Source organism: Rhizobium terrae (assembly GCF_003425685.1).
GTDB classification, from domain to species: domain Bacteria; phylum Pseudomonadota; class Alphaproteobacteria; order Rhizobiales; family Rhizobiaceae; genus Neorhizobium; species Neorhizobium terrae.
In genome coordinates this window covers 55,457-101,695 of record NZ_QJKM01000019.1, presented here as the reverse complement: position 1 = coordinate 101,695, position 46,239 = coordinate 55,457, and the positions used below count along the sequence as shown (strand labels likewise).

Annotated in this window: 45 protein-coding genes and 3 pseudogenes; 32 read left to right on the top strand and 16 right to left on the bottom strand. The window is 57.7% G+C overall.

The genetic code is table 11. The annotated features are described in order from the left end of the window. Positions 1 to 29: 29 nt before the first annotated feature. Positions 30 to 284 (bottom strand): type II toxin-antitoxin system Phd/YefM family antitoxin, encoded by a 255-nt coding sequence (locus DMO26_RS27940; RefSeq protein WP_117195593.1) that lies wholly within the window; start codon positions 282 to 284, stop codon positions 30 to 32. A gap of 236 nt (positions 285 to 520) precedes the next feature. Between DMO26_RS27940 and DMO26_RS27935 the strand changes: the two genes are divergently transcribed. The 5 genes and pseudogenes from DMO26_RS27935 to DMO26_RS27920 all read left to right on the top strand — a co-directional run bounded on the left by DMO26_RS27935 (position 521) and on the right by DMO26_RS27920 (position 4,695). After that, the gene (locus DMO26_RS27935) at positions 521 to 1,474 is read left to right on the top strand and encodes a DUF1403 family protein (RefSeq protein ID WP_226951444.1); all 954 of its coding nucleotides are present in this window, start codon (positions 521 to 523) and stop codon (positions 1,472 to 1,474) included. A 2-nt stretch (positions 1,475 to 1,476) separates the two neighbouring features. After that, positions 1,477 to 2,178, top strand: coding sequence for an SMC-Scp complex subunit ScpB (gene scpB, locus DMO26_RS27930; protein ID WP_117195601.1), 702 nt, complete (start codon positions 1,477 to 1,479; stop codon positions 2,176 to 2,178). Positions 2,179 to 2,666: 488 nt separating this feature from the next. Next, positions 2,667 to 2,789, top strand: a pseudogene (locus DMO26_RS35115) (calcium-binding protein); the annotation flags it as partial. A 21-nt stretch (positions 2,790 to 2,810) separates the two neighbouring features. Further along, positions 2,811 to 3,146: a calcium-binding protein gene (locus tag DMO26_RS27925; protein ID WP_162895081.1), complete on the top strand. Its 336-nt coding sequence runs from the start codon at positions 2,811 to 2,813 to the stop codon at positions 3,144 to 3,146. Between the two features lie 151 nt (positions 3,147 to 3,297). Next, on the top strand, positions 3,298 to 4,695 hold the full coding sequence (locus DMO26_RS27920; RefSeq protein WP_117195590.1) for a M20/M25/M40 family metallo-hydrolase: 1,398 nt from the start codon (positions 3,298 to 3,300) through the stop codon (positions 4,693 to 4,695). A 25-nt stretch (positions 4,696 to 4,720) separates the two neighbouring features. On the opposite strand, the gene DMO26_RS27915 is transcribed toward DMO26_RS27920, so the two are convergent. From DMO26_RS27915 to DMO26_RS27890, 5 genes and pseudogenes are all read right to left on the bottom strand, one after another. Further along, positions 4,721 to 6,523 (bottom strand): adenine deaminase, encoded by a 1,803-nt coding sequence (locus DMO26_RS27915; RefSeq protein WP_117195589.1) that lies wholly within the window; start codon positions 6,521 to 6,523, stop codon positions 4,721 to 4,723. A gap of 193 nt (positions 6,524 to 6,716) precedes the next feature. Then, the gene (locus DMO26_RS27910) at positions 6,717 to 7,367 is read right to left on the bottom strand and encodes an IMP cyclohydrolase (RefSeq protein WP_226951443.1); all 651 of its coding nucleotides are present in this window, start codon (positions 7,365 to 7,367) and stop codon (positions 6,717 to 6,719) included. A gap of 119 nt (positions 7,368 to 7,486) precedes the next feature. Further along, positions 7,487 to 8,047, bottom strand: coding sequence for a nucleotidyltransferase family protein (locus DMO26_RS27905; RefSeq protein ID WP_117195587.1), 561 nt, complete (start codon positions 8,045 to 8,047; stop codon positions 7,487 to 7,489). 63 nt (positions 8,048 to 8,110) lie between these two features. Continuing rightward, positions 8,111 to 8,281 carry a hypothetical protein gene (locus DMO26_RS34560; protein WP_264319377.1) on the bottom strand — a complete coding sequence of 57 codons (171 nt, stop codon included), beginning with the start codon at positions 8,279 to 8,281 and terminating at the stop codon, positions 8,111 to 8,113. 355 nt (positions 8,282 to 8,636) lie between these two features. Then, positions 8,637 to 9,337: pseudogene (locus tag DMO26_RS27890) on the bottom strand (IS6 family transposase). Between the two features lie 116 nt (positions 9,338 to 9,453). Between DMO26_RS27890 and DMO26_RS27885 the strand changes: the two are divergent. The 3 genes from DMO26_RS27885 (at position 9,454) to DMO26_RS27875 (ending at position 12,384) form a co-directional block, all read left to right on the top strand. Further along, entirely contained in the window at positions 9,454 to 9,789 is a 336-nt protein-coding gene (locus DMO26_RS27885) for a helix-turn-helix domain-containing protein (protein ID WP_117195585.1), read from the top strand. Further along, positions 9,782 to 11,029: a type II toxin-antitoxin system HipA family toxin gene (locus tag DMO26_RS27880; RefSeq protein ID WP_117195584.1), complete on the top strand. Its 1,248-nt coding sequence runs from the start codon at positions 9,782 to 9,784 to the stop codon at positions 11,027 to 11,029. The genes DMO26_RS27885 and DMO26_RS27880 overlap by 8 nt, the downstream gene beginning before the upstream one ends. A gap of 197 nt (positions 11,030 to 11,226) precedes the next feature. Further along, positions 11,227 to 12,384 (top strand): RHE_PE00001 family protein, encoded by a 1,158-nt coding sequence (locus tag DMO26_RS27875; RefSeq protein WP_162895080.1) that lies wholly within the window; start codon positions 11,227 to 11,229, stop codon positions 12,382 to 12,384. Between the two features lie 114 nt (positions 12,385 to 12,498). Here DMO26_RS27875 and DMO26_RS27870 read toward each other — a convergent pair whose 3' ends face one another. The 4 genes from DMO26_RS27870 to DMO26_RS27855 form a co-directional block, all read right to left on the bottom strand. Then, the gene (locus tag DMO26_RS27870) at positions 12,499 to 13,566 is read right to left on the bottom strand and encodes a hypothetical protein (RefSeq protein ID WP_117195583.1); all 1,068 of its coding nucleotides are present in this window, start codon (positions 13,564 to 13,566) and stop codon (positions 12,499 to 12,501) included. A 177-nt stretch (positions 13,567 to 13,743) separates the two neighbouring features. Beyond that, positions 13,744 to 14,352 carry a DUF2026 family protein gene (locus DMO26_RS27865; protein ID WP_117195582.1) on the bottom strand — a complete coding sequence of 203 codons (609 nt, stop codon included), beginning with the start codon at positions 14,350 to 14,352 and terminating at the stop codon, positions 13,744 to 13,746. A gap of 66 nt (positions 14,353 to 14,418) precedes the next feature. After that, positions 14,419 to 15,297, bottom strand: a complete 879-nt coding sequence (locus DMO26_RS27860; protein ID WP_117195581.1) for a hypothetical protein — start codon at positions 15,295 to 15,297, stop codon at positions 14,419 to 14,421. Beyond that, positions 15,297 to 16,931, bottom strand: a complete 1,635-nt coding sequence (locus DMO26_RS27855) for an AAA family ATPase (protein ID WP_117195580.1) — start codon at positions 16,929 to 16,931, stop codon at positions 15,297 to 15,299. Before DMO26_RS27855 ends, DMO26_RS27860 begins: the two co-directional genes overlap by 1 nt. 214 nt (positions 16,932 to 17,145) lie before the next feature. Between DMO26_RS27855 and DMO26_RS27850 the strand changes: the two genes are divergently transcribed. From DMO26_RS27850 to DMO26_RS27830, 5 genes are all read left to right on the top strand, one after another. Next, complete coding sequence (locus DMO26_RS27850; RefSeq protein ID WP_117195579.1) at positions 17,146 to 17,772, top strand: hypothetical protein; 627 nt, start codon at positions 17,146 to 17,148, stop codon at positions 17,770 to 17,772. Between the two features lie 108 nt (positions 17,773 to 17,880). Next, the gene (locus DMO26_RS27845) at positions 17,881 to 19,815 is read left to right on the top strand and encodes an ATP-dependent nuclease (protein ID WP_117195578.1); all 1,935 of its coding nucleotides are present in this window, start codon (positions 17,881 to 17,883) and stop codon (positions 19,813 to 19,815) included. A 2-nt stretch (positions 19,816 to 19,817) separates the two neighbouring features. Further along, the gene (locus tag DMO26_RS27840) at positions 19,818 to 21,791 is read left to right on the top strand and encodes a UvrD-helicase domain-containing protein (protein ID WP_117195577.1); all 1,974 of its coding nucleotides are present in this window, start codon (positions 19,818 to 19,820) and stop codon (positions 21,789 to 21,791) included. 57 nt (positions 21,792 to 21,848) lie between these two features. Then, complete coding sequence (locus DMO26_RS35200) at positions 21,849 to 23,075, top strand: phosphoribosyltransferase-like protein (protein ID WP_117195576.1); 1,227 nt, start codon at positions 21,849 to 21,851, stop codon at positions 23,073 to 23,075. A 31-nt stretch (positions 23,076 to 23,106) separates the two neighbouring features. Further along, entirely contained in the window at positions 23,107 to 24,447 is a 1,341-nt protein-coding gene (locus tag DMO26_RS27830; RefSeq protein WP_117195575.1) for a reverse transcriptase family protein, read from the top strand. An 86-nt stretch (positions 24,448 to 24,533) separates the two neighbouring features. Here the strand turns inward: DMO26_RS27830 and DMO26_RS27825 are convergent, their stop codons facing one another. Together DMO26_RS27825 and DMO26_RS27820 are read right to left on the bottom strand one after the other, a co-directional pair. Then, the gene (locus DMO26_RS27825) at positions 24,534 to 27,014 is read right to left on the bottom strand and encodes a S8 family peptidase (protein WP_117195574.1); all 2,481 of its coding nucleotides are present in this window, start codon (positions 27,012 to 27,014) and stop codon (positions 24,534 to 24,536) included. 3 nt (positions 27,015 to 27,017) lie between these two features. Further along, positions 27,018 to 28,028, bottom strand: a complete 1,011-nt coding sequence (locus DMO26_RS27820; RefSeq protein WP_226951442.1) for an AAA family ATPase — start codon at positions 28,026 to 28,028, stop codon at positions 27,018 to 27,020. A 212-nt stretch (positions 28,029 to 28,240) separates the two neighbouring features. Here DMO26_RS27820 and DMO26_RS33895 point away from each other — a divergent pair, with 212 nt between their 5' ends. Then, positions 28,241 to 28,489 (top strand): hypothetical protein, encoded by a 249-nt coding sequence (locus DMO26_RS33895; protein WP_162895079.1) that lies wholly within the window; start codon positions 28,241 to 28,243, stop codon positions 28,487 to 28,489. Positions 28,490 to 28,685: 196 nt separating this feature from the next. On the opposite strand, the gene DMO26_RS27815 is transcribed toward DMO26_RS33895, so the two are convergent. Further along, positions 28,686 to 29,294 (bottom strand): TetR/AcrR family transcriptional regulator, encoded by a 609-nt coding sequence (locus tag DMO26_RS27815; RefSeq protein WP_117195573.1) that lies wholly within the window; start codon positions 29,292 to 29,294, stop codon positions 28,686 to 28,688. Positions 29,295 to 29,367: 73 nt separating this feature from the next. Between DMO26_RS27815 and bdcA the strand changes: the two genes are divergently transcribed. Next, positions 29,368 to 30,081 (top strand): SDR family oxidoreductase, encoded by a 714-nt coding sequence (bdcA, locus tag DMO26_RS27810; protein WP_117195572.1) that lies wholly within the window; start codon positions 29,368 to 29,370, stop codon positions 30,079 to 30,081. 179 nt (positions 30,082 to 30,260) lie between these two features. Here bdcA and DMO26_RS27805 read toward each other — a convergent pair whose 3' ends face one another. Continuing rightward, positions 30,261 to 30,620: an SDR family NAD(P)-dependent oxidoreductase gene (locus DMO26_RS27805; RefSeq protein WP_226951441.1), complete on the bottom strand. Its 360-nt coding sequence runs from the start codon at positions 30,618 to 30,620 to the stop codon at positions 30,261 to 30,263. Between the two features lie 46 nt (positions 30,621 to 30,666). Here DMO26_RS27805 and DMO26_RS27800 point away from each other — a divergent pair, with 46 nt between their 5' ends. The 5 genes and pseudogenes from DMO26_RS27800 to DMO26_RS27780 all read left to right on the top strand — a co-directional run bounded on the left by DMO26_RS27800 (position 30,667) and on the right by DMO26_RS27780 (position 34,992). Continuing rightward, positions 30,667 to 31,047, top strand: a complete 381-nt coding sequence (locus DMO26_RS27800; RefSeq protein ID WP_117195571.1) for a winged helix-turn-helix transcriptional regulator — start codon at positions 30,667 to 30,669, stop codon at positions 31,045 to 31,047. A 9-nt stretch (positions 31,048 to 31,056) separates the two neighbouring features. Continuing rightward, positions 31,057 to 31,740, top strand: coding sequence for a TetR/AcrR family transcriptional regulator (locus DMO26_RS27795; protein ID WP_226951440.1), 684 nt, complete (start codon positions 31,057 to 31,059; stop codon positions 31,738 to 31,740). A 79-nt stretch (positions 31,741 to 31,819) separates the two neighbouring features. After that, positions 31,820 to 33,237, top strand: a pseudogene (locus DMO26_RS27790) (MFS transporter). Positions 33,238 to 33,365: 128 nt separating this feature from the next. Then, a complete protein-coding gene (locus DMO26_RS27785; protein ID WP_113079476.1) occupies positions 33,366 to 34,121 on the top strand; it encodes an SDR family oxidoreductase in 756 nt (251 codons plus the stop codon). A 181-nt stretch (positions 34,122 to 34,302) separates the two neighbouring features. Next, on the top strand, positions 34,303 to 34,992 hold the full coding sequence (locus DMO26_RS27780; RefSeq protein WP_117195569.1) for an aspartate/glutamate racemase family protein: 690 nt from the start codon (positions 34,303 to 34,305) through the stop codon (positions 34,990 to 34,992). Between the two features lie 70 nt (positions 34,993 to 35,062). On the opposite strand, the gene DMO26_RS27775 is transcribed toward DMO26_RS27780, so the two are convergent. Next, positions 35,063 to 35,989: an AraC family transcriptional regulator gene (locus DMO26_RS27775; RefSeq protein WP_404947091.1), complete on the bottom strand. Its 927-nt coding sequence runs from the start codon at positions 35,987 to 35,989 to the stop codon at positions 35,063 to 35,065. Between the two features lie 76 nt (positions 35,990 to 36,065). Between DMO26_RS27775 and DMO26_RS27770 the strand changes: the two genes are divergently transcribed. From DMO26_RS27770 to DMO26_RS27740, 7 genes are all read left to right on the top strand, one after another. Then, complete coding sequence (locus tag DMO26_RS27770) at positions 36,066 to 36,893, top strand: oxidoreductase (protein WP_117195567.1); 828 nt, start codon at positions 36,066 to 36,068, stop codon at positions 36,891 to 36,893. Between the two features lie 55 nt (positions 36,894 to 36,948). Next, entirely contained in the window at positions 36,949 to 37,539 is a 591-nt protein-coding gene (locus tag DMO26_RS27765) for a TetR/AcrR family transcriptional regulator (protein WP_117195566.1), read from the top strand. 69 nt (positions 37,540 to 37,608) lie between these two features. Further along, positions 37,609 to 38,235: a hypothetical protein gene (locus tag DMO26_RS27760; RefSeq protein WP_117195565.1), complete on the top strand. Its 627-nt coding sequence runs from the start codon at positions 37,609 to 37,611 to the stop codon at positions 38,233 to 38,235. 110 nt (positions 38,236 to 38,345) lie between these two features. Further along, positions 38,346 to 39,200: a cytochrome b/b6 domain-containing protein gene (locus tag DMO26_RS27755; RefSeq protein ID WP_117195564.1), complete on the top strand. Its 855-nt coding sequence runs from the start codon at positions 38,346 to 38,348 to the stop codon at positions 39,198 to 39,200. Further along, a complete protein-coding gene (locus tag DMO26_RS27750) occupies positions 39,197 to 39,973 on the top strand; it encodes a molybdopterin-binding protein (protein WP_117195563.1) in 777 nt (258 codons plus the stop codon). Before DMO26_RS27755 ends, DMO26_RS27750 begins: the two co-directional genes overlap by 4 nt. Before the next feature lie 34 nt (positions 39,974 to 40,007). Continuing rightward, positions 40,008 to 40,262 carry a hypothetical protein gene (locus DMO26_RS27745; RefSeq protein ID WP_226951439.1) on the top strand — a complete coding sequence of 85 codons (255 nt, stop codon included), beginning with the start codon at positions 40,008 to 40,010 and terminating at the stop codon, positions 40,260 to 40,262. Between the two features lie 124 nt (positions 40,263 to 40,386). Beyond that, complete coding sequence (locus tag DMO26_RS27740) at positions 40,387 to 40,971, top strand: DUF308 domain-containing protein (protein ID WP_117195562.1); 585 nt, start codon at positions 40,387 to 40,389, stop codon at positions 40,969 to 40,971. A gap of 239 nt (positions 40,972 to 41,210) precedes the next feature. On the opposite strand, the gene DMO26_RS27730 is transcribed toward DMO26_RS27740, so the two are convergent. Further along, on the bottom strand, positions 41,211 to 42,074 hold the full coding sequence (locus DMO26_RS27730; RefSeq protein WP_117195561.1) for a LysR family transcriptional regulator: 864 nt from the start codon (positions 42,072 to 42,074) through the stop codon (positions 41,211 to 41,213). Between the two features lie 108 nt (positions 42,075 to 42,182). Here DMO26_RS27730 and DMO26_RS27725 point away from each other — a divergent pair, with 108 nt between their 5' ends. The 5 genes from DMO26_RS27725 to DMO26_RS27705 all read left to right on the top strand — a co-directional run bounded on the left by DMO26_RS27725 (position 42,183) and on the right by DMO26_RS27705 (position 46,095). Continuing rightward, positions 42,183 to 43,007 carry an oxidoreductase gene (locus DMO26_RS27725; RefSeq protein WP_117195560.1) on the top strand — a complete coding sequence of 275 codons (825 nt, stop codon included), beginning with the start codon at positions 42,183 to 42,185 and terminating at the stop codon, positions 43,005 to 43,007. A 48-nt stretch (positions 43,008 to 43,055) separates the two neighbouring features. Then, positions 43,056 to 43,904, top strand: coding sequence for an alpha/beta fold hydrolase (locus tag DMO26_RS27720; protein ID WP_117195559.1), 849 nt, complete (start codon positions 43,056 to 43,058; stop codon positions 43,902 to 43,904). A 66-nt stretch (positions 43,905 to 43,970) separates the two neighbouring features. Further along, positions 43,971 to 44,501, top strand: a complete 531-nt coding sequence (locus tag DMO26_RS27715; RefSeq protein WP_117195558.1) for a VOC family protein — start codon at positions 43,971 to 43,973, stop codon at positions 44,499 to 44,501. Beyond that, positions 44,498 to 45,232, top strand: coding sequence for a L,D-transpeptidase (locus DMO26_RS27710; RefSeq protein WP_205421270.1), 735 nt, complete (start codon positions 44,498 to 44,500; stop codon positions 45,230 to 45,232). Before DMO26_RS27715 ends, DMO26_RS27710 begins: the two co-directional genes overlap by 4 nt. Positions 45,233 to 45,336: 104 nt before the next feature. Then, the gene (locus tag DMO26_RS27705) at positions 45,337 to 46,095 is read left to right on the top strand and encodes an alpha/beta fold hydrolase (RefSeq protein ID WP_117195557.1); all 759 of its coding nucleotides are present in this window, start codon (positions 45,337 to 45,339) and stop codon (positions 46,093 to 46,095) included. Positions 46,096 to 46,239 lie beyond the last annotated feature (144 nt).

Here is a 46,239-nt window from a genome sequence, read left to right as displayed (position 1 = left end):
TGAGATGATGTTGGTGTCGACGAGATACATTAGAAGGCCACACCGCGGCTTGGCGTTTTCGAGCGCGCATCGACCGCGTCGGCGAGTTCGTCGTCCCACGCCGGGCCGCCAAGCAGATCGTCGACCAATGTCGGCCGGCCGGCCCGCAGCGCATCGTAGTCACGGGCCGAAAGAATCACGGCCGTGCGTTCGCCGCGCACGGTGATCTCCTGCGGCCCCTCGTGGCGCGCCTTCTGCACCACTTTCGAGAACTGGTTCTTGGCGTCCTGTAGCTGCCACTCCATGCATTTTCTCCAATCTAGCTAGACTGTCTAGCTTTTATATCATGTTATGCCGACGGGCGAAAGCAGCAAAACTCCACCGATCGAGGGCGATTTTTCCAGGATCGCCGGACGTTTCTTCATAATGCAAGAAACGAACGATAATGCAACCTTATCGGTCATTATCAGTTGACGACATCGTGTGCGGTTTACGACGATAAAGCTGGCATAAACTGCGCGCTTGAATTATGCTGGATGGCATGGATTCGCTTCTGCCCGCCATCGAACCAACCTCGATCTGGTTGCCCCGCTTGCCAGGGTGGACGCGGCTGCGGACTCACGACATCACAGAATCCGACGCCGCCTTCGCCGCCGGTATCTCCTTGAAATCGCTTGATGATCTCATCCGCGCCGAGCCGGCGTGGCTCGGCTGCTGGCGCGACCGCCTTGCTCTCAGGTCCGCCGCTGTTGCAGCCAGGATGGTCGGCCGCAGCGAGGATGAGAATGCAATCCGCGATGCGGTTTTGCTGACGGCGACCGACGACGACCCCGGCCCTGCCGGAAAGCTGCTTTTGGCGACACGAATGCTGGCGCGCCGGACCCGGACACTCAACACCGCTTTCGTTCAGGAACTTGCCGATTTTTTTGCGCTCCGGTGGGACGACAATCTTGCCGCCGTCACCGACGTGATCGATATGGCAATCCAGTCCGGGCGCGCCGCGCCCTTTGCGGTGGCGGACCTTGTAATCGCGATCGTTGCGGCTCGCCCGGACGCCGAGGTGCTGGCACTCGAGCTCGCCGAGGTCGTGCTGGCGCACAAGCTGAACTGGCCAAGGCCCGTCCCATTGCTTTTACCGGAGCGTTTTGGCCCGGCTTTTCGCACGAACGGCGGACGGGGACGCGTACGGCCCGGCGAACCGGCTTATCCGAAAGCGATCTGCCTGGCGCTGGTTGATGGCGTCGATGCAGCGCTGCGTTCCGCCTCCGAGATTGATCGCCGCGCAGCGCAGCTGCTGGCTGTGGCCCCGAAGGTCCGGACCAAAGGCGCCGGCCCGCTCATCCGCAAGCTGCTGGAGGAGGATGCCGTCCTGGCATCGGCGCCAGGCAGCCAACTGTCACGCTGGGCGGCCAACCGGCTGTTCGAGCGGCTGGAAAGGCTTGAAGCGGTGCGCGAGCTTTCCGGCCGCTCCTCCTTCCGCATTTTCGGGTTGTGACGATGGCGGGAGCGAGCGCAGTCAAAACCAGTCGGGGAAAGACGAAAGAGCGGCAACAGGAGGTGCTGTACGATCGCGAGCTCGATGATCTGCCGCCGGAGATGCGTTGGCGGGAATGGATGCTGCGGGTCGAGGCGGTGATCTTTGCCTCGGCCGAGCCGGTAGACCGCGAGACGCTGGCGCGGGTGGTCGGGAAAGAGTGCAGTATCGACCTGCTGATCGACGATCTTATCGAGGAACTGCGGGACCGGCCGTACGAGCTGGTCCCGGTCGCCGGCGGCTGGCAGCTCCGTACCCGGCCGCGGTTTGCCGAGACGATCCGCGCGTCTTCGGCACCGACAAGGGGCGGGGCGGCGGCATTGTCGGAGTTCGAGGCGATGGTGCTGATGGCGGTGGGATATTTCCAGCCGGTCACCCGCGGCGAGCTGTCGAAGATTTTTGGCAAGGAAGTGAGCCGCGACACGATCGGCAATCTGCGGGGCGCAGATTTCATCGGCTCCGGGCCGCGCAGCCCGACGCCCGGCGCACCCTATACCTATGTGACCACACCATATTTCCTCTCGGCTTTCGGCATGGAGACGCTGCGTGACTTGCCGAACATCGAGGCGCTCGAGGACGCCGGTCTGCTGAGCCGACATGCGGTTCAAAACGAAATCGCCGCCTCGGAAGGCGGCGACAGCGAAACGAACGAGGAATCTTATTGAGTGATGCCAGCTGTCTCCGACCGCTTGGCCATCAGTGCCGGGCTCACAAGCATCGCCGTCGACGCCAGGATTAGCGACACGCCGAATTTCATCGGGAACGGAAAGAACTGATCTAATGAGGCTATGTAGGGGTAGGCGGCTGTGGTTTGGTCCATGGCCTCGGAAGGGCAGCACTACGTTGGCGCCATTTTGAACGTCTGTGCTATTCTTCGGCTCAATTCCGGGAATGCCCGTGGGATCGGTTCACCAAGCTTCACGTCTGACATAAGTCGCTTCCTTTCGCGGTTGACGAGCGATAAGTACCGCAGTGCACAAAAGTTCCTCGTCAGCGTCACGATGCTGGCAATATCCAGTTTCAGTGGGATTTGACCCACTTTTCCATCTCGCACTGAACCGCCTAAGTTGACTGAAGATGTTGACTGTACCGCGGTTCTTCTCGTCAGGGTGGATTCCGTTAAAACGCAAAAGCGGATCAGACCCAGACGAAAATCAACATTCTGACCCCAAGTAGTGGTGACGATATTTTCCACGGCGGGATCGTCGGCGAGGTCGTAGAAGGCAACGGCGGGTCAGATCATCTCTACGGCGAGGGCGGAAATGACACCCTCTACGGCGATCACAATGCGGACCCATTGCCGTCGGGTGTAAACGGTATTGATTATCTTCATGGCGGAGACGGCGACGACACTCTCTACGGCAACGGCAATAATGATTATCTGTATGGCGATGGCGGGTTAGATATTCTCTACGGCGGTGATGGAGACGACTTTCTCTATGGCGGCGAAGGAAACGATACTCTTAATGGCGAGGCTGGAAGCGACTTCCTGGATGGAGGTAACGGCACAAACAGCTATTGGGGAGGAACCGGCGTCGACGTGTTTTACGTTAGCGATGGAAATTCGACGAACTTCATCAGAGATATCTCCTTTACCGCGTTTCGATCGCCGTTCCGGTTCTCACCACCTTGAGTTACCGGTCGTGTGCTGCCCTTCATCCGGGTTGAAGCCGGCAAGAGCAAAAAGCTGCGACATTCGATGCGCCGAGGTGGCGGGAGGCATGTTGCACGGCGGGAGATGATGCTAGGTCTTCCATCGGCGCCATCGAAGTAAGGAGCGGAAGATGAGAATCGGGTCCCGAGAGCAGGTTGATGCGGTTCTTGCGCATGTCGACGCGAGGCTGGATGATAGCCTGGCGCGCCTTTACGATCTCATCCGGATTCCCAGCATCTCGACCGACCCCGCCTATCGCGATCAATGCCGGGCCGCCGCGGACCGGTTGAGCGGCGACCTCGCTTCCATCGGTTTCGATGCGTCGGTCCGGCCGACGACGGGTCATCCGATGGTGGTCGCTCATGAAAAATCGGCCAGCGGACCGCATGTCCTCTTCTATGGCCATTATGACGTGCAGCCCGTCGATCCGCTGGTATTGTGGACCAGCGATCCGTTCGAGCCCCGGCTGGAGTTGCTGCCGAATGGCGATACGGCGATCGTGGCGCGCGGCGCTTCCGACGATAAGGGGCAGTTGATGACCTTCGTCGAGGCCTGCCGCGCCTGGAAGGCGATGACCGGCGCCCTGCCGGTGCAGGTGAGCATCCTCTTCGAGGGCGAGGAGGAGGCGGGAAGCCCGAGCCTTGCGCCTTTCCTCGATGCGTCGGCGAGCGAACTCCAGGCCGATGCGGTCTTCGTCTGCGACACCGACATGTGGGACCGCGAGACGCCGGCCGTGACCACCATGCTGCGGGGTCTCTACAGCACGGAGATCGAGATCGGCTGTGCCGACCGGGACCTGCATTCGGGCATGTTCGGCAATGCGGCCCGCAACGCGCTGCAGGTCCTGTCGGATGTGGTTTCCAGCCTGCGGACGCCGGACGGCGGCGTTTCCATCGATGGTTTCTATGACGGCGTGAAGGAGCTTCCGGAGGCGGTGAAGGCGCAATGGAAGCGGCTGCCGTTCGACGAAAAGGGGTTTCTTACCGATATCGGCCTCTCCATTCCGGCAGGCGAAGCCGGCCGTTCCATCCTCGAGCAGGTCTGGGCGCGGCCGAGCTGCGAAATCAACGGCATGAGCGGCGGTTATACGGGCGAGGGGTTCAAGACGGTGATCCCTGCCAGGGCGACGGCGAAGATCTCCTTCCGGCTCGTGGAGGGCCAGGTCCCGGAAAAGATCCGCGACGCATTCAAGGCGCATGTCAGGGCGCGCATCCCGGCTGACTGCTCGGTGACGTTCAAGGACTTCGGCCTGGCGCCGGCAACCGTGATGCCAATTGAAAGTCCGTTCCTGACGAAGACGCTTTCGGCGCTGTCCGCCGAATGGGAGTGCGAGGCGGCCCTTGCCGGCACGGGCGGCTCGATCCCGATCATCGGCGAGTTCAAGCGGCGGCTCGGCTGCGACGCGCTGCTCGTCGGCTTCGCCCGCTTCGACAACCGCGTTCACAGCCCGAACGAGAAATACGACCTTTCGAGTTTCCACAAGGGCATCCGCTCCTGGGTGCGCATCCTCGCTGAGCTGGCCGAGTAACCTGGCCGACTGATCCCGCCGCCGGTCAGGCTTTTTCGAAGAGCGGTGAGATCACCATTTCGGGGACGAGCACAAGTCCCTTGTCAGTGATGCGGATTTCCGGGATGACGGAGAGCGGGATGAGGTTGAAGCCCATATAGGCGATCGTGCAGCCCGCCTTTTCCCATTCGAGCTTCAGGGCTTTCACCTCGTCGGCGACATCGTGGACGCGCTTGTCGGAGAGCAGGCCGGCGATCGGCAGCGGCACCATGGCGGTGACCTTGCCGTCCATCACGACGCAGACGCCGCCCTGTTTTTCCTCGATCGCGTCCAGCGCCACCTGCATGTCGGTTTCGTTGGTGCCGGCAACGATGATATTGTGGCTGTCATGGCCGACGGAGGAAGCGACCGCGCCCTTCTTCAGGCCGAAACCGTTCAGCAGACCGTGCGCGACATTGCCGGACGATTTGCCATGCCGTTCGACCACGGTGACGAAGCAGAGGTCATGACGGTCGAAATGCGCCTGCCAGTCGTTGGCGGGTTCGAGTGTCACCGTGACGTGGCTGAGGGTGATGCCGGGAAGCTCGGTGCGGATCGTATGGGCGGTGACGGTATCGGTCGGAAGGTCGGGAGTCAGCTTGAGATTCTTCGGCAGCTTGACGGTGTGATAGGCGGCCTCCGGATAGCGGTAGGGTTTCGAAAGTGCCTCATCCAGAACCGGCGTGATCTTACGGTGATCGACCACCAGTTCGCCGCCATACCAGGTGCTGACCGGTTTCAGGTCGTCGGTCAGAAGCACGAGGTCGGCCCTCCGCCCGCCGCCGAGGCCGCCGATCTCGCCTTCCATGCCGAAACGGGTCGCGCCATGCAGGGAGCCCATCGCCCAGGCCTGTTCGGGCGTCATGCCGGCTTTCACCGCCTCCCGTGTGACCCAATCCAGGCCGAAAGCGAGCAGATCCTCGGCATCGCGGTCGTCGGTGCAGACCGCCACCCGCTTGTGAGAGGCGCTGAGTTCCGTGATCGTCTTGATCGCGTGCGGCAGAGAATGCCACGGCGTCGTCGGCGGGCCGCCGCGCAGGAACAGCCAGACACCCGCCTCGAGCAAGTCGTCGGCAATGTCGCGGTCGATCGCCTCATGGGTGTCCGTTACGCCCGAGGCCGCATAGGCGGCAACGAATTCTCGCCCGTAGACATGGCCCGAAACGGGCCGGCCGCGCTGCAGGGCTGCGGCGAGGATCGCATGGCTGCGTTCGTCGCCCATGGCAACGGGCACGAAATCCATCTTTTCGCCGAGCGCCACCGCCTCCGGCCATTTGTCGAACAAAGCGGCGATCTTTTCGGGCGTCAGATCGCCGCCCGCCGTTTCGAGCTCGGGCGAGGTGGCCGGCACCGTGCTCGGCACGGTGAGGAAGATCGAAAGAGGTGCCTGGCGCGCATCCTCCAGCATCGCCTCGACGCCCGCGACGTCCATGACGTTGCCGATCTCGTGGCTGTCGCAGAAGATCGTCGTGGTTCCGTTGAGGAGGGCGGCTTCAGCATAGGCGCAGGCCGTCACCATGGAGGATTCGATATGGATATGCGGATCCACGAGGCCAGGGGCGATGATACCGCCCCTGGCGTCGTAGAGCCTTGCGGCACTTCCCCTGTAGCTGCCGGCCGGTTTCACCGCGGCGATGCGCCCGCCGGATATCCAGAGCTCGCGTCCGTCCAGAATGCGCTCGGAATAGGTGGACAAGGTTCGCGCGTCGCGGATCACCAGATCCGGCTCCCGGCGGCCGGACGCGACATCGGCGAGCAGCCGGGTCATGGTCGAAAGGGGCTGGACGGAGAAGCGGGTGAGAGCGGTCATGAAAATCTCGTTTCGCAGCTTGGGAACAGGCGGGCAGTGTAGGGAAAACCATCTCCGATCGAAAGCGGCGAATTGCAGCGGCGAGCCAGATGGAGCGGGCATCCCGGGTTTGCGAAAATGCGGATGGCGTTGCCTTTTCGGCAAACTAAATTGCGAGATATTTGTATTAGGAATTTCGCAATTGCTCCGGAATTTACGCCTGCACATCAAGAACGGCGGTTTCGAATCCTGACGCTGTGCCCACACAGGACGCGGCGCAGATAGGCTTCTCAAATCCGGCGAATACGGAACCGGCGATGACGTGCCGGCAAGTTTCATCCGCATCGGTTACATTGAACTTGATATCGGTCTGGCCGGCCTGCGGAAGCGGAAATTCGTAGGTCGTAATGTACGCCATCTGACCATCAGCGACTTCGACGGGAGCCACGGCTAAGCTATTTGCGGTGATGCTTCCCAGCCAAAGGCTATCCTCGGCAAGATCAATCAATCCACAAATTCTCGGTGTATCATGTTGATCGAATTCGCGATCAAGGCCGACAAGAACGCCAACGATCGCATCCCGTGGGCTGTTTCCTGCTTTCAGCCTTTCATAGACCGGCCGCGTATGCGTGCCATTGCTGACGATGGCAAATCGCTCATTCCAGATCATGCACTCATAAGCGATGTACGGGCTATCGGACATGGCATCAGCCGTTCCAGGCTGCACAACGATATTCACGCTGTTGCCAGTCTTCTTGGCGCTACGGTTCGGGAATGATCTGCTGGAAATTCTATAGGCTGCGGTAAGCTTTCCGTTCTGGTTACGCCCCACTCCGACAATCCGGCCTACATACATTTCCAGCATCTCCCCAAATCATCTGATCGGACCTTTTGCATGAAGCGCAAGCTTCCGCCATGAACAAAAGCAGGATATTTGCCACACGACCATTCCATTTGAGGAGCAGTCCGGTTAGCGCCCTGGCGCTAATCCCAGGGGATCACCGTTAGGTTAGGCCACCGCTTAAGCCACTTTGAAACTTTCGCCTCAAATATTTCGCGGGTAATCTGCTTTTTGTTTGCCCTGATCGTGCCGCTGAGGAGATCATCAAGGCCGAATGGCGCGTAGACCTCGACAGTCTTTAACAAGGGGCGCATTCCCACCGCCGTCGCTGTCGTCGGAAACGTGTCGATCGCATCTTGCATGGACCGGTAGGGGGCAATCGGATAGCCGAATTTTTCATTGTACCAGAGATGAACACGCGCCTCGTTCTTCACATCGATCCAAACGGGCAGGTGCGCAAACACCGTCCGGATGCGTTCGCCATGTTGCTGTTCGCGTTCGGCTGAAACGTCGTCGGGATCGAAGTACACCAGGTCCAGATCGGAAATGCCATACTCAGGCGGAAGACCGAAGTGCTTGTTCCATACGGTCTGCGCCAGGCAGCCCGCAACAAGCCAGCAATCCGGAAGATCCAGTCGCTCCCACTCTAACCAGATCGAGCGCACCAGGGGATTCGAGAGAACTGCTGTTTCAATTTCTGTCATGTTGGATGACACCTTTTCCCTTCTTCATTCGCGTTTATTTCGTGGGCTTCAGAACTTGTGCGACTAGAGTGGCAAGGGAAGTGCGCCCGTTGCAATCTTTCGTATCGTTTCGATGAAAAGCTTACACTCGGCGTGCATCACACGGCGCTCAATAGACGCGAGATCGTCGGCAGGCTCTATCGATACTTCTGGTATCGCGATGGTGCGACCGTGATCATACTCGGCATCCACCAAATGAATGGTGGCAGGAAAACTCTGTCTGGCGCTGGTCGACGGCGTCAACGCGGCGCTGCGGTCTGGGCTGGAAAGAGCGTCTGTTGTTCGTGAGCACAAACGCGGTTTTCCCAGATCGCTTTAAAAAAATGACTGTCAATCGGAGGGACAGCTCTCCTCCTGATCGTATCCGGCTGGTGGTCTTCAGGCCTTGCGCGAAAACAGGTCGCCGAACCGCTGCAGGTAGAGCGGCCAGCCGCGATCTCCCTCAACGCCGTCGCGGACGCCTTCCCAGCCCTGGCCGTGACGCTCAAGGTGCCGATGGGCGATGTCACGTTATCGGGGTTAGAACGCGATGAGACTTGCCGCTCTACTGTCAGTTTCCGATTGCCACGCCGTTCCATTCCGCCATGGCCTGCAGGCGGTGGCCACGAATGCCGAGAGCAGAGCGTTGTGAGCAGGACGGGACGAAAGGTTGCGGGTGGCGGAGAAGATCGAGACGAAACGCTGCAGGCTTCCCGGCGACCGGAAGCCCTGCATTGCTCGCTCCCGTTTTCGCAGCGGCACATGGGAATTCTCCACACGGTTATTGAGGCCCTTGTGCGAACGGTGCTCTACCTGCGGCATCACCTGACGCTTTGCCGCTCCGTAGGAGCGCAACTTGTCGGTAATCATGCGCTTTGGTGCAACGCCCTGCTTCTTCAACAGGCGCGTCAACAATCGCCTGGCGGCCTTGGCGTTGCGACGGCGCTGGACGATTTCGTCGAGCACATAGCCGTTCTGATCGACGGCGCGCCACAGCCAATGCTTCTCGCCCGCGATCATGATGGCCATTTCATCAAGATACCAGATGTCATCGCCGCTTGGCTGCTTGCGCCGCAGGCGGCGAGCATAGTCCGGCCCAAACTTCTTGCCCCAGCGACGGATCGTTTCATAGGAGACCGCGACGCCGCGCTCCAGCAGCATTTCCTCGACGTGCCGCAGGCTCAGCGGAAACCGATAGTACAGCCACACCGCGTGGGCGATGATCTGCGGCGGAAAGCGATGACGTTTGTAGCTGATGGGAGAAGTGCTCATGCCCACCGCCTTATCCCGCAAAAGCCTCACCGCAAGTTAACGTGACATCGCCCTCACTGGAAATATTGTTAGCTTCGTGCTACATAAAGGCAAATTCTGTAGCGCGAAGGTCCCATATGCCTACCCCACATCAGCCACCAGCAGCCGTCCGGCGCGCCTTGCGAAAGCTTGGTGCGGATATCCAGGACGCTCGTCGGCGACGTAAGTTGCCGATGGCGGTGGTCGCAGAGCGAGCCTTTACCTCTCGTTCGACCCTGCAAAAGATCGAGGCGGGCGACACCAACGTCAGCATCGGAATCTATGCGGGCGTCCTCCAGGCATTAGGGCTGCTCGACGGGCTGACCCAGATTGCTGACATCAGCAACGACAGTGTCGGCCAGGCGCTTGCCAGTGCCGATCTGCCGAAGCGCGTTCGCTTGAAGTCGGGGTCGGGATCGTCTCGCGATGGCTGACTTCGAAGTTCATATCGACCTTGCTGGAGAAACCCGCAGAATTGGTCTTGCGAGGAGCAATCGCATCCGCGGTTCCGAGACCATATTGTTCGAGTATGACGATGCCTGGCTGAAGGATCCCGATCGCTTCTCGCTGGAACCGGCGCTTGCATTGACCCGCGGGGCCTTCGCTCCGCCGGCAGGATTGGCAACATTCGGATCGATCGGCGACTCCGCCCCCGACACCTGGGGACGACGGCTCATGCAACGCGCCGAGCGTCGCAGCGCGGAACGCGACGCGCGAGCTGTTCGCACCCTCGCAGAGAGCGATTATCTGCTGGGGATTGCTGACGAAACCCGTCTCGGCGCGCTTCGATTCCGGTGGGTCGGGGAGGAGGTCTTCCAGGCTCCGATCCAGACGGGCGTTCCGGCCGTCATCGAGCTTGGTCGGCTTCTGCAGATCACCGAACGCATTCTGCGTGACGAGGAGACGGACGAAGACCTCCAGCTCATTTTCGCTCCCGGTTCGTCATTGGGCGGCGCACGACCGAAAGCTTCGGTCGTCGATCAGCATGGTCATCTTTCCATCGCCAAGTTTCCGAAAGAGACCGACGAATACAGCATGGAGACCTGGGAGGAGATCGCCCTTCGACTCGCAGACCAGGCCGGTATCGCCACTCCGCAACACCAGCTTATCGAGGTGGCGGGAAAAGCCGTCATGTTGTCTCGGCGCTTCGACCGCAACGGCGCCATCCGAATTCCATTCCTGTCAGCGATGGCAATGATGGGTGCCAGGGATGGCGAGCGTGGCAGTTATCCGGAAATTGTCGATGCGCTCGCGGCGCACGGAGCACAAGGAAAGACCGACGCCCATGCTCTTTATCGGCGGGTGGTCTTCAACGTGCTGATCTCCAATGTTGACGATCATCTGCGCAACCACGGATTCTTATGGTTGGGTAAAGCCGGCTGGTCGCTGTCGCCGGCCTACGACCTCAATCCTGTTCCGACCGATCTTAAGGCACGGGTGCTGACCACCAATATCGATCTCGACGACGGCACCTGCTCGCTCGATCTCCTGGAGGCTGCATCGGGATATTTTGCGCTTACGCTGGCCCAGGCGCGCGTCATTATCAAGGAGGTGGCAGCGGTCACCGCGACCTGGCGTGAGACGGCCAAGGCGGTCGGCGCGCGAAGCAGCGAAATCAACCGCATGGCTAGCGCATTCGAGCATGACGACCTGAAGCGAGCTTCTACGCTGTAACGAAGGCAGCGGCCTAAAGTTAACAGGACGATTTTCGAATGAGTCAACGGCTGAAAAGATAATTTGAAGACTAAACGATAGATAAAGTTATAACCATCGATAAGGGATACTTATCGATGGTTATAACGCCAACTCGCGGCCGTACCATGTGAGGAATAATAATTTAGATATAGAGTTCGTTTAGCAAATCATTTACCATGATTTCAATGGCTTACGATCTAACGAAAATCAGCATGACAGCCCTGATGCGGCCGACTTTTGACGCCGGCGTCGCTCTGACCCGTCTCGACGAGCGCATTGCCCGATCGTCGGTCGGCGCCGGCTTCCTCGAGCGCCAGAATTTCGCCGACGCCTGCGCCTCGCTGTGGATCGACGGCGAGCTCGTCCATCTCGAAGACCTCGTTCTCCACGACGCCTTTCGCGATACCCGCACCCCAACCCACGAACTCACCATCGCCCGCGACGTGCTGCGCACCCGCCGGCGGATTTCTGGCCAATTGCCGGATTGGGCCCTGTCCGCAGAGGGTATCAGAACACTGCGACAGACGTCGGACACCGGTGTGGGCGGCGCCGAAGCTGCGGCACCCGCCGGCGTCGCCCAGATCGCGGTTGCCGTCGATGCGGAAGGGGAGGGGAGAGACAGCGATGAAGCCAAAGATCTCCCCGGCGTCGACCTCGCGGCCATCGATGCGACACTGGCCCGATCGTCCGCCGCCATCGAGGACGCAACGCGGCCCAGCCGCGCCGGCGGCCGCGCGACGGCCAGCCGTCCGGAAAAAGATCCGATGATCTATGATCTCGACTGGGACGAGGATGCCCGGCTCGACGAATGGCGCGGCGTGCTGCACCAGGTGGAAAACTTGCCAGCGGCGCTGCAGGCGATCATCGCCCTTGACGCCTGGAACGAACTCTCTGTTCTGCAGCATGCGCCCTGGCTCGGCCGGCTATTCTGCGCTTCCATCCTTCGTGAAGCCGGCATCACCACCGGCGCCCATCTTGCTGCGGTCAATCTCGGCCTCAAAACCATTCCCGTCGATCGGCGCCGGCATCGCGACCGGGAAACCCGGCTGCTCGCCATCGCACAAGGGCTTTTGGCGGCCGCCGAGATCGGTATGAAAGAGCATGACCGGTTGACGCTGGCGCGCACGCTCATGGAGCGAAAGTTGGAGGGACGGCGGACGTCCTCAAAATTGCCGGAGCTGGTCGAGCTGGTGATCGCAAAGCCGCTGGTGTCGGCAGGCATGGTGGCGAAAACGCTCGAGGTCACGCCGCAGGCGGCGCGGCGGATCGTTTTGGAGCTCGGCCTCAGGGAGATGACGGGGAGGGGGAGGTTTCGAGCATGGGGGATCGTCTGATCCGGTGCGATACGGTTATGAAAAAGCGACGGAGCTCAGGTTAGTGTCTTTCATGACCAGTAGGCGCGAGCGCCTACGACATCGGGCTCCGGGAGCATATCTCTCCCTTCTGCATCAGACATCAGACGGATTGGGGTCTACTATGTTTGCAGCAAGATAGTCGATCATTTCGGACGACTGTGTGCCTTTGCGGAAACGCTTCTGCTCCTCGAAATCAAGGGAAGGTAGCATATTCGTCATTTGGCCGACTCTGTAGAGTTGCTCGACATCATCGGGGTTTAGTCCGCCAGCATTCAATCCGGACTTGTTGCTTGCCATCTCCAGTGCTGCGCCGATCATCACGTCGGCAATCTGCACAGCGTGGCTTGCTTTCGAGTCCACCTGAGTGACTTCCCGGAGCTTTAGGGGGAATTTCATTGTGGAGATTTCCGTTGGTCGGAACTCGATATCACGGTCATGGTCGATGAAACGCCGGATCAGAGGATGATATGTCAGCAGGTTCTTGGATTGATCGTGCTCAATGCGATAGGGCCCGGTCGTCATCATTTCGAGCCGCGTGATCATAGAATGAAGAACAACCATCGCTGCGTCTGTGTTGACATCTGGATTAGCGATCGCATCCCAACATTCTGGAGATGCATATTTGGCGAGCGGACCTAGAAGCTCGGGGTATTCCTGCCAGCGCAAATTCCGGGCAGCGGAGATCAACCGGATCCTGGCTACGGGACTTTTCGCCTTCACGGCCAGCTGGAATGCTAGCAACAATTCATCGAATTCGGCTTCACCGAGTAGCGTAGGCCCTGTGAGGTAAAGAAGTGATGCTGCAGCATAGTTTCCGCCATCGGCGTAAAGGTCAAATCCTCGCTCATAATAATACGGCTCCACGCCGTAATCGACGAAGAACAAGGTCAAAAGGTAGCGCTTGTCCACGATCGATGTTGTGCAGTCGAAGTGTGCATGGATGTCACGCAGGAGGCCGAGCAAACGCGGATGATTTGCGGGCCTTCGAGAAAGAGCTCGATACTTAAGCTCTGAGGCTTGCAGCGTTGGAAAATGCTCCCTTATGAGTCTTTCAGCTTCATCATTATCAATGGCAACTGCAGACGCGCCTTGAAAGCGCTGATCGGCGTTGAGCAAATCAAACCCCGTATAGCCGCCCTCATCGATGCGAAAACACTTCATCCCTAAGCCCTATACAATGATCCGGCTACCTTTTCGCCCGATATCCGGTTTGAACAGGATGTCGAAGGACAGAGGACGGCTTCCTCTCTATCTCCTAAGTTCCTCGTTTGCCGAGACAATCGGTAGCCACGCGATAGTTGAGGACTGGGGTTGTAGGCTCTGATCTCATCAATAGGCTCACCACGAACCAGCGAGAGGGTTGCCAACCAAGGGTACTGGTTTGAGGTTCCCTTTCTGGTCTCCCACCGAAATCGAGGGAAGCATCTGCTTGGGAGATCGACGAAACCACTTCACCGCGATGCTGGCGAGGTCCCCGATCATCGGCAGCTCCTGCCAATCCGCAAACCGGCCGGCCGTCGCTTCAGGCTCCGATTGGTAAAAGAAGGAGCCCGAATGGTTGAGATCATTGATCGACGACGCCATTGCCGAAATGGGTCGTTGGAACATTTTTGACGGCACGCCAAGCGGACTGGCCGTCTCTGAAAAAGCAGGGGCCATGAAATCGATCGCCCAGCCGTCGGCCTCGATCCAGCAATGGAAGCTTTCACCGGCGCCGGTGACATAACCGTCCTCGCGGTGATCAGCAAAAAGGAGCATCGATCCACCAAGATTGTAGGCGGCGAGACCGCCTTTGGGCACCGCTTTGATCTTGTAGTGGTGCTCGAGGATGAAGGCGCCGAAGGTGCTGAAGTACATACAGGCATATGCGGGATTGCCGCCTTCGTTGACAACGAGGCTGTTAATGACCCGGTAGATCCTGTGATAGTCCGTTTGTTTGATAAGCATGGTAACGGTGCTTTCAGCGCTCGTTTGGGCTAGACGTTAGGTCTTCAGGGGCGAGTTTCCAGCTGTCTACGTCGCCACGGCAATCACCGGGTCCCCGACGTCGCGACCGGCTGCTGACAGTCTCGGGAACAGCCAGGCTATGACTGCAGGATCGAGCAAGCCCTGTGCGAACATCGACTCCCAGTTGTTGAGAGAACCCTGAGCATAGTCACGCGCCGCTCGATGCTCGCAGATAGCCGCGATCAATTCAGCTTGGTTCGCAGGAATGAAGTCCAGGGACCCGACGATTTTTCGCGGCGCGCGCACGAACTTGACCCATTGGTTTCTCAGCCAGTTTAGCGCGCCGGTCCGCTTGATCACATTATCCAGGTGGTATTCGATCGCGGGCCTATCCGGGTGGGTAAGGGCGACCAGGATTTCGAGGTCTACGATCACGGTTGCATCCATGCCGGAAAACTTCGCTGCGTAAAGACGTTCGTCCATGCACGCGTCATAGTATGGATGGAGGATGCGCGCTCCCACGGCATTGCCCTTATAGTTCTGGCCACGCTTCAGGTTGCAATCACATGCCGGGACCAGATTCTTGGAGAAGACCGCAAATGCCGGATGATCTTCCTTTGGCAGAACGTGGTCCAGCGTGTGAGCATGCAAGGAGCCACACATCGAACATGGTAGTGCAAGATTGTCCTCGCGGATGTCATCGATAGGGCGGTGGCTGGTGGGCAAATCTTTGTAGTGTTTGCGCAGCCATTTATCCAATGGATCCGGGATCGGGACATGCACGACCGCCTGTGCGTTCCCCGAGACGCTGTCATACTGCACATAGCCGGCCTTCAGGGCTTGCCGGAATGCCTGTAGGCCCGGATAACTTCCAAGCCTGTGGTTGTCGACAAGTGCGTCGACGCCTGCGATGTCATCGAAAATCGGAAAAGGGAGTTTGCGCATCAGCCGGAAATCTTGGCCCGAAGTTCGTTCAGGAATTCCAGGGACAACTCATTGCTATATTTTTCGAGGACCTCATCCCAGGTCATCCCCGATGACTGGATGTTTCTCTCCAACTCCTGCGCGAGATACGAAGGCTCGTCTTCTCCAAAGACGAAGTAGGAAATTTCTCCGACGTCTGCACCGAACGTCGCCAGGCGCGGTCTCTGGACTTCGATACGTCTGTCGGCGTCAGCCCTCAGGATCGAGATCTGCTCCCTGAAAACCTCTCGTAGAAAATAGGCAGAGTGCGTGGCGATGATGGCTGCGGACCCGGTCTGGGCCAGAAGGCTGTCCAGGATCGAAACGAAGCGCGCTATGAAGTTCGGGTGCAGATGGGTCTCGGGCTCGTCGAAGAGAAGAAGCGAGCTATTGTCGATTTCCAAGCTAACATAGGCCGCAAACTTGAGGAACGAGATTTCCCCGCTACTCAGGCGAAGCGCATTGCCATCGGAGAGACGGACCGGATCGCGCCGGGTGTTCAGCGACGCAAACCGTCGGAGTTTTTCCTGTTCGCCGCCTCGGTTCAATGAGCGCAATGGAATGATGCCGTCGTTTGTCCAGACACAGATGGATTTCGGGTCCCCCAGCGCTTCGAGTGCATTGAGGAAAATCTGCCATCGGCTGCGATCCTTGATCGCCTGGTTCGACCGGGCGACGCTGACGATCGCGCTGATCAGACCGCCGGCTTTTCGAGTCGGGGTGGATCGCGCCAGGGCATAACGTGAATAGCGAACATATTGCCGGCGTCGCGCCGTGCCCGGGAAGATAGAGAGCGCCTCTTTCGTTGGGGCAAATGCCAGCATTCGATTGAACTGAGCCCGCTCCCCCGTTTGTGGATCAATCAGGCCGCCGCCTTTTATGGCCTGCTTCGCGATAGTGCTAAGCGCCTGACTTTTCCCAACACCATTCTTCCCGATGATGATCGCCATCCGCTTTGGCAAGAAGCCGGTATGGTCGAAGTTGAATCTGAGCTCGTGCTTGTTTTCAAAAGCCGTCAGTTTGAACGACACGGCGATTGTCGGCGACATTCGACCAATTTCTTCATGGCCGAGACCTCGCAGGATCGGTCCTGCGTTCTTGTAGGCAAAAAAAGCTTCGGCGGTTCGCGTCAAGGAATATTGGAATACCGCAGTGTTCGGTGCGTCGCGCACAATCGGAGAGTTTGCGGAAAACTCACCCAGAGCGACGAGATCGCAAGTCTTCAGCAGGACTTCGCGGGCTCCAGCGACGTCTGCGTCGGCAACGAGCCGGCGATAGGCATCGAGGTCGGGTAGTAACGTAAAGAATTTCGGGAGGTCATCCTCGGGGACGACCGCTTTGTCCCGAGCCGCACTCTTGATGAGATCAGCTCCATTCACCTCCTCATTGGAGCTTTGGAGAAAGCCAATCATGCCGGAAAATTCGGCTATCAGGCGAGCAGAGTCCCGGCGAACGAACACATTGATCCGCGTCTTGAAGCGGAAATCGTCGAAACTGTCTCCTGACGGGGTGATGAGGATAGTATTGTTCTCGATCGATCGGGCGTCGGAGGGCGTCTGTGAAGAGAAAAAGAGCTTGAACTGTTCTGTCGGAGTGTCCGAAGGCGAGACCGTCATATGTTTTCCACGTCATTTTCGCGGAATCCACTGATTGCTCGCGTGGCATACATGATACGTATTTTGGTCATGCAAGCAAACTGGCCTCGCCCGATGGTAGCATCATTGTGCACAGGGTTCGGGGCATCGAACGGCGGCGCTGAGCAGCTACGGTAGTTTCGCCACATGTTATGAGTTCGCGCCGTTTGGAGACTTGATCTCGGGAGACTAGAAAATGCAGTTCGAAAAGGCCGTGGCGCGCTCATTTTCCGTCGTCGACCGAGCTTTGCGTCGCTCATTCCCGACCGACTATCACAAGCGATGCATGTACGCGGCATTTGGGATGCAGACGCTGCTGTCAGATTATGGGCACGAAGCTTCAATCCAGGGCGGCGACGCAGTCACCTTTATGGTGTCTAGATCTGGCCAACAAGCAGGCATGCAAGGTTTCGCAAATGCGGCTGAAGGGCACGCGCATTACTGGGTCGTTGCGGCTGGACGGCTGATTGATATCGGTCCGCACTATTTGCCGCAGGATTCGAGTTTTCCCGCAGCTGACGTCCCGTTGATCTGCTGGGATCTTGCCGGGGCTCTACCTCCTTTTTTGCGCTATCGAGTCCTTGAGGATTTCGGTGCTTTTACGGCTTTGGTTACGACCGAGGAGATCCATGAACGGATGGAAGCGTTCATCGGGCAGTGCCGCAGCAAAGCTAGGAACCTCGTTGGCCAGCCCAAATTGCCGACGTGGTTGCTGACAAACCTAGAGACGGTTGCACGAAGCGCTGGCCAGGGTGATGTCTGGGCAAAAGGGGCTGTTCGCTTCGCCTCGATGCCCGGGGTTGAGAAGAGCTTACCGTTCTAGATGCATTCGCCGAGATGACTGCAATTTTCGGTGTCCAATTGACGCTATCTCTTTTCAAAAAGTTGCAAACGAGGAACTAATAGTAGGTGTGAGTCGTGAGGGCATTCAGTGTTCATCTCAGAAATTTTTGCACAGGGCTTTCGATGCTTCGAGCCCGCCTCGCCATTGCAGCTGAAACTCACGCCAGGCCTCAACATTCTTGTCGGTCCCAACGACGCCGGGAAAAGTGCAATTATCGATGCGGTCCGATACGCTCTCTGGACACGTGGAGATGACTATCTCCGTCCCGATGAGCTGGACTTCTACGTCGATGCCGCAGGCGTCCGAACCGCAGAATTTACAATCACCTGCACGTTCGATGCGCTTACGCCGGACGAGGAATCCCGGTTCCTCGAGTGGTGCACAAACGAGAGGGGAAAACTCCGTCTCCATATCTGTATCCGCAGCACACGACGCCTCTCACCAGGTGGGGGCAGCATTATCACAACGCAACATCGAGCCGGTAAGGATGGCGAAGGCCTACCGATCGACGGAGAGGTGCGCGAATATCTAAAGGCGACATACCTGAAGCCTCTTCGGGATGCCGAGCGCGAACTGAGGGCTGGTCGTCGGTCCCGCCTTTCGCGCATCTTAGGCGCCATGCCGCAGATGGGGCCCGAAAGCAAGCCGGGTGCTGTGGGTGGAAAATTGACGTTGCTTGATACGCTCAAAGCAGCCGACAAGGATGTGCGCGACAATACGGCTGTCCGCGGCATAGCGAGTAACGTTAATACCGACTTCCTCGACAAGCTTTCGTTTGCCGATGATCCCCTTGTCGCTACTCTGGACCTTGGCGCGCATGGCTCATTCGACCAGGTGCTTGAGCGCTTCGAACTTTACCTCAATGCCAAAGTTGGTGGGGGGCGCGTTCAACGTGGACTTGGCTACAACAATCTTCTCTTTATGGCCGCCGAATTACTGCTTCTGCAGTCCCATCCTGATCAAATTCCTTTCTTGCTGATCGAGGAACCTGAAGCGCATCTCCACCCACAGCATCAGACGCTCTTTATGGAGGTCCTTTCAGAGCGCACGGCGGTTGGTGCCGGCGAGGCGCAGAAGCAGGTTCAGGTTCTGTTGACGACACACAGCCCCCAATTGGCAGCGGGCGCAGATCTCGAGACGATGACCATTATGGTCGGCCATCAAGCCTTCCCCTTGGCTGCCGCCTACACTCGTCTCGATCTTAGCGATTATGAATTCCTCCGGCGCTTTCTTGATGCGACCAAAGCCAATCTCTTTTTTGCTCGCGCGCTAATCGTCGTTGAAGGGGATGGTGAGAACCTCCTCTTGCCAGCGCTGGCAGAAAAACTGGGGCGTCCGCTCAGTCGCCATGGCGTCTCGATCGTCAACATCGGTCATAGGGGGCTTTTCCGGTACAGTCGTATTCTACAGCGCAAGGCCGGGCCAGCCGTGGGAATTCCGGTCGCGTTGATACCTGACCGTGATATTCCGCCAAAGGAGGCCAAGGTGTTGGTCGGCGAACGGAAGACCGAAGACGAGCTGGACGCAGATGCAATCTCGGCACGCATGAAAACGCTACGCCGCGATGTTGGCGACCCGGTTGACGCTTTCATTGCAGACTGCTGGACCCTTGAGTTCGATTTGGCATTGCAACCGCTTCTGGCTGAAAGCGTCTATCAGGCCGTCCTGCTTGCGAAGTCTACGTCGCGTCGGCCTGAATGGCGGAAGAGGATTGTTGAGACCGCGAGTGAGCAGCTTCAGCGGTGGAAAGACGATGGTCTCTCCGATTTGGAAATCGCGGTAAAAATCTACGATCCTGTATTCAACGGCAATGCATCAAAAGCTGAGGTCGCCGAAGAACTGGCGGCCATCATTCGGGCCCGACCGGAAACACCAGCCGAAATGCGTGACCGGCTGCCCCCATATCTCGTCCGTGCCATCGATTTCGTTACCCAACCGTATGAGGTTGGAAAGCCGCCATTTGCGGACGTCGCCGAGGAGGATGACCTGCCCGAACTTGATCCAGTCGCGGAGACCTTGTAGCCGTGCTGGAAATCGTGCCAATTACCCCCGAACTTCTTGCCGAGCTTGGCGCCGAGCTCGGTGGCTGCGACTTCACGGACAAGGCCCGTTCGGACTTTCTTGCAAGCATGGCCTCCTGTGACGTGCAGGCGGCACCCGGCAATGGGAAAACTACGCTGCTGACGGCCAAGCTAGCTCTGCTCTCGCGAAGCTGGGACAGCCGAAGCCAAGGCGTGTGCATTATTTCTCACACGAATGCGGCTCGTACTGAGGTTGAGCAGCAGATTTCGCGCCACCCGACAGCTTCGCAACTTATGGCGTATCCTCATTTTACCGGCACTGTGACGGCATTCGTGAACCAGTTCCTGGCATTACCCTATTTGCACGGACTTGGATGGCTGATCCGGCGCATCGATGACGACGTCTTTGCTGCGGAAGCGGCTCGAGCAATGCCTTACTATTGGGAGCTGAGAGCACAGGCAAAGAAAGCCGCTGCGACGGTAGACTCGTGGGTCAGGGGTTTAGATCTAGATGTAGATTTCGTCACTGGTTCCGAATTGCCTGAATCGCTCGCAGTGCATCGCAGGAAAGGGCAACACGGCGCCGACACAGACTGCGGAAAGGCGCTTGCCAGGCTCAAAGCATCCATGGTGAAGAAAGGAATTTATCGATATTCCGATATGACTACCCTCGCGTTGCGTGCTCTCAAAGAGAACCCGAAAATTGCAGAGCGGCTGCGCCATCGCTTCCCTCTTGTGATCCTGGATGAAGCACAAGACACGAACGGTAAGCAATTGAAGCTTTTGGAGCACTTGTTCGCCGATGGAGGCTCGGCTTTTCAGCGTCTCGGCGATAGCAATCAGACCCTATATCAAGACGATGCCCCGGTGGCATCCTACTGGACACCAGGTGCTAATTGCATTCCTTTTGACGAAAGTCGCCGGTTCGGACAGCCGATCGCTGACTTTGCGAGCAGGCTGACCACCACGATTCCCCAAAAAATTCAGAGCGTTGACGATAAGCGTACGCTGATGGTTGTCATTGTCTTCGACGAAAAGACGATTGGCGGGGTGCTGTCCGCCTTCGCAGACGAAGCCAGGGCTCATTGGCCCGAGACCTTTTCGGAAAAAGAGATCTGGGCGGTAGCGTCACGGCATAATGTCACCGGGAAGGTCAAGGGACCCTGGCACCCAAAGAGCCTCGTTGATTATTATCCCCCTTATCGCAGTGAAGCCGGGACGGCTAAAGAGGCAAATCTGCTTTGCAGACAGCTTCAGAAAGCGGCACTCCTTCACGCGGCTGCTCGTCCACCGTCCGAAGTTATGGATATTTTTTGTGGTGCTATCGCCGAGCTTTCGCGGCTTCGCGGTTGGACCGGTTCAAACGGGGGGCCGATCACGGCAAGAAACCTTTGGGTGACCCTTGGCCGGCGCGAAGGCGAACTCCCTCGAAAAATAAGATTGCTTCTTCACAAGCACATATTGGTTGGCAACGCTGCTTGGGAGGAGGTCGCTTGGAAGCAATTCTGCGGAACGTTGGTTGCCATGTTTGACTCAGGCGATGGACAGGCCGTTCCGGGGGAGGTGTCCGACTATTGTGGTTTCGTCAGGGGTAAAGAGGCGGATGTGGTGGAGCCAGCTAGGCAGGCAACGAAGCAGGTCACAATATCGCAAGCAACCATCCGTCTCGGCTCTATCCATTCGGTTAAAGGGAAGACGGTCGACGGTATCTTGGTCATGGAAAGCGAGGTCTGGAAAGGGCACGCAAAAGGCCAATCATGCCTTGATCTGGCAACCGTCTTGCCGACAGCGTTCGGAGTTGAAGGGGCCGCGCCATTATCCGAAATAGGGTTGGCCGCGGCCACGAATGTCTTCGTCGCGGTGACACGACCTCGGGAACTCTTGTGCCTTGCGCTAAGGAAGTCGGAGTTCGTTGCGCTTGCGGAGATCGCACAAAAACAAGGATGGAAGGTCGTAGACCTCGCAAAGGGTGCCTAATATCGTAATCGTAACGAGCGATGACGATCGGCCTTTTGGATACCGGGATTGGGATAAATGAGTGCATTATCAGGACTGGCCTCGTCGCAGGAATGGTTGAAGCAGTTCAAGGCAGAGGATCGCGATGTTGCGCGAATGGTGCTCGACGAGGTTCAACTTGTTTCCTCGCGGAAGTTCAGTGATGGAATTATCGAGCTCATTGATGAGATTGCAGCAGAGAGACCGGACAAGGATCGGAAAATCGCGCTTTACTCGGAAAGGCCGATGAAACTAGCGTGGGGAGATGTTCCTGCATTCTTCCCTAACTCTCGGCACGGTCGAGCTGAGGGTCCGGGCGTCCCCCCGATTGTCGTCAATCCGAAAGACCAGGAGGTTGGCAGCGAAGGCATAGTCGCACAGCTGATAACGGCTTATTGCCGCGCGAATCCACGGGTTGCATTGTCGCACCCTGGACCAACTAAGCTGCGAAAGGATCGAGTGAGCCACATTGTGCTGGTAACCGATCTTATAGGTTCGGGCGATCGCATCTATAGGATGCTCGAATCATTTGGGCATGTGGCGACCCTTCGGAGCTGGCAATCGTACGGACTGATCAAGTTTATCGTCGTCGCTTATGCCTCAACGGACACCGGTCTGCGGCGCCTTCAGACTATGCCTCTGCCTCACGAGGTTCGGTCGGTGGTGAGTTCCGCGACCCTTTACACAGCCTTCAGAGGGGCGAGACGCGAGCTAGCTTACAGCCTCTGTCGAAAATATCCGCCCGCAAGGCGCGGCGATCCCTTTGGATGGAAAGGTGGTGGAACTCTTATTTCGTTCTCTCATGGTTGCCCCAATAACGCACCTGCTATCCTGTGGACCAGAGCGAACTCATGGAAACCAATATTTCCAGGTCGTACTGTTCTGGCCGCGCAAGAAGCTTTCGCTATTGATGACGATGATTTGCTGAGGGAGCGAGCGGAGCGCATACTCAAAGCTGCGACCGCGCGAGAACGATTAGATGCACCAGACGGTCGGCTTTGGCTTTCCACCATGGCGATTTTGGCGGCGAGCGAAGATGGAGCGCGCGGTGCGAGGGAAGTCTCCGCGAGGTTGGGGATACCGCTTCGCGAAGCGGGCTTGCAACTAACGTTCTGTCGGACAGCAGGTTGGATCGCGGGTAAAGGGCGACTTACCGTCTTAGGCCGGCTGGAGCTTAAGCGATTGAGAAGGCGGTTACGTCCTAAAACAGTATTCCCCTCGGATACGAATCCATTCTACTATCCGAGTCAGCTGAGGGCTCCATGACAGCGATTAGGAATGCGCCGCGGAAGCGGCGATGGGCACCACGGGTGTCCAGAGCATCGGATTCTCGATGCTCGCTTCACGTAGCTTGTTTTTCATGCTGCGCACTGGCACGAGCCTTTACCGGCGGCGTCTTAGGTACGCCTCGCGCCAGTACCCACCGAATGGGGTCAAAGTAATGCAAGCATGGAGCCCTCAGCACTATCGCTACGAAGCAGAGCGTCACGGTGTTCAGGATGAGACAATTGACAATGCTATAGCCCGCATAGAGCTGATTGTAGCGAACAACGCCAATGTCACTCCTGTTCTCACTTTGCGTCATTTGAGCGCAATGTCGGGAGTCGAATATGGTTTTCTTCGCTCGGTGATCTCACGTTCGATGATGCGGAAAAAGTATCGCGTTTTTTCTTTGAGAAAAAACGTACCGGGTCGCACTCGATATCGGTTGATTTGCGTGCCGAATGAAGAGCTAAAGACCGTACAAGATTGGATTGTAAGGAATATCCTGCGCCATACGCGGTCGCATCCAGCTAGCTACGCCTACCATCCAAAGTCACGTCCGGAGTTTGCAGCGAAAGCTCACTGCGGCTGTGACTATCTTTTGAAAGTTGATATTCAGGATTTTTTCAACAGAGTAACTGAGGGCAAGATTACTCGCATATTCCGTGATCTTGGCTTTTCGGACCTTGTTTCCTTCGAGTTAGCCCGCCTTACCACCGTGACAGCGCAAGGCATGGAGCTCCCGGAGGGCCTCTCTGAACGTCGATGGCCTGCCATCCCTGCTTACCAATCAAGATATGAGGGCTTTCTCCCGCAGGGAGCTCCGACAAGCCCAATGTTGTCTAATTTGGCAATGCTCGCCTTAGACGAAAAACTTCAGGAGTTGGCAAGCTCGGAAGGCATATCCTATACTCGCTATGCCGATGATCTAACGTTCTCAGCTCGAAAGCCTCATGACTTCGAATCAATAAAGCGATTTAAGCGGAAAGTCCTTACTGAACTCAATGCAGCGGGATTTCGGCCGAACCTACGGAAGACCCATATCCGTGGCCCAGGAATGCGGAGGATTGTTTTGGGAATGCTTGTGGATGGCCAAAGACCTCGTCTTACGAAGGAGTTCAAAGACGATCTGCGCCAGCACCTCCATTATCTGACTTCAGATGATCATGGCCCGGCTACCCATGCGCAAGCTAATAAGACCTCTATAGGTGGAATGTTTCATATAGTTCGTGGAAAAATTGGATGGGCTACGCGCGTAGAGCCCGAGTATGGCAGGAAATGCCTTATCCAATTTCGAACTATCAAATGGCCTCCTATTGAACGCGCCAAGTCAGGAACAATTTCGCTGGATTTCGATATGATCGATGAACCATAGGTTTCACGCGATAAGATAGTCAGCGCATTATTCGGACCGGACGGGCGAAGTGCTTTGCCTCATCCCAGGTGTCAATGATGCCGAGACTAGACCAGGATATCTGTTTCGGCTGCAATCGTCGTCTCAATGCGAGACTTCGCGGCGATTACGCCAGTGTAGAGGTCAACCTCGACTCCTGGAGCTTTCAACGTCACGACCAACGAATAGCGTGTCTTACGATTGACGATATCCTTGGCGGCTCGATTGCGCCACCAACCTACAACTGGCTTCACACACAGCAGCTCACGGCTCAACAGCTCGATTGCGGGCCCAGACCAGACGTCGCAGTGCAGGGAGCCTGCCGAAATACTGCCCGGGCCAAACATCCATCTGGCGTCGTCGGCATGAATTGGTGCCCGCGCACCATCCTCGCGCTCTGCGGCATTGACCCGCTGCTTGAAGCGTTCGGCAAGCTCGCCCCGGCGCTGTAGGTCGAAGCGCAGCCCGAAGGACTGGTAGCGCTGTGGATCGACATTGGCCGAGAACCCTGGATTGGGATCCACGAAGTACGACAGCGTGACCTTGAGCTCGACTACGGCGTTCTGCAGATCCTCCAAGATCGCAGCTGGAAGCGGGAGTTGGTAATAGTGGCACTCGTTGAATTCTCGCTGACCTTTCAGACGAAACGGCTGGATAGCGGCCTGAGCGACCAGCGCCAGATGGTCCTGCGCCGAAGCCGACGCCCGGTCGAAATCAGGTACCCCATAGCCGAACCGCCTCATCAGCGGGTACCGGTCCTTCTTTCCGGCAGGACTGTTCAGCTGCTCAAGCATTGGTTCGGTCCATTCGGCGCTATGAATGACAAGCGCCCTGATGGTTTCCGGCCAATAGTTTGGGTGCTCGGCCGTGAGCTTTGCGACAATGCGCGCGGCTTGTGCGGTCGCAGCGCTAGTCGCCTGAAACGCGGTAACGGCGTTTGCGCCGGTTGTCGGCGATGTGGTTAGAAGTGATAGAGAATCTAGGCTGAGAACTTCTCGGCGGGCCGGGCTGAGTGCGCGATTACCGGCCTCCAGGACGACTTCCGGCTTGATTGGCGCGCGGGCGTGAGCCCATTTGACGCTCGTGCGGCTGTAAGGGCTGAGTTCTCCGGGGCCGGCAAGGCATGACCAATCTTCGTAGCCCACGTCGGAGATCTGATTGAGATCGGTGTATCCGCCGACGGTGATGGCGTTCCAAGCCTGACTCGGATCTTCCGCCGGGTAATCGTCCTGCCGGGAAATCCGAGCGTATTCAATCTCGGCTGGGACATTGCCGGCAGAAATGACGAATAACCTTTTCGGAGCCTCGTCGTCGTCTCCATTCATCGTGCCGGCCGCGGCTTGGTCGATCGCAGCGCTCCAAGTTGATGGGCGGGCACCGGAAACATTGTCGTTGGTCACCGCCATACAGAATATTCGGCTTCTCTCGGGTGCAGCGATCTCTGCCAGCGATACCGCGGTCTGGGTGATCACGCCGTAGGAGTGCGGATCGTTCGGGTCCATATCCTGCGGCGGCAAGAGCTTCACCGATTCCAGCCGATGGTTCAGCCGTCGCTCGGACCGATCGGATAGTGCGGCCGTCAAATCCCCGTGCAGGGCCAAGCCTGCCATAGCCGTGCCGTGGCTATGATGATCATCGACGCCCCAATCACGGTCGATTGCGTGCTGGTCGGCTGCAGCCAGGGCCGGCTCGATCAGCGAGTGGCCGCGATTGACTCCCGTATCCAAGACACAGACGGCAGGTACCTCGTTTCCAGGCCATATGATACGTCCGGCGAGATCGTCGACCCATTCGTTTTGGCTTTCCTGGGCGTCTTCAAGGAAGAACACCGGATTGTCGCTCGCGCGTCGAAGCTCGCTGACGACCCCGGTTGCGAAGGTCATCAACTCGATCGCTGCGCGGCGCGCGAGAATGGGGATCACAACCGCCTCCGGGAAATACAGCCGGCGATCGGCGGAGGCGGCACGCAGAGAGAGCCGGCGGCAAACGTCCTCAACGGCCGCTTCATTATCGCGATGCGCCCAGATAGCCCACCACATCAGATGCTGAGGGTTGTCGGGCAGAGCACTAGGGTCGTCGGTCCAGAAGACTTCAAGGCGTGCGCGCCTGATCTCCTCGATTTTCTCTACGCGACTGGCATTCGGGGGATTTCCCTTCGGGGAGAGGGGACCTGACAGATAATCATCGAGGATCTGCTGGATGGCTTCTCGCGCATTATCCGGAACATAGAGCGCCACCGTGCGCACGTTGTCGCGGTCCTTAGTCGCCCCTGGGCGTATGCCCTGCTTCTTCCATTCTAAAACGTCGGCACTGGCGCCGGCCCGCAATTCAACTTCGATGTATCCGCCTGCGGCAGGTTCCAGTCTAGGATCTGCACCCCTGAGTTCAGTAATTGCGGCGAGCGCGACATCCAGTTCGTGGCTGAGTTTGCGTCCATGCTCCGCACGGATGCGCGGGACGCTTGAACCACCGCTTCCTGTGCCGGTATAGGGGCTTGCGGTATGGAGCGCCGAAACATCAATGTGCGGAAGCGTGAATCGGCCTGCCATCGGTCAGTGTACACGCTTCTCATCGAGGAAAGCATCGCGCATCTCCCGACGCTGGTTAAGACGTTGCACGACGTCCTCAGTTGCAATCGTCCTCCGTTCGTCAAGGATCGCGGTCTTGACTGCATCATCGGCCGCGCGGACGATTTCGGATTGGCTGAGACCTTCGGCTGCCTTGACGATTTTCGTCCAGCCGAGCCTGGCCGATGACATCGGCTTGAGGTTGTGGACGATGATTTGCTTGATCTGGTCGGCCGTCGGCGCTTCAAACTCGAGGACGAGATCGTATCGACGCAACAGCGCTCGATCGAGAAGCGAGGGGTGATTGGTCGAACAAACAATGAGGCTGTCCGTCGAATTGCCCTCTTCCATGAACTGCAGGAATGAATTGAGGACTCGGCGCATTTCGGCGACATCGTTCGTCGACGTTCGATGCGCGCCAACAGCGTCGAATTCGTCAAAGAGGTAGACGCCGCGGCGCTTTGCGGTTTCGTCGAAAACTAGCCTGAGCTTTGCTGCGGTCTCGCCCATATATCGGGTAATGAGCCCTTCCAGCCGGATCACGTAATATGGCAGGTTGAGCTCGCCGGCCAGCGCTTCCGAGGACATCGTCTTGCCCGAACCGGGCGGCCCGACGAACAGAACGCGGCGATTAGGCGTGCGGCCATGTTCCCGCAGCCAGTCACGCTTCCTCTGCTGCCGGATCATATCTTTGAGATTGTCGAGCAATCCCGGCGCCAAAACCATGTCCTTCAGCTTGAAGCGTGGCTCGCGAAGCTCGAGAAGTCCTTCGAGGTCGCCTCGAGGCGCCCCGAGCGGAATGGCAACGCTTGCTCCTCGGGATTTGCGGGCCCGGGCCTTGTCAACCTCGGCTCGCATTTCATCAGCCGTAGTCCGGTGTCCCTGACGGGCTTCGGATGCGGCAATCTGGAGAGCAATCGAGAAAAACAAGTCGTCGTCGCCCTCAGCGCGACTTCGCAACATGGCAAGAATTTGCTTGGCGTTCGACACGGTCATTCTCTCTTCGTTGAGCCATCCTAATACAAAACCGGGCGGCAATATAAGGCGGGGGCGGAGGTCATCCACACTGGGATCGTGCGTTGGAAGCTACAATATTTCCTTACTACGTACGGCGCAGCTTCGTTCGTAGCGCAGGTAGACCTCCATTCAATTCGAGCTGTCCAAAGGTTCCCGACCACCGAAATCAGAACATATTAGGAACGCTAACCATGTTGCAAGCAAAGCTTTTTATCATTTGTAATCAGGCCTCCATGCAAACGGATGCACGGGTCGAAGGTTCGATTCCGTTCAAGAGCGATGAGCTGGTTCAAGATCAAATGAAAATACGTCGCCGCAGGGCGTGCGTGAGGAACTACCATTTTGCTCGGTCAGCGCTTGGACGCGCCGAACTGCTTTCCACACAGGCCGCGCCAACCGGTCTACCAAGTGAAGGCTCTCTTCTGGGCGGGCGTTGTTAAAGAAAGTGTGACTTGAACCGGACACCGCACGGCTCTTCCACTGAGGCGGTAGTAAAGAGCCACCCGAAACCGCAAACATTCATTTTTCTGGCGTAGATGGGCTGACTGACGGGAATCACCCCATCAACTCGCATTCTGGCTGACCGCAAACACTATAGGGCCGTGCAGCATCGCGGCACAGGAGCGCCAATAGCGCTCAGAAATTTTCCGCCTGTTGATCTGTCAGCTTTCCTGTCAACGCGGTCGCTGCTAGCGCCGCAATTTGGATCACGCGGGCAGATCCGTAGCCTTGACGAGCCGCAGCCGAGAGACCGCTCATGACGGTGACCATATAATCAGCCATCAACTCCGCGACGTCCGGGTGCGTCGCAGCAATAAACCGATAGATCGTGTTTCTTGCGGCAGAGGTCAGGATCAGAGCCGCCGTTCGCGCGTCCATATCGTTGCATTTTGTACCCTCGATGGCGAGGCACCCGCCGCTGCCACTGTTTGCCGTATATTTCTTGGCGGCATCCTTCAAAACTTCCGAAAGAGCCTCTGCCGCTGGCCGGCCAGGCTGTAGGATTTCCATGAGAGGGACGCCGTCAGTTTCAGAATAACGGTTGAGAGTTCGCTTGAATAACTCTGCTTTGCTTCCGTAAGCAGCATAGAAGCTCGGAGGGTTTATGCCCAAGGCCTCTGTGAGATCAGCTACCCCGACAGCATCGTATCCCTGCGCCAGAAACAGGCGCTGAGCTATCGCGACGCCCTCGTCGGGATCGAAGCGACGAGGCCTTCCTCTTCGACGGGCGATTTGTGTAGTCATGACTATTATATTCCTTGACGTCCGGTTGCTTTCATTTATGTAGTCGTCGATACATTAAATTAATGAGGAAGACATGGCAACTTTCGCAGGAAAATCCGCTCTCGTTCTTGGCGGAAGTAGGGGCATCGGAGCTGCAATCGTTCGGCGGCTCACCGCCGAAGGAGCAAAAGTTACTTTCACCTACGCCACATCAACAGAGGCGGCAGAGAAGCTGGCGCGTGAAACTGGCAGCGCTGCGGTGATGGCCGACAGCGCAGATCGGGATGCGGTCATCAGGGCCGTTCGTGAACAAGGACCGGTGGAAATCCTCGTGGTAAACGCGGGTGTTGGCGCGTGGGGCGATCCGTTGGAGCACGACCCCGATGTAATTGACCGCCTGATCCGCATTAACGTAGCTGCCCCTTATCACGCTTCAGTAGAGGCTGCACGCCAAATGCCGAATGGCGGAAGAATCATTTTGATTGGCTCAGTTAATGGCGACAGGATGCCCTTTCCGGGATTGGCTGCATACGCGATGAGTAAATCAGCCTTGCAGGGGATGGCGCGTGGATTGGCACGCGATTTCGGCCCGCGTGAGATTACGGTCAATGTTGTGCAGCCTGGGCCGACCGACACGGATCTCAACCCTGCTGACGGTCCAACGACGGATCTGCAGCATGCCGCGATGGCTATCAAACGCCACGGTCGCTCTGAGGATGTCGCGGGAATGGTAGCTTGGCTAGCTGGGCCTGAGGCCAGCTTTGTGACGGGCGCGATGCATACAATCGACGGCGGTTTTGGAGCCTGAGGAAGTGGCGAAAGGCTGGGGATTTGTCTCCAGTCACTTCCCACAGATATTGGATCATAAATAGTACTCAAAGCCTGCCGGGGAATTGCGGGCTAGCACGCCATTGCGACCATTTAGTTCAACTTCCGTCGAAATGGAGGTTGCCTCGTTAAAAACCCTTGAGTTTCGGACGCGTTCGGTCAAGCCCCGTCTACGATCTGCTCTCTTACACCAAGCGACTCAGGGTTTGTCGAGGTCCAATCCTCCGCAGGGGCAGATCCGCCGGCATTATTGACCAGGATGTCGATCGACCCTGCTGTAGCCTTGGAATCCCTAATAAGACGATCGACCTGATCCGACACTGTGAGGTCGCCGAATACCGCGAATGCCCGACCTCCAGAGGATATGATGTCATGCGCGACTTCCTCTGTTTTCATTCTGTCGCGACCGTGGACAAGAAAGGTTGCCCCTTCCTTCGCGAGGCCTCTGGCCACACCCTCGCCGATCCCCTTGCTGCTTCCCGTGACCAGTGCAACCTTGTTTTGGATTTGTAAGTCCATGATATTTCATCCGTGTTATCATCTCCTGCAGATATGAGGTTCGTTGATGAAGCAGGCAATTACGCACTTTAAAGTGCCTGGCGAGGACAGGGCGACGTGTCTCGGAGCCGACGGTTCCGTCTCTCATGTCAGCAGGGTGCTTCGGATGATCACAGGACGTTGGAAACAGCCGATCCTTTTCCGATTGTTCGCCGAACCATCATTGCGGGCATCGCAGTTCATGAGAGACATGCCTGGGATATCCCAGAAGATGCTAACGCAACATCTAAGGGAGTTGGAAATTGACGGCCTCATACGCCGACACGACTTTCAAGAGCAGCCTCCCCGAGTCGAATACTCGCTGAGTTCAACAGGCCGCGGGCTTATGCCGATTTTGATGTCAGTCAGGGAATTCTCTCGGGATTATCCTGGCAATCGGCGTGGCTAACTAACTTGGGTGCCGAACGCTTGGCGCATCATCCCGAAAATATCGCTTGTATTATGGACTGAATGGTTCCATATTCACTCCATGGTCAAGCGCACTCAAATATCCGCGTCCGTTGGTCGCCCCCGAGAATTTGAACTCGATGAAGCAGTTCGAAAAGCGATGCAGGTATTTTGGGATCGTGGATATCACGATGCATCACTTCCCGACCTGCTTGAGGGTATGGAGCTTTCCAGAGGCAGCTTTTATAAGGCTTTCGTCGACAAGCGAGGTATCTATCTGCGTGCCCTCGACGCTTACATCGAGGACGCCGTTCGCTCGGTCGGTGAAACGCTGCATTCCAATCCGTCGCCCAAAGCAGCAATTCGAGATGCTTTTTCTCAACAAGTGGATCAAGCCTCCGGAACGGAAGGTTTGCGTGGCTGCTTTGTCGTCTTTGCAGCTGTCGAAATGCTTCCAGAGGATAAAGAGGTCGCACCACGTATTTCCCGGCTGTTCAGACGTCTGCAAGATCTTTATGCGGCAGCGATCATAAGAGCCCAGGCCTTGGGCGAAATCGATCCAGGGCTGGATGAACGAACGCTCGCCAGGTTCCTCGTGTGTCAGGTCCAAGGTATGCGGGTCCTGGCCAAGGCAGGAGCGGATCGCGCTGAGACAAGGGCCATGGTCGAACTGGCGCTGAAGGCACTTGGCTGACCCCAATTTGGAACCAAAAAGTTCCAAATCCCTAACATTGCAAACCGTCGATCGATTTTTTGGTCGCTTGGAGACACTTATGAGAGAAACCAGCAATGCCAACGATAAACTCGATCCACGTCGATGGATGGCACTGCTCATCCTTTTGACAGGCGCCTTTTTGCCACCGCTCGACTTCTTCATTGTCAATGTGGCGCTGCCCTCAATCCAGGAGGATTTCAGGGCTTCTGCATCAACGATGCAGCTGATTATCTCCGGTTACGCCACTACCTATGCAGTGATGTTGATCACTGGGGGCAGACTTGGAGATCTCTATGGTCGACGAAATGTCTTTCTGGCTGGAATGGTCGGGTTTGCAGCCGCGTCTGCCTTATGCGGGTTTGCCTGGTCTCCAGCCGCGTTGGTCGCCGGCCGTATCCTTCAGGGGTTTGCAGCGGCAATTATGGCACCGCAAGCCTTGGCTTCCATCAATGCGATTTTCCCAGACCACGAAAAATCAAAGGCGCTCAGCTTTTATGCCCTGACATTCGGGGTGGCATCGATGGTTGGTTTGCTTCTCGGTGGAGCGCTAATCGCACTGAATATCTTTGGCCTCGGATGGAGGGCCATTTTCCTGATCAACCTCCCGGTGATTGCGATCGCTGCGCCGCTGGCCTCCTTCATGTTGCGCGAAACCCGCTCGGAACACCCAACCAATCTTGATTTGGGCGGAGCCTTGCTGATAGCGCTTGCGCTTTTTGCCCTGATCGCGCCGCTTATCGAGGGCCGGGAGCGGGGGTGGCCAATCTGGTTGCTTCTGATGCTCTGTGCTTCACCGCTGCTTTTCGTCTTGTTCTGGCGGCATGAGCGAAACGTCGAGACAGCGGGCGGAAATCCTATCCTTGAACCAAGCCTGCTGAACGTCTCGGGGTTGAAGCGCGGGTTGGCAGCTGCCTTCTCCTTCTACTCTCTGGCGGCATTCTGGCTCGTATTCTCGGTTTATCAACAGAGCGGCCTTGGCCGCACGCCCTTTGAAGCCGGGCTCGCCATCCTACCTGCCGCAGCCGGTTTGTCCTTGGCCCCTTTGCAAGCGAGCGCGTCCTCCGCTTCTTTGGAAGATACTCCGCTGCCATTGGCATGGGGCTGCAAGCAGGCGGCCTGTTTGCAACGGCCGCCCTCATCTCAAGTGATCATGCCCAGTTCCTCTCTCTAGCGCTCTTTCTCATTGGAGCGGGGCAGGGGATCGCGCTTCCAAACCTTTTGAAAAGCGTCGTGCAGCGCGTCGCCAGACCGCAATCGGGACTGGCCTCCGGTCTCGTCAATTCCACACTTCAGATTGGCGGCGCATTCGCGGTTGCACTCATTGGCGGGTTGTTCTTCTTGAATTTGGGGTCTGCAACCGATGCCAGATCCATCGGCCGGGCATATAGCGTGGCAGCAATCGCAATCGCACTCTGTCTTCTCGTCGCAGGATGGCTTTCCGCCGGCCTTCCGTCGAACAAGGCGGTGCGGCGATAAGCACGCGCATTGACGAGCTCAATGACTAACGCTGCATTGACGGCTTGATCATTCCCGCCTCCACGTCGGTCCCCACAAGAGGACCATTTCTCACAGCTTGAAACAGAACTATTTCGGAGTAAACCGCCATGAACAACATCCATGATCTTCCTCTTTCGGGTAAGAGCGCGCTTGTTACCGGTGCAGCGCGCGGGATCGGCGCGGCCATCGCGCTGAAGCTGGCTAAAGATGGTGCCGACGTTGCGATCACCTATGAGAAGTCGGCCGAAAAAGCCGAAGCTCTCGCCGCCGAGATCAGAACTATGGGCCGCAAAGCTGTGGCCATTCAGGCCGATGCAGCAAGCACAGCCGCCGCTACGGCTACCGTCGAGCGGACCGTCGCTGAACTTGGCGGCCTCGACATTCTCGTTAACAATGCCGGCGTCCTCTTCGCAGGAGATTTCGCGGTACAGCCACTTGGGGAAATCGACCTGCAACTGAACGTCAATGTTCGCGGCGTGTTTCTGATCACCCAGGCAGCGCTGAAATACATCCCGAATGGCGGCCGTATCATCAGCACCGGAAGCAATGCGGGTCTGGCGGTTCCATTTGCAGGAATCGCGGTTTATGCGGCGACCAAATCAGCGCTGGAAAGCTTCACGCGCGGCCTAGCGCGTGAACTGGGTCCGAGGGAGATTACCGTCAATCTGGTCCGACCGGGGCCGATCGACACTGAGATGAACCCTGCCGACGGAGCTCTCGCGCCTGCCATCCTGCCAAAACTGTCGATCGCCCGGTATGGCAGAACCAGGGAAGTGGCAGAGGCCGTCGCTTTCCTCGCTGGTCCCGGTGCAGCCTATATCACCGGCTCGGGCATTCTTGTCGACGGCGGCATAAGCGCCTGAGCATTGGCCCGAGGCGGCGGACCGTACGCCTCTTGCAACGCGTTCTATTCAACAGCACCGAAAAAAGGTGGAGAAACATGGAATACACACGCGTTGGAACCGCCAGCCTCGAGATTTCGCGCCTCTGCCCTGGATGCATACTTTTGGGCGAACCTGAAACAGATGGAACCGGAGAGAGCATTTGAAGACCATCGGCATACTTGGCGGAATGTCCGCCGCCTCGACGCAGATTTATTATCGTGAACTCTGCAGGCTCACCCGCGAGACCCTGGGAGGACTTCATTCTCCTGAGCTTCTCATACGATCCGTCGACTTTGATGAAATCGAAAGGTTGCAGGTGTCTTCCAATTGGGACGCGGCGGCAGATATCCTGAATGAGAAAGCCATTGCTTTGGAGCGTGGAGGCGCCGAGCTCCTCATCCTGGCGACGAACACCATGCACAAGGTGGCGGACAGGATCCTGGCCGGGGTGTCGATCCCGTTCGTACACATCGCGGACGCCACGGCGACGGCGATCCTCGACGGCGGCTTTCGCAAGCCGGGCCTGATGGCGACCGCCTTCACGATGGAGCAGAACTTCTATACCGACCGCCTGACTGCCAGGGGACTGTTGCCGACAATTCCTGAAGCCGGAGATCGAGCGGAGACCCATCGCATCATCTACAACGAGCTGTGTCGTGACGTCGTAACCAAGGAAAGCCGTTTGGCGTACGAGTTGATTGCGCAGCGACTGATCGGTCAAGGCTGCGACTGTCTTATTCTTGGTTGCACGGAGGTGGGCATGCTGTTGAACCAGGATAATGTCGCCGTCCCTGTCTTCGATACGACCCTCATTCACTGTGAAGCGGCTCTCAGGGCGGCGCTGGATTGATGTGCTGCCGGTTGTGGGCTCGGCGGTTATCTCGTAGGAGGCGCCTGGGTTCAGGTGTTGGCAAATGGGGTTAACCCTGTTCTCCAAGGTGCTGTTGGACCCACTTCACCTCTTCCGATGCGGTACGACCGAAATGCCGTCTGAAATCGCGGCTGAATTGAGCGGGACTGACATAACCGACCGATGCAGCCACGGCAGCAATGGTCCCGCTTTGGCGCGCGATCATCAGTCTCGCCTCGTGGAGTCGCATCGCCTTCACGTATTGCATTGGACTTGAGCCGGTCAGGTTTTTGAAGTGAACGTGGTACGAAGGGACGCTCATGCCCACGCTTTTGGCAAGATCCGCGACAGTGATGTCAGAACCATAGTTCTCGCGAAGCCACGCTACGCTTTCGACCAGTTTTCCGGACGTCCCTTTTCGCTGAAGGGCCGCGATCATCGCGCCGCCTTGCGGGCCGACCATGACGCGGTAGTGCAATTCGCGCAGGATGGAGCTTCCGATCACAGCGACCTCGACCGGGCTTTGGAGCGCCTCGACCAGGCGCAGCAGCACGTCCTGGATGCTGCGGTCCATCCTGCTGGAGAATAGCCCTTTCGGCGTGGCGCGCGGAGAACCTGCATGTTGTTCGACCTGCATGGCGATTTCTGCCGCCACCTGCATGTCGAACTCGAGATAGATCGCCAGCAACGGCCTCTGCTGACTGGCTTTGGAAGTCATCCTGAAGGGAACGGGTACCGAAACGGCAAGATAGTGATCCTCATCGTAAAGGTAGGCTTCCCCATTCAAGATGCCGTGCTTGCTTCCCTGTAATACGAAGACTGCCCCCGGCCTATAGAGAACCGGCACGTCGTTGAGGACTGCTTCAGTGCGCAGAATACGGACACAACCGATCGCCGTCTGATTGTAGCCGAGACGGGGAGCAAGTTGGCCGGCCAGGGCGACAAGCCGGTCATGGCCGACGGACGGTTCTTCATAAATCATAGGATTTGGCAAAATAACGAGAGGATTCGCAATCGAGCTGAGAGAGCCACCAGATTATCTGTCAGCATGCATAAATCAAGGAGTTTCGAAAATGTCGAGTAAAACGTTTTTTATAACGGGTGTAAGTTCGGGTTTCGGGTTGGCGATCGCCACTGCCGCTATTGACGCCGGTCACAAGGTTATCGGCACCATCCGCTCTGAGGCCTCGCGCAAAGCCTTGGCGGACACTCTTCCGACACTACATCCGGTTCTTTGCGACGTCACCGAATTCGACCGAATCCCGGACGTCGTCCGACAAGTCGAGGAAGAACACGGTTCAGTCGACGTCCTAATCAACAATGCAGGATACGGGCATGAGGGTATACTTGAGGAATCGCCGATCGAGGAGATGCGCCGCCAGTTCGATGTGAATGTGTTTGGCGCAGTTGCAGTCGCCAAGGCGTTTCTCCCGAGGTTCCGCGAGCGCCGAAGCGGCTTTATCGTCAACGTCACGTCGATGGGCGGCATGATCACCATGCCCGGCATCGCCTATTACTGCGGCAGCAAGTTCGCACTCCAGGGCATCTCCGAGGTCATGCGGTCGGAAATGGCGCCGTTTGGTGTGCACGTAACAACCCTTTGCCCCGGCTCGTTTCGGACGGACTGGGCAGGCCGTTCTATGGTCCGCACAGAGCGTTCCATTGCTGACTATGATACCCTGTTTGATCCGATCCGCGAGGCGCGTCAGGCAGTGAGCGGCAAGCAGCTCGGAAATCCGCAAAAGCTCGCCGACGCGGTTCTAACCCTCATCGAATCTGACAATCCCCCGCCGCAACTTCTCCTTGGCAGCGATGCTCTCAAGCACGTGACGGCGCGGATCGACCGTCTGAAACAGGAAATCGAAGCGTGGACCGATCTGAGCCTGTCCACCGACGGCTGACATAAAGCGGAATTTTATTCTTGACCGTCTGCCTACTAGAAGGTAGACAAAGCATATGAGCAATCTTTCAACCACCTCCGACGACATCCTGGCTTCTGCCCGAACCCTCATCATGAATGGGGGCTACAATGGATTCAGCTACGCCGATATCTCGGAGATTGTCGGTATCCGCAAGGCCAGCATTCACCATCATTTTCCAAGCAAGGTCGATTTGGTGCGTGAGCTGGTCAAGCGGTATCGGGAGGATGGACAGGCAAGCGTGGCAGTTCTTGAGCAGAAGGTTCCGAATGCTCTGGACATCCTCAAGGCTTATGCAAACCACTGGGCTGCATGCATTGAGGATTCCAGCAGACCCTACTGTGTCTGTGCTATGCTTGCCAGTGAACTGCCGTCCCTGCCGCCGGAGGTGGCAAAGGAGGTTACGGCATTCTTTGACTTCATATCTTCGTGGCTGACCTCAGTCATGGAGCGTGGCACCAACGAAGGCGCGCTGAACCTCACCAGCGCCCCTCATGTCGAAGCTGAAACGTTTCTGGCGACGGTATATGGGGCGATGCTTTCGGCGAGAGCTTACGGGAAACCGGAAGTTTTCCCGATGATACTCGAACCGGCTCTCAATCGGCTCACTCCCACTGTCTCTCACTAATCCTGCGGGAGCCCATCTCCTCAGGAATAATCGCGTCCCGCGAAACTACCAACTAGTAGGAAGATGATAATGAAAAATGCTTTGTCTACCTTAGCTCTCGGCCTGACGATCGCCCTTTCCATGATAACGCTGGCGCCGCCCGCTCATGCCGAGGATAAGAAATCCGCGCCGATCCATGTCCGCGGCAGCATCGTGGCCTATACGGGATCAACACTCAAGGTGAAGACCCGCGAGGGTGAGACTGTCGATGTTGCGCTTGCCGACGACTGGAAGGTCGCCGGCGTCGCGGAAGCCAAGGTCACCGATATCAAGCCTGGTGATTTTGTCGGCATTGCATCCTTGCCAAAGGCTGGCGGTGGCGATGGCGCGCTTGAGGTTCTGATCTTTCCGCCGGCCATGAAGGGCACAGGTGAGGGTAGCTATGGCTGGGATCTCAAGCCCGAAAGCAGCATGACGAATGCAACGGTCGCAGATGCCGTCAAGGACGTTGATGGCCGAACCGTCACCGTGACCTACCACGGCAAGGAAAAGAAGATCGCCATACCGGATGGGACACCCGTCGTGACCATCGCTGCTGCAACCAAGGACGATCTCGTTTCCGGCGCCGTTGTCTTCATCACTGCCGAAAAGACTGCGACCGGCCCAATCGCCCATCAGGTGGTTGTCGGCAAAAATGGCGTGGTTCCCCCCATGTGAGGACCCCGCCGTCACTGGCCGGAGCAGCCGCCTTACTGCTTCGGTCGGTGACTACCGAGCGATGCTGCGTGATCTGCAGCCATCATGTGCAACAGATGAAAGACGTTGAGATGAGCGCAGAAGTTTCCAATGATAATATACACCATCCCCGGACGGTCTTCATCCGACGCCACTCAATTGTTACACGGCTCACGCATTGGCTGAACGTGCTCTGCCTGAGCTTTCTTCTGTTGAGCGGGCTGCAGATCTTCAACGCCCACCCAGAGCTTTATTGGGGTCATTATGGCGCGAACGGCGACCCCGCCGTTCTGACGATCGGCTCCGAAGACGATGCAGGCACCCCAAGCGGCTTCTTGCGTGTCGCAGGAGTACAAATTCCTACTACTGGCGTGCTTGGCGTTTCCAATGTTGATGGAGAGCAGACTGCGCGAGCTTTCCCGTCCTGGTCAACCATCCCTTCGTTTCAGGATCTGGCGGCTGGACGTCGCTGGCATTTCTCTTTCGCTTGGTTGTTTGTGATCAATGGCATTCTCTACCTGGGATTCAGCCTGCTGAGCGGACATTTCAGGCGAGACCTGGCGCCAATGGCGCATGAACTCTCACCTCGCCATCTCGGCCGTGAAATACTCGACCACGCTCGGCTGCGCTTTCCGAAAGGGGAGGAGGCCAAGCACTACAATGCGCTTCAAAAGCTCACTTATCTGGCTGTCATTGTCGTCCTTCTCCCTCTCATGGTTTTGACAGGCCTGACCATGTCACCGGGCGTCGACGCCGCTCTTCCTGCCCTGGTCGATATCTTCGGCGGACGCCAATCGGCGCGTACGATCCACTTCATCACCGCATCGGCCCTGGTTCTCTTCGTCATCGTGCATGTGGCGATGGTCGTCCTGTCGGGGACTTGGAACAATATCCGCTCGATGATCACCGGACGTTACGCCATCCACGAGGAAGGACCGAATGCATGAGCACGTTTCTCACCAGACGCCGCTTTCTGATCGGCGGAACACTTGGCGCCAGTGCTTTGACCCTTTCCGGATGTGATCTGCTGGACCAAAACGCGGACATCGCCAATGTCCTTCGATCGGCCGAGGAACTGACCATGAAGGCCCAGAGGCTGCTTCAGGGGCGTGATGCCTTGGCACGTGAGTTCGATGAGAAAGATATCTCGCCATCCTTTCGCGTCAATGGAACGAGTGCTCCTGACAGTGAGGAATATGCGGAACTGCTGGAAGGCAAGTTTGCAAACTGGCGGCTGAAGATCGACGGCCTTGTCGATCGACCTCGGGAATTCTCTCTCGCGGATCTGAAGGCGCTTTCCTCCCGCACACAGATCACCCGCCACGACTGCGTGGAAGGCTGGAGTGCCATCGGCAAATGGACTGGCGTTCCGCTTGCCAGCCTGTTGGGTTTGACCGGGCTCAAGCCGACGGCGCGCTATGTCGTGCTGCATTGTGCGGACGAGCTCGAAAAGACGCTCGATGGAAGCGGCCGCTACTACGAGAGCATCGATCTCATCGACGCGGTTCATCCGCAGACCATCCTTGCCTACCAGATGAACGGCCAGGATCTCAGCGTCGGCCATGGCGCCCCATTGCGTCTGAGGGTCGAGCGGCAGCTCGGTTACAAACAGGCGAAGTACATCATGCGCATTGAGCTGGTCGATAGCTTCGCTGGCCTATGGGGCGGCAACGGCGGTTATTGGGAAGACCGTGGCTACGAATGGTACGCCGGCATCTGAGGCGTTTACCCGGTTAATCAAAGGATCACGGTTCATGAGCAGACGCCAAGTTCAAAAAGTAATGCCCATCTCCGCAACCGCTTCTTCGCCACCGGTTGCGGTTGGACAAACCAACTCGATCTTCTCGGATCCCGACGGTCGATGGGTCGCAAAGCGGCAGGGGGAGATCAACGAGGCATTCGAGAAGCGCATGCGCTTGCAGAGCGATCAGGACACTGATTTAGCGACTCCGGCGGACGAGGGCGCGCAGAACGTCGAGCCCTTAGAGAAGCCAGCTGCAAAACTCTAGGGCGAAAGCGACCGAATTGGTCGATTTGAGTGGGCCGAGAATACCGCATTTGGAAAACAGGTCGGCTTCTTCTGACCAGTCTCATTTTACCAAATCTCATCATTCAAGAAAGTGGAAAAGAACAATGGCAAACAATCAGACCTCCCTTGGCGCGAGCGCCAACGAGCAATGGCTCAAGCAGTATTACTTCACCAGAGCCGCCTTCTCAGTGCTGTGGGTCGCGGCTGCATTGACTGCCGGACGGCATTCCTTTGCGGTGGCTGCCGCACTGCTGGTTGTTTATCCCGCTTGGGATGCGATCGCGAACGTCATCGATGCCGCCAGGAGCGGCGGTCTTGCCGCTAACCGTAGCCAAGCGATCAATGTCGCAGCGAGCTCTGTCATGACTCTTGCCGTGATCCTTGCGCTGACAATGAACATGAACTGGGTTCTCGGCGCCTTCGGTCTGTGGGCGATCTTTTCGGGGTTGTTGCAGCTTGGGGCTGCTGTGCGGCGCTGGAAGACGAGTGGAGGTCAGTGGGCAATGATTTTGAGCGGTGGACAATCCGCTGTGGCCGGCGCGCTGTTCATCTTTCAAGCGCAAATGCCGCAGGAGCCTTCTATCTCCACGGTCGCGGGATACGCTGGCGTCGGGGCATTCTATTTTCTGGTTTCGGCAATATCGCTGACAATCGCCCTGTCGCGTCGCAGCACGCATCCCGTTTCATAAGCTCTACCTGGTGCCAATGAAACCGCCTGGAAGGAGCTAAAATGATAAGCATCGCCAACGATATTGGCCTCAGTCGGCACTTTGTCGAAGGGCTGATGAGAATGATCGTGGGTGCTGTGGTGGAGCGGCACAGGGAGATTACGGCCGAGAAGCAAAGTGTCTGCCGGGCCTACCCCTACCGCAGCGGCGAATGTGGTCGGTCGGCAGGGAGAGTTACAATTCTTTGGTCCTTTGGCGGCTTACCATCCAGGGGCATTTGTGAGGTGGTTCGAGACGGTCGAGATAAACGCCCGAAGACGTTGAAGACGTCGCAGGTCCCGGTGATATCCCATCCAGATGTCTCGCGCCGGCGGGAGCTTAGGTAGTTCCAGTCTGCGGATACCCGGTATCTGATTGCCCACTACACGGGGCAGGACGGCAATCCCGACGCCCTGCTTGCACATTCGCCCCTGGACGTTTCGGTTGTTTGATCGCAGGACGGGTCTCGCGTTCGGGAAGCTCTCGATGAGCCACGCGATATCGGGGAATTGCCCGGTCGACGTATCGTGGGTGATCAGCCGGAAGCCGGTCCCGTCGCCATATTTCGGATCAGGCGACTCCTCGGCGATGTAGACGCCGTATTCGAGCCTGAAGAGCCGCCGTTGAATGACATCGGCAGTGTCGAACGGAACGATGCGAAAGGCAACGTCGGCCTCCCTTTGAGCGAGGTTGAACAGGCGAGTGCCGGTTAGGATCTCGACGTCTACATTGGGGTAGGCTTTCGAGAAATCGGCCAGGATGGGAGGCAGGACATAGGCCCCGAACCAGTCCGCTGATGAAATGCGCAGATTGCCTCTGAGGTTTTGCTCCTGCCCGGCGAGCCGGCGTTCCATGCCCAGCGCGCCTTCTTCCATCTGCTCTGCCAGGGCGATGATCCCATGGCCCTCTTCTGTCAGCACGAGACCGTCCGCGGTCCGCTGAAAGAGCGTGTGGCCGATCGCCTCCTCAAGGGCACGCAGCCGTCTGCCGACCGTCGGATGGCTCGTATGAAGTGCACGCGCAGCGCCGCCGAGGGTGCCGGATCGCGCAATCGCAAGGAAGATTTTTACGTCACTCCATTCCACGGTCTGGCCCTTACAAAAGTGAACATTGAAAATACAAAACTGTCACTTAAAGTACAAATATAAACATCTAGATTCAACTCATACTTCGAAAACAAGCGGAGAAACGTCATGAAAACCTGGCTCATCACAGGATGCTCAAGTGGCTTTGGACAACGGCTCGCGCTCTCTGCGGCTCAGCGGGGCGATCAGGTTGTCGCCACTGCCCGCAACGTCAACTCGATCGAAGAAATGGCTCGGCCATTCGATGGCCGTATGATCACCCTGCCGCTCGACGTGACGGATGCGGCGGCGGCCGAGGCTGCGGTCGCAAAGGCGGTCGAGACATTCGGCGGCTTTAATGTGCTCGTGAACAATGCCGGCTACGGTCTGTTCGGCGCGATAGAGGAAGGCACGCCTGAAGAATACCGGCCCATGTTCGAGGTGAACGTCTTCGGCCTGATCGAAACCACCAGAGCAGCCCTACCAGTTCTGCGACGTTCGGGCGGAACGATCGTCAACATGTCGTCGGGCGCAGGTATCGCGGGTAGCGGCGGGGCCGGATATTACAATGCCGCCAAGTTTGCGGTTGAAGGGATTTCCGAGGCGCTTGCCGGCGAGCTGAAACCATTTGGCGTCCGCGTGATTGTCGTCGAGCCGGGGCCTTTTCGCACCGATTTCCTTGGCCGTTCGATCACGATGGCGGCTAAAGAAATGCCCGAATACGTCGCGAGTTCGCGCAGGCATTATCGCGAAACTAATAACGGCGTTCAGGCGGGTGATCCCGCTAAGGCTGTTGCAGTGATCCTGCAGGCAGTCGATGCGAATGATGCTCCGCTTCATCTGCCGCTCGGTCCCGCCGCGCATTCGATCGCTGAGCGAAAGCTGGCTTCCTTCCGCAGCGATATCGACACCTGGCGCGATATCTCGATCGCGACCGATTTCGATCAGCCCTGATCTGGCAGCTAGCTCTGCTTGGACGTCACATCGATTGGAAAAGTCATCATGATCGCAACCTTGCAAGGTTTTACCCAGCAACTGGTGCCGGTGAATGGCATCAAGATCAATGCCGTCACGGGCGGCTCCGGTCCCCCGATCCTTCTGCTTCACGGTTGGCCGGAAACATGGTGGGAATGGCACTACGTCATGCCGCTGCTGGCCGAGCATTTCAGCGTGGTGGCGATCGATCTGCGGGGCGCCGGCTTTTCCGACTGCCCGCTTGACGGCTATGACAAGGCGACGATGGCGCGCGACGCGCACGAGGTCATGGTCTCCCTTGGGCATGAACGCTATGCAGTATGCGGCCATGACATTGGCGGCATGGTGGCTTTGCCACAGGCCGCCATCTATCGGGACGCTGTTACTCACCTGGCTGTCCTCGATGTTCCACTTCCTGGCTGGAGCCTGTGGGAAGCAACGACGGCAAAGATCTGGCACTTCGCCTTCCACATGAACCGTGACCTGCCGGAACGACTGATCCATGGCCGTGAGTACGATTATATCTCGGCCTTCATGGCAGAACGGTTCTACGATCACAGCACCTTCAATCCTGAAGACATTGAGATCTACGCCAAAGCGATGGCACTTCCTGGCCACACACGCGGTGGCATGGAATGGTATCGCACCCTCGCTGCCGACCATGCGGCCGCGCTCGAGTACAAGAAGCAACCGCTCCGGATTCCGGTTTTAGGTCTCGGCGGGGAGCAGCGTTTCGGTGCTCATATGGTCCCGATGCTCAAGGAGTTCGCCACAGATGTTACGGGCGGCCCGATTGCCCGCTGCAGTCACTATGTGGCGGACGAGCGCCCGGATGAAGTGGCCGCTGCTCTCATCGATTTCCTCAAGGCCAAGTGAAACTTCGCGATCCGGGCGAATTCCGCCCGATCACGTTCATCGATTCAACAAGAAAGGAAAACTGTCATGACCGCATCTCAAATTCGTGGCGTCAATCACATCGGCATCACGGTGCCTGACATCGAAGCGGCAAAATCGTTCCTGGTGGAAGCCTTTGGCGGCCAAGTGATCTACCAATCGTTCGGACCGCAGGATCCGGCCAGGCAGGGACCCGAGTTCGAGCGGTCCACTGGTGCTTACCCGGGAACGCTCGTGCGTGCGCAAGCGATGGTCAAGATCGGAACCGGACCGGATATCGAGCTCTTCGAAATGCATGGCCCGGAGCAAGCTCAGCCCGTTCGAGCGAGCGACTTCGGCATTACGCACTTTGGTGTCTACACCGACGACATCGACGCATCGGTAGAGCGCTTTGAGAAGGCTGGCGGAACAGCCCTCACGGCACCACGCGCTATTCCCTACGCAACCGAAAAAGGTCTTGGAAACAAGGTTTGCTACTGCCGCATGCCATGGGGTACGACCATCGAGTTTATCACCACGCCTGATCGCATGGCCTATCATGACCAGACGGATCTGCGCAGATGGCAGGACGAGGAATGAGCGTGAGCTTTGATACCTCGTTATCCCGCCGCAACCTCCTGTCGCTTTCGGCGATGGCTGCGGCCTCGGCCCTGGCAGGATGGGTCTCCACCGCCGGCACGGGCCGGATGGTGGGGCGACAGTCGACGCCTCTCCAGGATCCGATCGGCCCTGTCCACGTCGCTCCTACGCCAACAGATGCCGAACTGGCTGTCATGTACGGTCCTATCGAGGATGGCGGCTTTCTGATCCCGGCGGTTCCCTACAAGCAGATCGATCCGCGCTACTATCGCCAGCAGGTCCTCGACCCGACTGGCGAGGCGCCCGGCACGATCGTCGTCGACACCCCCTCCCGCTTCCTCTATCTCGTCCAGCCGGGCGGGACCGCGATGCGCTATGGTGTCGGGATCGGGCGCGATGGCTTTGCCTGGCAGGGCAACGGCATCATTCAGTGGCGTCAGAAATGGCCGCGTTGGAAGCCGCCGAACGAGATGGTTGCCCGCCAGCCGGAATTGGCCAAATATTCGATCGAGAATGGCGGCATGGAGCCGGGCCTGAAAAATCCGCTTGGTGCGCGAGCGCTCTACATCTTCTCCGGCGGCCAGGACACACTCTACCGTCTGCACGGCAATCCGCAATGGCGCTCGATTGGCAAGGCCGTTTCGTCAGGCTGTGTGCGCCTGCTCAACCAGGACATTATCGACCTCTATGAACGCGTGCCGATCAAGGCGCCAATGGTCGTCAAGCAGTAAGCGCAGGCGATCATATCCGTCCCTCCTTGGACCAGGAGAGACATGTCCTTCAGCGCTTTCAAAGCCTCCGCAATCCACGCACAAAACTCAAGGAACTACCGACCATGTCGAACTTCAGTAAAGCGGCCGTTGGCCTCATTGCCGCGCTTTTGTCTTCTGCTGTCCTAACAGCCCCAGCCTTAGCGGACGCGCGCAACATCGTGCTTGTCCATGGCGCGCTCGTGGATGGTTCGGGCTGGCGCGGCGTTTATGAAATCCTGACCCGCGACGGCTATCATGTCAGCATCGTCCAGCAGCCGCTGACAAGCCTGGATCAGGACGTTGCAGCCACGAAGAGCGTGCTTGATCAGCAGGACGGGGACGTCGTTCTCGTCGGTCACAGCTATGGGGGCACGATCATCACGGCAGCAGGTGATGATCCCAAGGTCAAGGCACTTGTCTATGTTGCGGCACTGCAGCCCGAAAAGGGCGAAAGCACCGCACAACTGCTCCAATCGATGCCGTCACCCACCAACGATATCAAGCCGACGAAGGATGGCTTCCTGCTTATCGACCCGGCGAAGTTCGCGGCTGATTTCGGGGCGGATCTGCCCAAGGAACAGGGCGAGTTTATGGCCCGGTCTCAGATGCCTGTCGCCGTCGCGGCCACCAGTGCGCCGGTGTCTATTGCCGCCTGGCACGACAAGCCTAGCTACGGGATTGTTGCGAAGGACGACATGACGATCAATCCGGACCTTGAGCGCTGGATGTACAAGCGCGCCGGTTCAACTGTGACGGAGACCGACGGTAGTCACGCTATTTATATCTCGCAGGCGGCTGCAGTTGCGAAGGTTATCGAGGAGGCCGCGGAAGCTGTCGACTGACAGAAAAGGACCGCGGTAACTCTGCAAATTCACTAGCTACAACGTTTTGCGAGTTTGGACTCGTGCCTTGGCAGTGACGTGATCGCTGCACCAAGGACAAACGTTGTCATCAGAGGGGTCCCGCGATCCAACATCGCGCTTTAA

Coding starts and splice junctions, on each gene's coding strand:
- DMO26_RS27820 (WP_226951442.1), bottom strand. CDS start 28,028: ATGACCGTGTCGAACGCCAAGCAAATTCTTGCCATGTTGCGAAGTCGC.
- DMO26_RS27800 (WP_117195571.1), top strand. CDS start 30,667: ATGAAGCAGGCAATTACGCACTTTAAAGTGCCTGGCGAGGACAGGGCG.
- DMO26_RS27815 (WP_117195573.1), bottom strand. CDS start 29,294: ATGACTACACAAATCGCCCGTCGAAGAGGAAGGCCTCGTCGCTTCGAT.
- DMO26_RS27705 (WP_117195557.1), top strand. CDS start 45,337: ATGTCGAACTTCAGTAAAGCGGCCGTTGGCCTCATTGCCGCGCTTTTG.
- DMO26_RS27885 (WP_117195585.1), top strand. CDS start 9,454: ATGCCTACCCCACATCAGCCACCAGCAGCCGTCCGGCGCGCCTTGCGA.
- DMO26_RS27770 (WP_117195567.1), top strand. CDS start 36,066: ATGTCGAGTAAAACGTTTTTTATAACGGGTGTAAGTTCGGGTTTCGGG.
- DMO26_RS27715 (WP_117195558.1), top strand. CDS start 43,971: ATGACCGCATCTCAAATTCGTGGCGTCAATCACATCGGCATCACGGTG.
- DMO26_RS27710 (WP_205421270.1), top strand. CDS start 44,498: ATGAGCGTGAGCTTTGATACCTCGTTATCCCGCCGCAACCTCCTGTCG.
- DMO26_RS27935 (WP_226951444.1), top strand. CDS start 521: ATGGATTCGCTTCTGCCCGCCATCGAACCAACCTCGATCTGGTTGCCC.
- DMO26_RS27760 (WP_117195565.1), top strand. CDS start 37,609: ATGAAAAATGCTTTGTCTACCTTAGCTCTCGGCCTGACGATCGCCCTT.
- DMO26_RS27725 (WP_117195560.1), top strand. CDS start 42,183: ATGAAAACCTGGCTCATCACAGGATGCTCAAGTGGCTTTGGACAACGG.
- DMO26_RS27910 (WP_226951443.1), bottom strand. CDS start 7,367: ATGCTGGAAATGTATGTAGGCCGGATTGTCGGAGTGGGGCGTAACCAG.
- DMO26_RS27920 (WP_117195590.1), top strand. CDS start 3,298: ATGAGAATCGGGTCCCGAGAGCAGGTTGATGCGGTTCTTGCGCATGTC.
- DMO26_RS27875 (WP_162895080.1), top strand. CDS start 11,227: ATGATTTCAATGGCTTACGATCTAACGAAAATCAGCATGACAGCCCTG.
- DMO26_RS27850 (WP_117195579.1), top strand. CDS start 17,146: ATGCAGTTCGAAAAGGCCGTGGCGCGCTCATTTTCCGTCGTCGACCGA.
- DMO26_RS27870 (WP_117195583.1), bottom strand. CDS start 13,566: ATGAAGTGTTTTCGCATCGATGAGGGCGGCTATACGGGGTTTGATTTG.
- scpB (WP_117195601.1), top strand. CDS start 1,477: ATGGCGGGAGCGAGCGCAGTCAAAACCAGTCGGGGAAAGACGAAAGAG.
- DMO26_RS33895 (WP_162895079.1), top strand. CDS start 28,241: ATGTTGCAAGCAAAGCTTTTTATCATTTGTAATCAGGCCTCCATGCAA.
- DMO26_RS27750 (WP_117195563.1), top strand. CDS start 39,197: ATGAGCACGTTTCTCACCAGACGCCGCTTTCTGATCGGCGGAACACTT.
- DMO26_RS27865 (WP_117195582.1), bottom strand. CDS start 14,352: ATGCTTATCAAACAAACGGACTATCACAGGATCTACCGGGTCATTAAC.
- DMO26_RS27755 (WP_117195564.1), top strand. CDS start 38,346: ATGAGCGCAGAAGTTTCCAATGATAATATACACCATCCCCGGACGGTC.
- DMO26_RS27765 (WP_117195566.1), top strand. CDS start 36,949: ATGAGCAATCTTTCAACCACCTCCGACGACATCCTGGCTTCTGCCCGA.
- bdcA (WP_117195572.1), top strand. CDS start 29,368: ATGGCAACTTTCGCAGGAAAATCCGCTCTCGTTCTTGGCGGAAGTAGG.
- DMO26_RS27830 (WP_117195575.1), top strand. CDS start 23,107: ATGGGCACCACGGGTGTCCAGAGCATCGGATTCTCGATGCTCGCTTCA.
- DMO26_RS27880 (WP_117195584.1), top strand. CDS start 9,782: ATGGCTGACTTCGAAGTTCATATCGACCTTGCTGGAGAAACCCGCAGA.
- DMO26_RS27805 (WP_226951441.1), bottom strand. CDS start 30,620: ATGGACTTACAAATCCAAAACAAGGTTGCACTGGTCACGGGAAGCAGC.
- DMO26_RS27785 (WP_113079476.1), top strand. CDS start 33,366: ATGAACAACATCCATGATCTTCCTCTTTCGGGTAAGAGCGCGCTTGTT.
- DMO26_RS27720 (WP_117195559.1), top strand. CDS start 43,056: ATGATCGCAACCTTGCAAGGTTTTACCCAGCAACTGGTGCCGGTGAAT.
- DMO26_RS27745 (WP_226951439.1), top strand. CDS start 40,008: ATGAGCAGACGCCAAGTTCAAAAAGTAATGCCCATCTCCGCAACCGCT.
- DMO26_RS27915 (WP_117195589.1), bottom strand. CDS start 6,523: ATGACCGCTCTCACCCGCTTCTCCGTCCAGCCCCTTTCGACCATGACC.
- DMO26_RS27825 (WP_117195574.1), bottom strand. CDS start 27,014: ATGGCAGGCCGATTCACGCTTCCGCACATTGATGTTTCGGCGCTCCAT.
- DMO26_RS35200 (WP_117195576.1), top strand. CDS start 21,849: ATGAGTGCATTATCAGGACTGGCCTCGTCGCAGGAATGGTTGAAGCAG.
- DMO26_RS27940 (WP_117195593.1), bottom strand. CDS start 284: ATGGAGTGGCAGCTACAGGACGCCAAGAACCAGTTCTCGAAAGTGGTG.
- DMO26_RS27740 (WP_117195562.1), top strand. CDS start 40,387: ATGGCAAACAATCAGACCTCCCTTGGCGCGAGCGCCAACGAGCAATGG.
- DMO26_RS27855 (WP_117195580.1), bottom strand. CDS start 16,931: ATGACGGTCTCGCCTTCGGACACTCCGACAGAACAGTTCAAGCTCTTT.
- DMO26_RS27905 (WP_117195587.1), bottom strand. CDS start 8,047: ATGACAGAAATTGAAACAGCAGTTCTCTCGAATCCCCTGGTGCGCTCG.
- DMO26_RS27860 (WP_117195581.1), bottom strand. CDS start 15,297: ATGCGCAAACTCCCTTTTCCGATTTTCGATGACATCGCAGGCGTCGAC.